At 39.8% G+C, this 57,671-nt stretch carries 55 protein-coding genes and 1 riboswitch (1 of these 56 running past the window's edge); of the genes, 40 read left to right on the top strand and 15 right to left on the bottom strand.

All coding sequences use genetic code 11. The features are described 5' to 3' along the window. From L1283_RS06395 to L1283_RS06365, 7 genes are all read left to right on the top strand, one after another. Positions 1 to 1,487: the 3' portion of a RagB/SusD family nutrient uptake outer membrane protein gene (locus L1283_RS06395; RefSeq protein WP_088162270.1), read on the top strand. It extends 337 nt beyond the left edge of the window; the window shows 1,487 of its 1,824 coding nt (coding positions 338-1,824); the start codon falls outside the window, past its left edge; it ends in the stop codon at positions 1,485 to 1,487. A gap of 10 nt (positions 1,488 to 1,497) precedes the next feature. Then, the gene (locus L1283_RS06390; RefSeq protein ID WP_088162269.1) at positions 1,498 to 2,172 is read left to right on the top strand and encodes a DUF3823 domain-containing protein; all 675 of its coding nucleotides are present in this window, start codon (positions 1,498 to 1,500) and stop codon (positions 2,170 to 2,172) included. Positions 2,173 to 2,174: 2 nt separating this feature from the next. Then, positions 2,175 to 4,220: a beta-L-arabinofuranosidase domain-containing protein gene (locus tag L1283_RS06385; RefSeq protein WP_286850532.1), complete on the top strand. Its 2,046-nt coding sequence runs from the start codon at positions 2,175 to 2,177 to the stop codon at positions 4,218 to 4,220. A gap of 40 nt (positions 4,221 to 4,260) precedes the next feature. Then, positions 4,261 to 6,105 carry a glycoside hydrolase family 2 protein gene (locus tag L1283_RS06380; protein ID WP_286850530.1) on the top strand — a complete coding sequence of 615 codons (1,845 nt, stop codon included), beginning with the start codon at positions 4,261 to 4,263 and terminating at the stop codon, positions 6,103 to 6,105. A 90-nt stretch (positions 6,106 to 6,195) separates the two neighbouring features. Beyond that, a complete protein-coding gene (locus tag L1283_RS06375; protein WP_115050909.1) occupies positions 6,196 to 8,670 on the top strand; it encodes a glutaminase family protein in 2,475 nt (824 codons plus the stop codon). 41 nt (positions 8,671 to 8,711) lie between these two features. Beyond that, on the top strand, positions 8,712 to 9,812 hold the full coding sequence (locus tag L1283_RS06370) for a family 43 glycosylhydrolase (RefSeq protein WP_232475566.1): 1,101 nt from the start codon (positions 8,712 to 8,714) through the stop codon (positions 9,810 to 9,812). 66 nt (positions 9,813 to 9,878) lie between these two features. Next, positions 9,879 to 10,934: an acyltransferase family protein gene (locus L1283_RS06365; RefSeq protein WP_088162265.1), complete on the top strand. Its 1,056-nt coding sequence runs from the start codon at positions 9,879 to 9,881 to the stop codon at positions 10,932 to 10,934. On the opposite strand, the gene L1283_RS06360 is transcribed toward L1283_RS06365, so the two are convergent. Further along, the gene (locus tag L1283_RS06360) at positions 10,931 to 11,875 is read right to left on the bottom strand and encodes an alpha/beta fold hydrolase (RefSeq protein ID WP_075993458.1); all 945 of its coding nucleotides are present in this window, start codon (positions 11,873 to 11,875) and stop codon (positions 10,931 to 10,933) included. The genes L1283_RS06365 and L1283_RS06360 overlap by 4 nt on opposite strands. 426 nt (positions 11,876 to 12,301) lie before the next feature. Here L1283_RS06360 and L1283_RS06355 point away from each other — a divergent pair, with 426 nt between their 5' ends. The 8 genes from L1283_RS06355 (at position 12,302) to L1283_RS06320 (ending at position 19,798) form a co-directional block, all read left to right on the top strand. Beyond that, positions 12,302 to 13,807, top strand: a complete 1,506-nt coding sequence (locus L1283_RS06355) for an ankyrin repeat domain-containing protein (protein WP_115050911.1) — start codon at positions 12,302 to 12,304, stop codon at positions 13,805 to 13,807. Positions 13,808 to 13,825: 18 nt separating this feature from the next. Next, on the top strand, positions 13,826 to 14,311 hold the full coding sequence (locus tag L1283_RS06350) for a DUF2271 domain-containing protein (protein ID WP_075993457.1): 486 nt from the start codon (positions 13,826 to 13,828) through the stop codon (positions 14,309 to 14,311). A gap of 14 nt (positions 14,312 to 14,325) precedes the next feature. Beyond that, complete coding sequence (locus L1283_RS06345; RefSeq protein WP_286849616.1) at positions 14,326 to 16,524, top strand: PepSY domain-containing protein; 2,199 nt, start codon at positions 14,326 to 14,328, stop codon at positions 16,522 to 16,524. Between the two features lie 86 nt (positions 16,525 to 16,610). Next, the gene (locus tag L1283_RS06340; protein ID WP_286849617.1) at positions 16,611 to 17,594 is read left to right on the top strand and encodes an FAD:protein FMN transferase; all 984 of its coding nucleotides are present in this window, start codon (positions 16,611 to 16,613) and stop codon (positions 17,592 to 17,594) included. A 231-nt stretch (positions 17,595 to 17,825) separates the two neighbouring features. After that, positions 17,826 to 18,383, top strand: a complete 558-nt coding sequence (locus L1283_RS06335; RefSeq protein WP_198385939.1) for an RNA polymerase sigma factor — start codon at positions 17,826 to 17,828, stop codon at positions 18,381 to 18,383. Between the two features lie 12 nt (positions 18,384 to 18,395). Continuing rightward, complete coding sequence (locus L1283_RS06330) at positions 18,396 to 18,734, top strand: hypothetical protein (protein ID WP_198385938.1); 339 nt, start codon at positions 18,396 to 18,398, stop codon at positions 18,732 to 18,734. A 238-nt stretch (positions 18,735 to 18,972) separates the two neighbouring features. Beyond that, positions 18,973 to 19,266: a hypothetical protein gene (locus L1283_RS06325; protein WP_075993452.1), complete on the top strand. Its 294-nt coding sequence runs from the start codon at positions 18,973 to 18,975 to the stop codon at positions 19,264 to 19,266. Positions 19,267 to 19,342: 76 nt separating this feature from the next. Beyond that, the gene (locus L1283_RS06320; protein WP_088162263.1) at positions 19,343 to 19,798 is read left to right on the top strand and encodes an Hsp20/alpha crystallin family protein; all 456 of its coding nucleotides are present in this window, start codon (positions 19,343 to 19,345) and stop codon (positions 19,796 to 19,798) included. Positions 19,799 to 20,329: 531 nt separating this feature from the next. Here the strand turns inward: L1283_RS06320 and L1283_RS06315 are convergent. Beyond that, positions 20,330 to 20,914 carry a DUF4126 domain-containing protein gene (locus L1283_RS06315; RefSeq protein ID WP_088162262.1) on the bottom strand — a complete coding sequence of 195 codons (585 nt, stop codon included), beginning with the start codon at positions 20,912 to 20,914 and terminating at the stop codon, positions 20,330 to 20,332. Positions 20,915 to 21,180: 266 nt separating this feature from the next. Here L1283_RS06315 and katG point away from each other — a divergent pair, with 266 nt between their 5' ends. The 21 genes from katG (at position 21,181) to L1283_RS06210 (ending at position 40,511) form a co-directional block, all read left to right on the top strand. Further along, positions 21,181 to 23,460 carry a catalase/peroxidase HPI gene (katG, locus tag L1283_RS06310; protein WP_088163641.1) on the top strand — a complete coding sequence of 760 codons (2,280 nt, stop codon included), beginning with the start codon at positions 21,181 to 21,183 and terminating at the stop codon, positions 23,458 to 23,460. A 305-nt stretch (positions 23,461 to 23,765) separates the two neighbouring features. Continuing rightward, positions 23,766 to 24,167: a hypothetical protein gene (locus tag L1283_RS06305; protein ID WP_088162261.1), complete on the top strand. Its 402-nt coding sequence runs from the start codon at positions 23,766 to 23,768 to the stop codon at positions 24,165 to 24,167. Positions 24,168 to 24,249: 82 nt separating this feature from the next. After that, positions 24,250 to 24,594, top strand: coding sequence for a hydrogenase maturation nickel metallochaperone HypA (locus L1283_RS06300; RefSeq protein WP_088162260.1), 345 nt, complete (start codon positions 24,250 to 24,252; stop codon positions 24,592 to 24,594). 13 nt (positions 24,595 to 24,607) lie between these two features. After that, positions 24,608 to 25,336, top strand: coding sequence for a hydrogenase nickel incorporation protein HypB (hypB, locus tag L1283_RS06295; protein ID WP_075993447.1), 729 nt, complete (start codon positions 24,608 to 24,610; stop codon positions 25,334 to 25,336). Between the two features lie 157 nt (positions 25,337 to 25,493). Further along, entirely contained in the window at positions 25,494 to 26,024 is a 531-nt protein-coding gene (locus L1283_RS06290) for an urease accessory protein UreE (protein WP_088162259.1), read from the top strand. Next, the gene (locus L1283_RS06285) at positions 26,025 to 27,026 is read left to right on the top strand and encodes an ABC transporter substrate-binding protein (protein ID WP_088162258.1); all 1,002 of its coding nucleotides are present in this window, start codon (positions 26,025 to 26,027) and stop codon (positions 27,024 to 27,026) included. Further along, positions 27,023 to 28,039 carry a FecCD family ABC transporter permease gene (locus L1283_RS06280; protein WP_286849620.1) on the top strand — a complete coding sequence of 339 codons (1,017 nt, stop codon included), beginning with the start codon at positions 27,023 to 27,025 and terminating at the stop codon, positions 28,037 to 28,039. The genes L1283_RS06285 and L1283_RS06280 overlap by 4 nt, the downstream gene beginning before the upstream one ends. Next, complete coding sequence (locus L1283_RS06275) at positions 28,036 to 28,878, top strand: ABC transporter ATP-binding protein (protein WP_088162256.1); 843 nt, start codon at positions 28,036 to 28,038, stop codon at positions 28,876 to 28,878. The genes L1283_RS06280 and L1283_RS06275 overlap by 4 nt, the downstream gene beginning before the upstream one ends. Before the next feature lie 96 nt (positions 28,879 to 28,974). Then, the gene (locus tag L1283_RS06270; RefSeq protein WP_232475565.1) at positions 28,975 to 29,568 is read left to right on the top strand and encodes a GNAT family N-acetyltransferase; all 594 of its coding nucleotides are present in this window, start codon (positions 28,975 to 28,977) and stop codon (positions 29,566 to 29,568) included. Between the two features lie 41 nt (positions 29,569 to 29,609). Continuing rightward, positions 29,610 to 32,048 carry a TonB-dependent receptor gene (locus L1283_RS06265; protein WP_198385937.1) on the top strand — a complete coding sequence of 813 codons (2,439 nt, stop codon included), beginning with the start codon at positions 29,610 to 29,612 and terminating at the stop codon, positions 32,046 to 32,048. Between the two features lie 186 nt (positions 32,049 to 32,234). After that, a complete protein-coding gene (locus L1283_RS06260; protein ID WP_075993441.1) occupies positions 32,235 to 32,585 on the top strand; it encodes a hypothetical protein in 351 nt (116 codons plus the stop codon). A gap of 175 nt (positions 32,586 to 32,760) precedes the next feature. Next, positions 32,761 to 33,063 carry an urease subunit gamma gene (gene ureA, locus L1283_RS06255; protein ID WP_075993440.1) on the top strand — a complete coding sequence of 101 codons (303 nt, stop codon included), beginning with the start codon at positions 32,761 to 32,763 and terminating at the stop codon, positions 33,061 to 33,063. An 18-nt stretch (positions 33,064 to 33,081) separates the two neighbouring features. Beyond that, on the top strand, positions 33,082 to 33,456 hold the full coding sequence (ureB, locus tag L1283_RS06250; protein ID WP_088162254.1) for an urease subunit beta: 375 nt from the start codon (positions 33,082 to 33,084) through the stop codon (positions 33,454 to 33,456). After that, positions 33,453 to 35,174 (top strand): urease subunit alpha, encoded by a 1,722-nt coding sequence (gene ureC, locus L1283_RS06245; RefSeq protein ID WP_070567879.1) that lies wholly within the window; start codon positions 33,453 to 33,455, stop codon positions 35,172 to 35,174. Before ureB ends, ureC begins: the two co-directional genes overlap by 4 nt. 158 nt (positions 35,175 to 35,332) lie before the next feature. Further along, positions 35,333 to 35,920, top strand: coding sequence for a hypothetical protein (locus tag L1283_RS06240; protein WP_088162253.1), 588 nt, complete (start codon positions 35,333 to 35,335; stop codon positions 35,918 to 35,920). Between the two features lie 3 nt (positions 35,921 to 35,923). Further along, on the top strand, positions 35,924 to 36,460 hold the full coding sequence (locus L1283_RS06235) for an urease accessory protein UreE (RefSeq protein WP_088162252.1): 537 nt from the start codon (positions 35,924 to 35,926) through the stop codon (positions 36,458 to 36,460). A 175-nt stretch (positions 36,461 to 36,635) separates the two neighbouring features. Next, a complete protein-coding gene (locus L1283_RS06230) occupies positions 36,636 to 37,325 on the top strand; it encodes an urease accessory protein UreF (RefSeq protein ID WP_075994884.1) in 690 nt (229 codons plus the stop codon). A 12-nt stretch (positions 37,326 to 37,337) separates the two neighbouring features. Further along, positions 37,338 to 37,976 (top strand): urease accessory protein UreG, encoded by a 639-nt coding sequence (ureG, locus tag L1283_RS06225; RefSeq protein WP_075993436.1) that lies wholly within the window; start codon positions 37,338 to 37,340, stop codon positions 37,974 to 37,976. A gap of 2 nt (positions 37,977 to 37,978) precedes the next feature. Beyond that, positions 37,979 to 38,776, top strand: a complete 798-nt coding sequence (locus L1283_RS06220; RefSeq protein ID WP_075993435.1) for an urease accessory protein UreD — start codon at positions 37,979 to 37,981, stop codon at positions 38,774 to 38,776. Positions 38,777 to 38,786: 10 nt separating this feature from the next. Continuing rightward, positions 38,787 to 39,677, top strand: coding sequence for an urea transporter (locus tag L1283_RS06215; RefSeq protein WP_286851837.1), 891 nt, complete (start codon positions 38,787 to 38,789; stop codon positions 39,675 to 39,677). Between the two features lie 27 nt (positions 39,678 to 39,704). Further along, positions 39,705 to 40,511: a DUF2490 domain-containing protein gene (locus L1283_RS06210; RefSeq protein WP_286851836.1), complete on the top strand. Its 807-nt coding sequence runs from the start codon at positions 39,705 to 39,707 to the stop codon at positions 40,509 to 40,511. On the opposite strand, the gene L1283_RS06205 is transcribed toward L1283_RS06210, so the two are convergent. Continuing rightward, entirely contained in the window at positions 40,508 to 41,395 is an 888-nt protein-coding gene (locus tag L1283_RS06205; RefSeq protein WP_115050534.1) for a helix-turn-helix domain-containing protein, read from the bottom strand. The genes L1283_RS06210 and L1283_RS06205 overlap by 4 nt on opposite strands. Before the next feature lie 152 nt (positions 41,396 to 41,547). Further along, positions 41,548 to 42,123, bottom strand: a complete 576-nt coding sequence (locus tag L1283_RS06200; RefSeq protein ID WP_075993431.1) for a DUF1572 family protein — start codon at positions 42,121 to 42,123, stop codon at positions 41,548 to 41,550. A 48-nt stretch (positions 42,124 to 42,171) separates the two neighbouring features. On the opposite strand from L1283_RS06200, the gene L1283_RS06195 reads away from it, so the two are divergent. Further along, positions 42,172 to 42,399: a hypothetical protein gene (locus tag L1283_RS06195; protein ID WP_429625958.1), complete on the top strand. Its 228-nt coding sequence runs from the start codon at positions 42,172 to 42,174 to the stop codon at positions 42,397 to 42,399. A gap of 91 nt (positions 42,400 to 42,490) precedes the next feature. Here the strand turns inward: L1283_RS06195 and L1283_RS06190 are convergent, their stop codons facing one another. The 10 genes from L1283_RS06190 to L1283_RS06145 form a co-directional block, all read right to left on the bottom strand. After that, positions 42,491 to 43,234: a GIN domain-containing protein gene (locus L1283_RS06190; RefSeq protein WP_115050538.1), complete on the bottom strand. Its 744-nt coding sequence runs from the start codon at positions 43,232 to 43,234 to the stop codon at positions 42,491 to 42,493. Positions 43,235 to 43,483: 249 nt separating this feature from the next. Then, a complete protein-coding gene (tenA, locus tag L1283_RS06185; RefSeq protein ID WP_115050540.1) occupies positions 43,484 to 44,140 on the bottom strand; it encodes a thiaminase II in 657 nt (218 codons plus the stop codon). After that, positions 44,127 to 44,966, bottom strand: coding sequence for a bifunctional hydroxymethylpyrimidine kinase/phosphomethylpyrimidine kinase (thiD, locus tag L1283_RS06180; RefSeq protein WP_115050542.1), 840 nt, complete (start codon positions 44,964 to 44,966; stop codon positions 44,127 to 44,129). Before thiD ends, tenA begins: the two co-directional genes overlap by 14 nt. Next, on the bottom strand, positions 44,963 to 45,595 hold the full coding sequence (gene thiE / locus L1283_RS06175; protein ID WP_115050544.1) for a thiamine phosphate synthase: 633 nt from the start codon (positions 45,593 to 45,595) through the stop codon (positions 44,963 to 44,965). The genes thiD and thiE overlap by 4 nt, the downstream gene beginning before the upstream one ends. Next, positions 45,585 to 46,388, bottom strand: coding sequence for a hydroxyethylthiazole kinase (gene thiM / locus L1283_RS06170; protein WP_075993426.1), 804 nt, complete (start codon positions 46,386 to 46,388; stop codon positions 45,585 to 45,587). The genes thiE and thiM overlap by 11 nt, the downstream gene beginning before the upstream one ends. 81 nt (positions 46,389 to 46,469) lie before the next feature. Next, positions 46,470 to 46,562, bottom strand: a riboswitch (TPP riboswitch). Positions 46,563 to 46,624: 62 nt separating this feature from the next. After that, a complete protein-coding gene (locus tag L1283_RS06165) occupies positions 46,625 to 47,467 on the bottom strand; it encodes a VanW family protein (RefSeq protein ID WP_429625957.1) in 843 nt (280 codons plus the stop codon). Between the two features lie 125 nt (positions 47,468 to 47,592). Further along, positions 47,593 to 48,843, bottom strand: a complete 1,251-nt coding sequence (locus tag L1283_RS06160; RefSeq protein WP_286851830.1) for a hypothetical protein — start codon at positions 48,841 to 48,843, stop codon at positions 47,593 to 47,595. A gap of 33 nt (positions 48,844 to 48,876) precedes the next feature. Then, positions 48,877 to 49,620, bottom strand: a complete 744-nt coding sequence (locus L1283_RS06155; RefSeq protein WP_075993424.1) for a dienelactone hydrolase family protein — start codon at positions 49,618 to 49,620, stop codon at positions 48,877 to 48,879. A gap of 118 nt (positions 49,621 to 49,738) precedes the next feature. After that, on the bottom strand, positions 49,739 to 50,584 hold the full coding sequence (locus L1283_RS06150) for an NAD(P)-dependent oxidoreductase (RefSeq protein ID WP_083663680.1): 846 nt from the start codon (positions 50,582 to 50,584) through the stop codon (positions 49,739 to 49,741). 60 nt (positions 50,585 to 50,644) lie between these two features. Further along, on the bottom strand, positions 50,645 to 51,274 hold the full coding sequence (locus L1283_RS06145) for a Crp/Fnr family transcriptional regulator (protein ID WP_075993423.1): 630 nt from the start codon (positions 51,272 to 51,274) through the stop codon (positions 50,645 to 50,647). A 429-nt stretch (positions 51,275 to 51,703) separates the two neighbouring features. Here L1283_RS06145 and L1283_RS06140 point away from each other — a divergent pair, with 429 nt between their 5' ends. From L1283_RS06140 to L1283_RS06130, 3 genes are all read left to right on the top strand, one after another. Then, positions 51,704 to 54,316 (top strand): TonB-dependent receptor, encoded by a 2,613-nt coding sequence (locus L1283_RS06140; RefSeq protein ID WP_088162244.1) that lies wholly within the window; start codon positions 51,704 to 51,706, stop codon positions 54,314 to 54,316. 102 nt (positions 54,317 to 54,418) lie between these two features. After that, on the top strand, positions 54,419 to 54,802 hold the full coding sequence (locus L1283_RS06135; protein WP_088162243.1) for a hypothetical protein: 384 nt from the start codon (positions 54,419 to 54,421) through the stop codon (positions 54,800 to 54,802). Positions 54,803 to 55,045: 243 nt separating this feature from the next. Beyond that, positions 55,046 to 56,299 (top strand): tyrosine-type recombinase/integrase, encoded by a 1,254-nt coding sequence (locus tag L1283_RS06130; protein ID WP_429625956.1) that lies wholly within the window; start codon positions 55,046 to 55,048, stop codon positions 56,297 to 56,299. Positions 56,300 to 56,320: 21 nt separating this feature from the next. Here the strand turns inward: L1283_RS06130 and L1283_RS06125 are convergent, their stop codons facing one another. Continuing rightward, entirely contained in the window at positions 56,321 to 56,758 is a 438-nt protein-coding gene (locus tag L1283_RS06125) for a hypothetical protein (protein ID WP_429625955.1), read from the bottom strand. Positions 56,759 to 57,671 lie beyond the last annotated feature (913 nt).

Here is a 57,671-nt window from a genome sequence, read left to right as displayed (position 1 = left end):
CATTGGACGAAAATAATAAAAAGAGCATCGAAGGCGAGGCCAGATTTATTCGTGCTTGGACCTACTTTAATATGATCAAGCGTTTGGGCGGAGTTCCTTTGGTGGGTGATAAGATCTATGATTATACTGGCGGCATGGATCCAGCAGAGTTGCAGACACCGCGATCAACAGAAGCAGAGAGTTATAATTACGTGATTAACGAATGTACCGAAGCCGCTAAAATGCTCGGTACAGAGAAAACCATAAATTCAGCTAGAGCTAATAAATGGACAGCTTTGGCACTTAAGGCGCGGGCCAGTCTATACGCCGCCTCAATAGCGAAGTATAACTATAAAACGCCAGACGTCAAAACAGCAGGTAACGAGGTGGGAATCCCTGCGGCGGACGCCAATAAATATTACGAGATTGCTTACGAATCAGCATTGGATATTATCAATAATAGCCCTTATGCCCTCTATAATGGAAATGCCGATAAAGGAAAGAACTTCTATCTTGCTGTAAGTTCAAAATCAAGTAGCAATGAAGTTATTTGGGCCAAGGATTATGCGTATCCAGGTGAAACACATTTTTTCACCAACAATAACATTGCCTCATCCGTCCGTGGAGATATTGATGCCAATTTTGTTACGCCTGTTTTAAATTTGGTGGAAGCATTTGAATATACAGATGATCGAAATGGAGCATTGAAAACGAAGACTGCTACGGGAGATTACATTTACTATAACAATCCCGAAGAGATATTCGCCCATAAGGACGCGCGTCTGTATGGTACTGTGATTTACTCTGGTGCTGATTTTGCTGGTACCAAAATCACTTACCAAGCAGGCGTTAGATATAAAGAAGGAGGTGTTTGGAAGACGATGACCGCAATACCCGGTACTTCAGATTCCAAATTCGGAGGAATTATTACAAGCAAAGATGGACCTACGACTTCCAACGATATGTATGTCAACAAAACTGGATTTAATATCCGGAAATTTATCGACGAAAATAAAGATGCCTCTACTCGTGGGCGTGGGTCGGATATTTGGTTTGTGCGCTTCCGTTATGCTGAATTTTTGTTGATCGCTGCAGAGGCGGGGCTTGAACTTGGTAAACCGCAAGCCGAGTTGACGGGATATGTCAATAAGATTAGGGAGCGTGCGGGGATACAGGCATTGACAACCATTTCCCTGAATGATATTATTCAGGAGCGCCGGGTTGAATTTGCCTTCGAAGATCATCGTTATTGGGATCTGAAGCGTTTGCGGATTGCCCATGAAATCTGGAACGGAAGCGCTGATAATTACAATGCGGTACACTATGCCCTATTTCCATACAAAATATATGCTCCGGGGGATCCGAACGATGGTAAATGGGTTTTTGAGAAACAGAAATCGAGTCATACGCTCTATCCACGAAATTTTAAATATCAGAACTATTATAATTTCATCGATCAAGATTGGATTAATAACAATCCGAAGTTAGTTCGAAATCCTTATCAATAGCATTATCCTTATGAAAACTTTTTTTTGTAAATTAATAGTAAGTTTGTGTTTGATCGTAGGTGTATTTGCTTGTGGCAAAGATAACTATGATGCCCCTAAAAGTACACTGAACGGTCGTGTAACCTACAATTCAGAACCTCTAGGAGTAAGAGGATCAAACCAGTCCGTTTCACTTCAGCTATGGCAAGATGGTTTTCCGCTTCGATCTGCTATTAATGTGTATGTGACGCAGGACGGTTCATTTGCGGCAAAACTCTTCGACGGGCAGTACAAATTGGTGGCAACCAGCGGAAATGGCCCCTGGCTGAATAGTGCGGATACAGTGCTGGTTGATGTGAGGGGCAATACAAGCATCGAGTACCCGGTTAAACCTTATTATACCATGAGTAATATTACCTATAATGTTCAAGGGAATATGCTGAAAGCTTCTTTTGACGTCAAGACAATAGATGCTTCAAGAACGATTGATTTTGCCACCTTGTTGGTCAATGATACAAAATTCGTGGATTTGGGTCAATATACTTATAAGATGGAAAAAACTGGAATTAGTTCGGGGCATGTCGATCTGGAGCTGGATATCAAAGATATTTTGACCAAGAATGCTGCAGTGTATGCGCGCGTGGGCTTGAAGATAAGCGGTATCACCGAGGCGCTATACGATAGTTCACCTAAGAAATTGAAATAACAATGATCAAAAAATTTAGCTTTTTAAGCCTATTAATGGGCATCGGTCTTGTTACGACTGCACAAACGGGAATAGCAACAGCTGTAGACCAATTACCATTAACCGGAAAGAATACGCAATATCTGAATAATAGGGCTCCTTTAAGACAGAATGCCTTGCTAAAATTACCCGTGGGCAGTATCGTCCCGGAAGGTTGGCTCGGGAAGTATCTGGAGCTGCAGAAAGATGGTCTTACAGGCCATCTGGGAGAAATTAGCGCTTGGCTATCGAAGAAAAATAACGCTTGGTTAAGTACGGATGGGAAAGGAGATTATGGCTGGGAAGAAGTTCCTTATTGGTTAAAAGGCTACGCTAATTTGGGCTACATCTTAAAAGATCCTAAGATAATAGGAGAGTCAAAAATTTGGTTAGAGGCTGCGCTAAAAAGCCAGCGTCCTGATGGATACTTTGGACCATTGATCCTACGTAATAACAAACCGGATCTTTGGGGAAATATGTTGATGCTATGGTGTTTGCAGTCCTATTATGAATATAGCGGTGACCAGCGTGTTTTAACGTTGATGACCAATTATTTTAAATGGCAGGCCAATTTGCCGGATAGTTTTTTTCTCAAGGATTATTGGGAAAACAGTCGTGGTGGTGACAATTTGCTATCCGTATATTGGCTCTATAACAGAACACAAGGTAATGAATGGTTGATGGATTTAGCGGATAAAATCCATCGGAATACAGCCAATTGGCGGCAGAAAGATGATTTGCCCAATTGGCATAATGTCAACGTAGCGCAGTGTTTTAGAGAGCCAGCAACCTATTATCTGAAAAGCCAGTCGACTGCAGATCTTAACGCAACCTACGATAATTTTCATTTTGTCAGACAAGTATTTGGTCAGGTTCCGGGCGGCATGTTCGGTGCCGATGAAAATGCACGTCCGGGATATACCGATCCCCGTCAGGGTGTGGAAACCTGTGGAATGGTGGAGCAGATGGCTTCCAATGAAATCCTTCTCGGGATAACAGGCGATCCTTTTTGGGCGGATCATGCGGAGGAAGTTGCTTTTAATACCTACCCAGCAGCTGTGACAGCCGATTTTAAAGCATTACGCTATATCACGAGCCCTAATATGACTATCAGCGATAGCCATAATCATTCTCCCGGGATTGATAATAATGGGCCATTTTTAATGATGAACCCTTTCAGTTCACGTTGTTGTCAACATAACCACAGTCAGGGCTGGCCATATTACGCGGAGCATCTGTATATGGCAACAAATGATAATGGTGTTGCGGCAGTACTTTATGCCGCATCAAAAGCTGAAATCAAAGTCGGAAACAATCAAGCCATTCAGATTAGACAAGAATCCAATTACCCATTTGAAGAATCGCTGCGATTTGAAATAGGAACACAGGCTAAAACGGTTGATTTTCCCTTTTATCTCCGTATACCTGCCTGGGCGAAACAAGCCAAAGTAACGGTTAATGGTAAAAGTCAGGCTCTAGAAGCTGGAGCAAAATATATTCGGATTGAACGGAAATGGAAAGACGGCGACAAGGTCGAACTCTCCTTGCCGATGACCATAGATCTGAAAACATGGACTGCCAATAAAAATTCAGTTAGTATCCAGCGTGGACCACTGACCTATGCACTCAAAATCAAAGAGAATTATGTGAAAAAGGATAGTAAGGCTTCGGCAATTGGGGATTCTAAATGGCAGGAGACTGCAGATCCATCAAAATGGCCATCCTATGAAATCCTTCCTGCAAGTGACTGGAATTATGGACTTGTACAAAATCAGCTACAAGCTGTTGACCAACTAAAAGTGATCAAACGACCATGGCCTAAAGATGCATTTCCTTTTGAGGCAGAAGCAGTACCTATTTCGATTCTTGTGAAAGCGAAACGTATTGATGGCTGGAAAATTGATGAAAATGGACTAACGGGCGTATTGCCCCTGAGTCCGGTGGAAAGCAAGGGCGAGGTGCAGGAAGTTGAATTGATTCCCATGGGAGCAGCACGTTTGCGCATTGCTGCTTTTCCAACTGTGAAATAATGTAAATACGATATATAAATTAATGACTTAACGATTTTTTATGATGAAGAAAACCTTACTTTTTGCCAGTTTGATGATGGCAGCACAATTGAACTTTGCTCAGGATTGGAAACCCGCAGGGTCACATATATTAACCCCTTGGGGCGAGAAAGTAACGGCACAAAAGCCACATTCTGAATATCCTAGACCGCAATTAACCAGAACCAATAACTGGCAGAATTTAAATGGACTATGGAAATATGCTGTCACTCCAGTAGGTACTAAAGAGATTCCTCGTCAATGGGACGGCAATATCCTTGTTCCTTTTGCTATTGAATCGGCATTGTCCGGTGTTGGTAAAGAGGTCGGAAAAGATAAAGCGTTATGGTATAATAATACCATAACATTGGACAAGTCTGTCAACAAAAATAAGGTCCTGTTGCATTTCGGTGCCGTAGATTGGCAATGTGATGTGTATGTAAATAACCAATTGGTCGGAAGACATGAAGGTGGTTTTGATCCATTTTCGATGGACGTGACAAGCTTTCTAAAGAAAGGCGCAAAACAGGAAATAGCCATTCGGGTATGGGATCCGACTGATGATGGTCCACAACCCAGGGGTAAACAGGTGAATAAGCCGAATGGTATATGGTATACACCAGTGACGGGAATTTGGCAGACCGTTTGGTTAGAAAGTGTCCCCCAAACTTACATCGTGAGTACCAAACAGACTCCGCGTTTGGATGATGGAGTCTTGGCCTTTCAGGCTTCCGTAGAAGGAAGTCAAGCCGGTGACGAAATAAAGGTGCGTGCATTGGATGGCGGAAAGGTTATTAAAGAACAAACAGGACAACCGAATACATCGTTCGATCTTTCGGTACCTAATCTGGAGCCATGGTCCCCAAGTAACCCTAAGCTCTATGATCTAGAAATTCAGCTGATTCGAAAAGGAAAAGTCGTAGATCAGGCGAAAAGCTATTTTGCCATGCGGAAAATAGCCATGCAGAAAGACGAAAATGGCGTTCAACGTTTAATGCTAAACAATAAGTTTACTTTCCAATATGGTCCATTGGATCAAGGCTGGTGGCCAGATGGTCTACATACAGCACCTACGGATGAAGCGCTGAAGTTTGATGTTGTCAAAACAAAGGAAATGGGATTCAATATGATCCGTAAACATATCAAAGTTGAACCGGCGCGCTGGTACCGTTACTGCGATAGTATAGGTATGCTTGTCTGGCAAGATATGCCTAGCGGCGATCTTGGGGGAAATCATTGGGATATGCAACCGGGAAAGATTTCGGGAGGAAATAGGGATAAAGTACGTTCGCAGGAATCTGAAGGGTATTACAGAAAAGAGTGGAAAACCATTATGGAAGTGTTGCACAACTATCCAAGCATCGTCATTTGGGTACCTTTTAATGAGGCTTGGGGGCAATTCAAAACGAAGGAAATAACGGAATGGACAATGGCCAATGACCCTTCAAGACTCGTAAATAGTGCCAGCGGTGGTAACTTTATGGAAACTGGACATATCTTGGATATCCACAATTATCCCGATGCAGCCATGCCTGATCCAAATTTATTCGGCGCTAAACAAGTGCTTGCTTTGGGTGAATTTGGTGGTCTGGGATTACCGATCGATGGGCACTCCTGGCAACAAAAAGACAACTGGGGATACCAAAGTTTTAAAAATAAAACGGAATTATTGGAGCGCTATAAACGTCTGATCCATGACTTGACACGTCTAATTCCTATGGGATTGTCTGCCGCTGTTTATACACAAACAACAGATGTGGAAGTAGAAACAAATGGTTTGATGACCTATGATCGTAAAGTTGTCAAAATGCCTGAAGCAGAATTAAAAGCTGCACATCAGGCGCTTTATAATGCACCTACCAAATAATTGATAGCGATATGGCCGCAACACGGGGTGCGGCCTAAATTTATCGCTGAAAGTATACCTGTCAACCTAAACCTGTTTTATACAAAATCAATGAAATTAAAATTACTAATTGCAACGGCTATTGTATGTCAATCGGTATCGTCGTTTGCACAAAAACAAATCCTTAAGAATGATCTTCGCGCGCCTGCCTATCCTTTAGTAACAATTGACCCCAATACAAGTGCCTGGTCGTATAGCAACGAATTGAATGCGGATGTTGTACGCCATTGGACCGGAAAATCCTTCCCCTTATTGGGCGTCCTTAAAGTGGATGGGAAACCCTATCGCTTCTTAGGTAAAGAAGAAGCTGAGCTCTTGCCTTTGGCACGGATGGGTGAACATGCGGCTTGGACCGGAAGTTATGTTGTCAATGAACCCGCCCCAGACTGGATGAAACCTTCATTTGATGCACGGCAATGGAAGACGGGGGCAGCGCCATTTGGTACCAAGGATAAAGAACCCAATGTGGAGACTGATTGGCAGGAACCTAAAATTTGGATTAGAAGAGAAGTTGACCTGAGTGAGGATCTTACAGGCAAATCCGTATATATCGAATTTACACATGACGATGACGCTATTTTGTACGTCAACGGTATTGAGGTTGCTAATACAGGCAATTCGACAGGTAAAAATAGTCGGGTCAAGCTGCCCGATCATGTCGTAAAAACATTGAAGAAAGGAAAAAATATACTCGCGGGTTATTGCTATAATAGGGTAGCTAATGGATATTTTGATTTTGGACTCTTTACAGAAAAAGAAGGTAGTATTCAATTCGACAATGAAGCGAAGCAGATCGCTTCCAATGTGCAGGCAACACAAACACATTATTCGTTTAACTGCGGGCCGGTCGATTTAAATATTACATTTACTGCACCGATGTTTCTGGATAAATTGGACTTAATGGCTAGACCCGTAAATTATCTTTCCTATACGGTCCATGCGAAGGACGGCAAGGAACACCAGGTACAACTTTATTTGGAGGCAGCACCAAATTGGGCACTGAATTCTCCACTTCAAGATGCTGCAAGCAGTTCCTTTGTTTCAGGAAATCTCCAGTTTGTAAAGACAGGAAGCAAAAGCCAGCAGGTTCTAGGAAGGAAAGGTGACGACCTACGGATAGATTGGGGGTATTTCTATATGGCTGGTGCAAAATCAAAGACAAAGTCCGCGGTCGGAAGTAGCCATCAATTACGGTCTAATTTTCTGAAGAGTGAAAATAGCTCTTCTTCAAATGGAGGACAACAATTGGCGCTGATGCAAACTTTTGATGTCTCATCAAGCTACCAGGATAAGATCTTGTTGGGGTATGATGACCTGTACTCCATCCAATATTTTGGACAAAATTTACGACCTTATTGGAATACCAATGGAAATAGTTCCATTGAGAAACAATTTGAACTGGCCGACAAAGAGTATACTGCTCTCAAAAAGGCTGCTGATAAATTTGATGCCGAATTATGGGCTACAGCTTTGCGCAACGGAGGTGAGGACTATGCTGCATTATGTGCCTTGGCCTATAGGCAGGCAATCGCCGCTCATAAACTTGTAAAAGCACCCAATGGCGATCTGCTTTTACTGTCTAAAGAAAATGACAGCAATGGGTCAATAGGAACTGTTGATGTAACCTATCCTTCGGCTCCGATTTTCCTTTACTATAATCCGGAACTGGCAAAAGCACTAATGAACGCCATTTTTTATTATAGTGAAAGCAATAAGTGGACAAAACCTTTTGCTGCACATGATGTTGGGACCTATCCTTTGGCGAATGGCCAAACTTACGGTGGAGATATGCCTGTCGAAGAATCGGGAAATATGTTGATATTAACTTATGCTTTAGCGAAGGTCGAAGGAAATGCCGCTTATGCCAAAAAACATTGGAAAGTGTTGTCTACCTGGGTAGATTATTTAGTAGATAAAGGTCTTGACCCCGAAAATCAATTGTGCACAGATGATTTCGCGGGCCATTTTGCGCATAATGCCAATTTATCAATTAAAGCTATTTTAGGTATTGCATCTTACGGTTATCTAGCCCAAATGCTTGGTGAAGAGGCTACGGCGAAAAAGTATCTGACCGAAGCAAAGGCAATGGCTATGAAATGGAAAGAGATGGCTGAAGATGGGGATCACTATAAGTTGACTTTTGATAAAACCGGAACCTGGAGCCAAAAGTATAATATGGTCTGGGATAAATTGCTTAAGATGGATATTTTTGACCCCTCTATTCGTGAAACTGAAATTAAATACTATCTCGGCAAACAAAATAAATACGGACTTCCCCTGGACAATCGTCAGCCTTATACCAAAACCGATTGGATTATTTGGACGGCGACCATGGCAAATGACAAGCCTACCTTTGAGGCATTTTTAAAGCCAGTCTACCATTTTATGAACGAAACAACAGACCGTGTTCCCATGTCGGATTGGACGTATACAGACCGTCCTAAGAGAGCTGGATTTAAAGCAAGATCCGTTGTTGGGGGCTATTTTATCAAAATGTTGGAAGAGAAATTGGGAAAAGCAAAATAGCTTTTCCTGTGATGAAGAAAATAATATAAAAAAATAATAAGATGTTGAATGCAATGTTGTTCAGATATTGGATCGGCGGAGTTGTCGTACTGAACTTGTTGAGCTCCTGCGGAAGCTCTCCAGGTTCAGTTAAGCAGTCTGGTCAAATAACAAATGCTACGGCTCAGCATAAGACCTACAGCAATCCGGTTTTTGAGCCTATACTTGCTGATCCTACAGTCGTTAGAGATCCTCAGAGCAAAATGTTCTACGCATACGGGACAGCCGACAATTGGGGCGATGGAAAGGGACAGCGTTTGGTGTCTATTCTACAATCGGCTGATCTTGCTCATTGGACCTGGATTGGAACGGCCTTCAGCTCAAAACCGAGCTGGAAAGCCGAGGGGGGAATCTGGGCACCAGATGTGGTGCGGTTAAATGGTAAGTATATCTTATATTATGCTTATTCAACATGGGGAGACCCCAACCCCGGTATCGGTGTAGCCCTAGCCGATAGACCGGAAGGCCCCTTTATCGATCAAGGTAAACTTTTTGATAGCAAGGAGATCGATGTACCTAATTCAATAGACCCTTATTTTTTTACAGAAAATGGGCAGAATTATCTGTTCTGGGGTAGTTTTAGTGATGCGAATACGCAGGGAACATATGGTGTTGAACTCGATGAAAATGGGACTGCGGTACCCGATTTAACTAAAAAATTTAAAGTTGCTGCTGGGGATTTTGAAGCTGTGGTGATCCATAAACGGAAAGGATATTACTACTTTATCGGATCCAAAGGCTCCTGTTGTGAAGGAGAAAAAAGCAGTTATCATGTTCTTGTGGGTCGCTCTCGCAAGCTGAAGGGACCTTATACCGATCAAGAGGGGCGTAATCTTACACAGCGGGGGAGTGGAACGTTGTTGTTAAAGGGAAATGATCAATTTGTGGGGACAGGTCATACTTCGCGCATTATTACAGACGATAAGGGAAAAGATTGGATACTCTATCATGGCATGGACCCAAAGCAGCCTCGTGTTGCGACGGGGGGAAATCGTCGGATGCTATTTTTGGATCAGATTATCTGGGATAAGGACTGGCCCAAAATTGAAGGGGCAACCAGCAGTGTTGCAGCGCAACGGGCCCCAACGTTTAATTTTAAATAGAATTTTCAATAGCTAGCAGCAGAGGCCTACCTTTGTGGGCCTGGATTTTCGCTGTCCATAAAAAATATGATACATCAAACGAAGAAACATTTTGAACTTCTTGACGCCATGCGTGGGGTGGCCGCAATTGCAGTCGTACTGTTTCACTTTATGGAAATTGCACAACCGGATTATCGCAATAATTTTATTCCACATAGCTATTTAGCCGTTGATTTCTTCTTTTGTTTATCGGGTTTTGTAATTGCCTATGCCTACGATCAGAAGCTGGTTACAATTGGTCTAAAACGATTCTTTCTTTTGCGTTTGCTAAGATTGCACCCATTGGTTATAATCGGTACATTAATTGGTTTATTTGCATTTATTTACGACCCATTCAGTAATTTGGCCAGCTCATTTTCCGTCTTACAGAAGATAGGGATGTTCATTAGTGGGATAACGTTGATTCCATACCCAGCTGTACCAGAGCGATATTTTAATCTTTTTCATTTAAACCCACCTACATGGTCGCTATTTTGGGAATATATCGCCAATATAGCCTATGCTTTGATACTGGTACGGATTCCAAAAAAGGTTCTTTGGGGAATAGTGCTCCTCGGTGCGGCAGCGCTATGTGCCGAATCATTTCGTTCCGGCTATTTAGCTGTAGGTTTTGGGGCAGATAATTTTTGGGCTGGGGGAATCCGTTTATGGTTTTCATTTTCAATGGGACTACTTATTTTTAGGTCGAACTGGACTATTTCGAACAAGCTTCCTTTTTTCAGTGTTCTTGGTCTGCTTGCTGTCGTATTTTTCATTCCGTTTTCTGATGTTTATGGTAAGTACATCGATCCTATTGTCGTTATCTTTTATTTTCCTTTATTGCTCATGCTGGGGATAGGAGGACTACCTGTTTTTGGAGGGGTCAGGAAGTTATGCAAGTTCTTAGGTGATATTTCCTATCCGCTCTATATCATTCATTATCCATTTATCTGGATTTTTATGAGCTATGTGGAGCTCCATCGCCCATCGAATAAGCAAATGGCTGTGATTATTATAATTGGAATGCTGTCGTTGATTTTTTTAGCTTTATTGGTCTTTAAATATTTAGATGAGCCTATTCGGAAATATTACAGCCGGAACTAAACTAAATGGCGATGAAGCCAGGTACTGATGAACTGGAATACCTCCATTTTGCAGTCTTCATTTAAAATTTCATGCCGCATGCCTGGATATAATTTAATGGTTATGTCGGTCTGCCCCTGTGCAATTAACTGCGCTACGCTCTTTTCAACGCCCATTCCAAAATCTCCAATTGGATCATCCTGTCCGCTGATAAATACAATTGGAAGATTTTTTGGGATATTCTTGGTAGCTTCGATATCTGTCGCTTGCAAGGAAAGATCTAACACGGTATGAAATCCATTGTTGGTAAACAATCCCCCACAAAGTGGATCTTCCAAAAATGAAATACGGTTTGTCTTGCTTACGCTTAACCAATTGCTGTTATTTTGGTTGGGCTCGTTCTTAAATCGAGCATTATTACGCCTGTCAAAAATACGGTTGATCAATTTACTTCTTCTTTTTGGGGCAATACTATTGAGAAGAGTGAGTAAAAGGCGAAAAGCTGTGGAACCTTTTTGACGTTGGCCTGTCCCCACGATAATGGCCCCCTTATATTGCTGGCCAATTTTTTGTAAAACGCAGCGTGTGACAAAGGATCCCATGGAATGCCCTAAAATAAATTGAGGCGGTTGCGGATATGTTTTTCTCAAGAAATTACTCATTGTAATGGCGTCATCAATGAGTTGTTCTTTAGCCCCATGCTGTTTAAAATACCCCAATTGATCGGCATCTAGAGCTGTCTTTCCATGACCCAATTGATCGTAGGTTAAAACCGCAAAATTCTGTGTAGTCAGATAATTGGCCAATTCTTCATACCGACCACTATGTTCCTGCATGCCATGTACCAGGAGTATTGTTGCTACTATCTGATTGTCGTCGGGTACATACAAACGATAGAAAATTTTATGTTCATTTTCAGTCGTCGCGCTGATTGTATAAAAATTGGATGCTACCTTGCTCATTATACCTCTTTATTTTAAGTAAACTAAGATAATTTTAGTGCATTTGCAAGTTTAACAATCTTCTTTCCGATTTTGTTCGGATGAGACCGAAAGGCTTTAAGGGCAGTTGATCAATGAAAATTAGCACGATTAATTTTTGTGGTTTGGGAATATTTTTTAGATTTGCATTAATTTAGAATTAATTTAAATAAACTAGTTATTCTATTTTAAACATGGGCTTCTCTGTATGCAGAAATTGTTGTACAAAATCGAATTCGGAAAGCTCCCTTGTTCTTAAAATATACGCATTTACACTTATATTCTGATGAAACCAGCACGATGTATTTCGACCCAAGTTATCGTATGACTGTAGCTCAATTTGCCGAATAATTGAGTGGGAATGAATAGGCCATGTTACTTCATCAACTTCAAAAGACAAATAAAAGGATGAAAAAGACACTTTTAGCAGCTTTATTATTCGCTGCAACTTATGCACAGGCGCAAACAAATTCGTTAATGAACGGCGAGTTTTGGAAAGGTAAACCTACCTTGACAATTGTTAAAGAAGAAATCAGCAAAGGAAATAGCCCTTCTCAGCCTAATGCGGCATCCTTTGATCCAGTCACAATGGCGATATTAAATGGCGCTCCGACGGATGTTGTCAAGTTTATGATCGAACAAGAAGGGAATAGTGTAACGAAGAAGACGCATCACAGCCGTAGTTATTTACACTGGGCAGCGTCAAGTGGAAATGCGGAGCTTGTCGAGTTTTTAATTGCAAAAGGATCGGATGTCAATTACCAAGATAGCCATGGTTACCCAATTATTGCTTATGCAGCTTCGACAGGAAATACAAATACTGCCGTTTATGATGCTTTGTTTAAAGCGGGTGTGAATCCCAAGCAAAAATATGAAGGTGGTGCTACATTAATGATGCTTGCAGCGTCTGCAGACAAGGACCTTGCATTGACGGATTATTTCATTAAAAAAGGATTATCTATTCAAGATAAAGACGAGTCGGGCCGTACAGTGACGGATTATGCGGCTAAACTTGGAAATACCGAGCTCATGGAGAAATTCATCGCCCGTGGCGTAAAACCAACCAATAATGCGTTATTTTTTGCGACTCAGGGTTCCAGACAAGCATCGAATGGTTTGTCGGTTTATACCTATTTGGTTGAAAAGTTCAAATTGGATCCCAAGGCTGTAAATAAAGAAGGAGCGACAGTGCTGCATGCTTTAGTTCGCAGACCAGATATGGCCGTGATCAATTATTTTTTGGATAAAGGTGTAGATGTCGCAAAAGCGGACAACGAAGGAAATACAGCGCTTATGGTGGCTGCTAGTGGTAAGGATGCTAAATTGGTCGAGCTGCTACTTGCTAAAGCGAAGAACGTAAATGCAGTAAATGAAAAAGGCGAATCTGCATTGACCAAGGCTGTAGCGAATGGGGCCCCCGAAATCGTGGCATTGTTGATTAAAGATGGAGCCGATATCAAGCTATTGGATAAGGAAGGTAATAACTTGGCCTTTTACTGGTTTAATTCCTACAGAGAATTGCCTCAGGGCGGCAGACCCGGTGGACAGGGAAATGCTTCACAAGGGGATGAGTTTAAAGAAAAATTAACGATCCTTAAGACGAATGGATTGGACGTTGTTGCTCCGCAAAAAAATGGTAGCACATTGTATCATTTGGCAGTAGCGAAAGAGAATGTGAAGCTTATCCAGAAAGCCAGCGAACTTGGAGCAGATATTAATGCACAGGATAAAGAGGGAACGACGGCACTACATAAGGCAGCTCTCATAGCGAAAGACGATTCCTTGCTAAAAACATTGGTTTCCCTTGGTGCAAAAAAGGAATTGAAAACAGAATTCGATGAAACGGCTTATGATTTGGCGAAAGAAAACGATTTCTTGTCTAAATCCAATGTGCAGCTTGACTTTTTGAAATAAAATTAGATACAACTGAAGATGAATAACATAGTTAAAACCACGATAGCCACCCTTTTATTTTCGATGGCAGCCCTAAGCTCTTTTGCACAGGCAGCTAAATATAAGTGTATGATCCAAATGAATGCCTATGAAGGTGAGAAAGCCTACGTGGTGATTTCACTGATTAATCCTAGTGGAGCTTACGAAAAAACACTCGCCGTATTGGGATCTGATAAACAATGGTATAATACAATCAAGGAATGGTACAAGTTCCAAAATAAAACCAAAGAAAAGCTAAATGCGGTGACGGGCGCGTCAGTTGGTGGCGGTGACCGTGCCATGCGGACATTGGATATTGATGAAACGAAGTTTAACAAAGGGTATAAACTCCGTTTTGAATCTGCTGTAGAGGAACAAAAATACCATACTGCTGATGTTGAAATTCCTTTGACAAAGGAGGCTATCACTGAAAAAGCTAATGGCAAGGGATATATCAAACTTGTTAAGTTAAATAAAGTACAATAAGAAAAGGGGTAAAAATGCTGGTATCTATTTGGAGGTATGCACATTTAGCCTTAGCTATTGTTTCTTCTATCTTTTTACTTTTATTATCGATAACTGGCGTAATATTGGCCATTGACGCCGTTAACGAAAAAATTCCGCCTTATCGGGTTGAACATATTGAAACGTTAAACCTTGCGCAGTCAGTAACAGCTTTGCGCAAGGTTTATCCTGAAATCATAGCGATCTCGGTAGATCACAATCAATTCGTGAGCATTGATGCCATAGACGCAGATGGCAACACCGTGAAAGGTTATATCGATCCGAATACGGGGCGTCTGCTGGGTCCCCAATTGAATAAGTCCCAATTTGTTCAATGGATTACAGCTTTACACCGCTCACTCTTTCTTAAAGTGACCGGTCGGGTGATTATTGGTGTGGTTTCATTTCTGTTGTTTCTTATTACTATTTCAGGAATTATTCTGATTGTCAGGCGTCAACAGGGAGTTCGACATTTCTTTGCTAAAATCAACCGGGACTTTTTCGCACAGTATTTCCATGTTGTTTCAGGACGTCTATTTTTGATACCAATTTTGATATTGGCCCTAACAGGTACCTATTTATTTCTGGTGCGTATTGAAATCTTAAAAAAGCCGAACCAAACAATTGAATATCCCAATAAGATGAAGGAAGATATTCAATTGGAGGTGGCAAAATTTTCAATATTCCAAAATACAAAACTTGTCGATTTGAAGACGTTGGAGTTTCCGTTTATGGAAGACGATCCTGACGAGTTTTTTATATTGAAGCTTCGCGATCGGGAATTGACCATAAATCAGTTGAATGGAAGCTTGCATAAAGAAGTAAAGTATCCCTTTACAGCATTGGCCGAACAGTTTTCTTTGGACCTCCATACGGGCAAGACCAATATCATATGGGCCATTATATTGGGGCTCGCATCTTTGAATATTGTGTTCTTTATTTACACGGGCTTTGCAATCACATTCAAGCGCAGGCGTACTAAAATCAAGAATAAATATAAACCTGAAGAAGCAGAGATTGTTATTCTTTTCGGAACGGAAAATGGAAGCACGCTGTTTTTCGCCAATCAGATCCATAAACAACTCTTAGCGGATGGGCAAAAATCGTTGCTGCTCGGAATGAATCAATATCAATGCTTTCCAAAGGCAAAACACTTGCTTGTGTTTACCTCAACATACGGGCTAGGAACTGCACCATCCAATGCACTTCAATTTGAACATAAGCTCAACAGCCATCCGCAAGAACAAGACGTACAATTTTCAGTTCTGGGCTTTGGTTCAAAAGCCTATCCCGACTTTTGTGCCTATGCGCGCGAAATTGATCATTTATTAGAAAAACAAGCCTGGGCTTCTCGACTAACAGATTTACACACAGTTAATGATAAGAATGTTGATGAGCTTATTTCATGGATACATCAGTGGTCTGCTCAGACCAATATTGCATTAGCTTCTGCACCGGCTATTTATAGTGCTAAAGTCGTCGGATTGACGAGATTTAAGGTGATAGCGAAGTCTACTGTTTCAGCTAGTAACACGACCTTTACTTTAGTCCTGAAACCTTCAGGTAAAATTAAAATGCAATCGGGGGATTTACTGGCAATCTATCCCGCGCAAGATCAACGTGAACGTTTTTATTCGATAGGTTACAAAGACGGTATGGTTCGGCTTGTGGTGAAATTGTTTCCTGATGGATTTGGCTCGAGCTTCCTTTATCGATTGGAACCGAATCAACCCCTGCAGGCACGTGTCATGGTTAATCCAAGTTTTCATTTTCCGAAAGCGGCAAATGCCGTTGCTTTAATTGCGAATGGTACAGGGGTAGCACCTTTTCTAGGCATGATTTCAGCGAATGAAAGTATGACACCTTTGCGTCTGTATGCTGGTTTTCGCCATCGAAATGAAATGACAGCACACTATATAGATTTTGCTGATGAGCAGATAAAGCTGGGACATCTGAAACAGCTTGAACTGGCTTTTTCACGCGAGGAAAATGCACAATATGTCATGGATTTGATTCGTCGGGATGCGCTATATTTTGTCGAATTGCTTGATAAAGGAGGTTGTATATTGCTTTGTGGAGCATTGCGTATGCAGCATGATGTTGAACATACTTTAAATGAGCTACTTTTGGAACATGTCGGCAAAACTATTGCAGTCTATAAAGAAAATGGACAGATCTTAACCGATTGTTATTAGTAAATTGGTGGTACAATAGTATATCCCATCGGTAAAACTGCTTTTGGTACACATCGACTTTTTAATCCCTTTTTCAGATCAATCTCATGAAGAACAATAAACACTGTGGCCTGCTTTTAATTCTCTGCTTTGTATCCATTACTTCAGGGATTGCGCAGGTATTGGTAAAGCGACAGGTTACCCTTATGGGCTCTGTTTTCGAAATTAGCTTGGTAGATCGGGATAGCTCGATTACAAATCAGCATATCGATGAAGTCATCTCCGAAATAGATCGAATAGAAAATCTGATTTCAGAATGGCGTCCGCAAACCCAAATAGCAGCGGTAAACCGCAATGCAGGGATTAAGCCAGTTAAGGTGGATAGAGAAGTGTTTGAACTAACACAACGTGCAATCCAATATGCTCAAAATTCAGGTGGTGCTTTTGATATCAGTATTGTTGCCTTAGATAAAGTTTGGCTATTTGATGGCAGCATGACCACAATGCCCTCGGAAGAAGTGATTAAGAGGTCTGTAGAGAAAGTTGGTTATCAACACATTCGCCTCGATAGTGCGGCTTCGACAATTTTTCTGGAGTTACCGGGTATGAAGATCGGTTTCGGCTCTATTGGGAAAGGCTATGCGGCAGATAGGGGCAGGGAAATAATGAAAGCAAAAGGGATTGAAGCAGGTATAGTGAATGCTTCTGGTGATCTGTCGGCTTGGGGAAGCCCACCCCAGGACGATGCATGGAAAGTGGGCGTAAACAATCCGTTCAAAGCCCATCGAATGGTCAAAGTTCTTCGTTTGAATGAAATGGCCGTAGCAACTTCGGGCAGCTATGAGAAATATGCGGAGATTAATGGAAAACGTTATTCACATATTATAAATCCGGTGACAGGTTACCCAGCTACGGGATTAACTTCAGTGACGATTTATGGACCCTCAGCGGAAGTCGCAAATGCACTCAGTACGTCAATAATGGTACTGGGCGAGAAAGAAGGAAAAAAATTGATTCAGCGTTTTCCAGCATACCATTATATTTTTATTACCGATAAAGATAAGGTCATTCAGCAGCGCCGGAAATCTTAAACCATGGAACGACTTTTTTATGTTGCATAAAGTGTATAGAAAGCATAGCCTATTAGCTGATTATCTAGTATATTTATGCGAACAAAGCGTATACGAAAGACGACGAAAAAAGAATGTGTGATGTTGTTCATCCGTTGGAAGTCAGCAAGAAAGTAGATCCTTGAAAATAATTTAAAGTAAAAGTTCGACTAGTTCGTCTATGCTGCTATGGACATTGCATACCAAAATCATATGGCAGAAAAAAATTCCAGATCATTTACGGATATCGTTAAGACTTATGGAAGTCAACTGCTACGTTTTGTTAAGGGGAAAGTAAAGAAAACGGAGGATGCAGAAGATATCTTACAGGAAGTCTGGTATCAATTTAGCCGTTTGACCAATATGGACGAACTGGAGAATGCGGGAGCATGGCTCTATGCTGTCACACGGAATAAGATTACCGATAGTTATCGGAAAAAGAAAAATGAATCACTTGATGATATGATAGCAGGTGATGATGATAGTGAAAGTACTTTCCCTATTCGTCAGTTCCTTTTGGCCGACGACTCCAATAATCCCGAGCTAAAATTATTTAAGGATATTTTTTGGGATGAGCTGATGAAAGCATTGGAGGAATTGCCGGAGAAGCAGCGTCGGGTTTTTGTGCTGAATGAGCTGGAAGAGAAAACACTTCAAGAAATTGCCGTTATGGAAAATGAGAACCTCAAGACGATTATCAGTCGAAAAGGGTATGCCGTGAAGCACCTGCGGGTACGGTTGCGAAGTTTGTATGAAGAATTAAAATTTTAAAAGGATTAAGCTATGAATGGAAGAATGAATAGACAGCGGAAGGGTAAATTCGCTTTTATGTTTGTCGCTATTACCATTGGTGTTTTTTTGTTGGTAGCCTTACTACAATATTTATGGAATACATTAATGGTTGATATTTTCAATTTAAAAACAATTACCTATTTGCAGGCATTGGGACTCTTTGTTTTGTCAAGAATTCTGTTCGGCAGGGGTTTTGGTAAACCTGGAGGGGGGAGATTTCGAAAAGGTTTTCCGCGTCAGATGGAAAAAGGAGAAGATCTTTCCGATGAGGAAAGGGAGCGTTTGAGGGCAGAATGGAAGCGTCGTTTTGGAGGACGATGTGGATTCTAAAAAAAGAATAAAAATTTTAAAGTAAAAACTGTTGTTAGGCGTCTTCTTCTATAAAGGCGCCTTTTTTTATGCCGGTATCCTGATTCTAAGGGAATAGCAGAACGCGATGTTCTGTCAGAATGGATGTTGGACAGCATAATAATTAGTTACAAAATACGAATGGTCAAGGAGAATGTCGTTTTCAATCAGATGAAAATGGAGGAAGCCAGCAACCATTTTACAAAAAAGATGTATTCAAATGAAAAATAAACTTCGATTTATATTGCCTCGCCTGATTGTGCTTACGGCAATAGCTGGATTAGCAACCTTGATTATTGGGACGATCTTTAAACTCTTATTGTTTGGGACAGTTCTCTTCGGAATAGGAAGCTTCGCGGCAGCAAGAATGCGTAGGAGAGATAGACAAGCATTCAAAATGGATAGGACTCCGGTATATCCGAATGTTCACCGTCATTACAACACTGCGGTCGCTATCGTACCATTACAAGGACAAAAACGTGCTAGGAAAGCAACGATAGTTCCCGTTTATTAAGGTTAAAAAACTGCAAAGACGAAGCAATTCGTCATGTATTAGTTCAACGTATTATTCAATATTAAAAATTAAAGACATGTTTAAAAGAGATCATTATACCAGAGGATATTCAAATCATAACAAATTTTGCGGACAACATTTTAAAGACCGTTTTGAAAAATTTCAACAACATTTTTTTGAAGATGAAACCGCACACAGTGGTGGCGGACAGCAATCTGTTCCTGTAAATATTGTAGAGAATCAAGAATTCTATGAAGTACAGCTTTTTGCTGCTGGCCGTAAGAAGGAACAATTCCAAGTCAGTATAAATGACGGAATACTAAAAATTTCATGTACAGAGAATGCACAGGACAATGCCATAGATTATATTTATAAAGAGTACGATGGAATGGCATTTGAACGTGAATTCCAATTGAATGAACAAGTGCTTACAGATAATGTGCATGCGAGCTTCGAGGATGGGGTATTGACTGTCATTCTTCCAAAAGATCTTGAAAAAGTAATACGACCACAAGAAGTTGCTATTGATTAGTAAAAGCCAGTTTTTGATTTGGGCGCACATCAAAGTAAAGGTTGCTTATGTGCGTAAACTTAAATCAGCATAAGGGCTAATTTTGAAAAAGGACAGCATCGAATTTTGCTGTCCTTTTTTTATGGTTTACCTCCGGCCTCCACCCAAAGCAGCATATATATTTACTAAATGGAAAAAAACTAATACCAAATTATACCTAATAACAATTTTTAATCAGTTTTTAGACAGTAATTAGTCACTATTTATTCAGTCTACACTGAGTAATCACTGAGCAAGCACTGAACAAGCACTGAACAAGTACTGTTGAAAGGTATAATTTGATTACCATCATATCTTCGTTTGATTGACAGGTATAAAGGTTAGGGATTATGATTTTATGCAGATATTGATCAGCTTATGTCTATTAAGATGGAGACAATATTCCTAGTTGGTTTGTGCATCTGCTAAATTGGCTTCTGCCTGTGTAGGTGAGGCTTGCTGTTATTGTAGCTTGTATAGCGCTGTGTCAAGTTTATTTAGATGTTATGACAGCTATTCAGTTCTTTTAAGTTTTTTATGTAGTTGTTCTCTGCCAAATCGCCAAAAGAAGTAAAACAAGCCAATAACAACGATTATAGCCATAAAAGGCACAAATATGGCGAGTATAGTTAAGATCGTAGAACCGATGGTTTCCATTGTCGAAATCATAAAATTACCAAAACCGGCCGTTCCGATCGAAGAGGCAGCTCGGGTGCCTGCCAGGGCCGTGCTAATGGTTGCTGCAGTACCGCCACCGGCGATTATGGCCATAGCCCAGCGGAAAAAAGGAGAAATATCTGTAAACTGTATAGCGAAAAGTAAAGTACCGGCTATGGTTGCTAAGGGGATGGATAGGCTGTCCAATATGTTGTCTATAAAAGGGATGTAATACCCCGCTATTTCCAAAATCATGGCTATACTTGTTGCTGCTAAAACAAGCGGTGAACCCGCCCAGGCTAATTCATTGCCAACTTGGAACAATTCCAGCCGACAGCCAAGACTCAATAAAAATAAGGGCATGAAAATCCGGAAGCCAGTGGCTGCCGCCAAACTCACTCCTATAAAAGCACTCACCAAAAATGTAGAAAGTTCACTCATGGCCAATATTTTTTGATACAACCTAATTGTAGAATAATAAAAGAATGGCTTTTGTTTTAGCAATGCTAAAAATCCGCGTTTTCTGGAGTCTCGCTAAAAGATGATTTTCAAGTTTTTATATATCTGATAATGGTGTATATAGATTTTGATTATAGTGTATCAAATCATTCGATGTACAAGTGGTAGTGCATTTATGTAATTTTATGAAAGTGGAAGTCAAACAATTTGATCACTTAAGGTATTATATAAATAAACTTTCTTTTCATATGGACAACAACGAAAAAGACATTAGCAAATGCCCATTTCACAATGGTACTATGCGCAACGCCGTTGCGGGAGGGGGAACTCAGAATCAGGATTGGTGGCCAAATAGACTTCGTGTAGATCTGTTGAGACAACATGCGAGCAAGTCAAATCCGATGGACGAAGGCTTTGATTATGCAGAAGCATTTAAGCAGTTGGATTTAGAAGCTGTAAAAAAAGATTTGCATGCATTGATGACCGATTCACAGGATTGGTGGCCGGCAGATTTTGGTCATTATGGACCATTATTCATCCGGATGGCTTGGCATAGTGCCGGTACCTATCGGGTAAGCGATGGTCGAGGCGGAGCTGGGTCTGGTCAGCAACGTTTTGCACCCTTGAATAGCTGGCCTGATAATGTGAGCTTAGATAAAGCGCGTCGCCTGTTGTGGCCTATCAAACAAAAATATGGTAAAAATATCTCCTGGGCAGATTTATTGATCTTAACCGGTAACGTCGCTTTGGAGTCTATGGGCTTCAAAACTTTTGGTTATTCCGGTGGGCGTGTGGATGCTTTTGAACCAGAATTGGATGTATATTGGGGCTCTGAAACAACATGGTTAGGCGGTGATATTCGTTATGCACATGGTTCAGAAGGCGTAGTTGAAGCACATGGTGTTTTGTCTGCCGATGATAATGCAGATGGTAAGCAACACTCACGTAATCTTGAAAAACCGTTGGCAGCGGTACAGATGGGGTTAATTTATGTTAATCCAGAAGGACCGGATGGAAACCCTGATCCTATAGCGGCTGCAAAAGATATACGAGATACTTTTGGTCGGATGGCTATGGATGATGAGGAAACTGTCGCTTTGATTGCAGGTGGGCATACTTTTGGAAAAACTCACGGAGCTGGACCTGCCGACAATGTCGGAAAAGAGCCTGAAGCTGCCGGTATAGAACAACAAGGATTAGGTTGGAAAAGTACTTACGGCAGTGGAGTAGGTGCTGATGCAATTACTAGTGGACTGGAGGTCATTTGGACACAAAAACCAACGGAATGGACCAACCTCTTTTTTAAGAATCTGTTTGAGCATGAATGGGAATTGACAAAAAGCCCAGCAGGGGCACACCAATGGGTCGCCAAAGGCGCCGATTCGAATGTTCCAGATCCTTTTGATCCAAATAAAAAGCGCAGACCAACGATGCTGACGACAGATTTATCGTTGCGTTTTGATCCAATCTATGAAAAGATCTCGCGTAAATTTTACGAAGATCAAGATGCGTTTGCTGATGCATTTTCTCGTGCCTGGTTTAAGTTAACCCACCGTGATTTGGGGCCAAGAGAGCGTTATTTAGGTGCCGAAGTTCCTGCTGAGGAATTATTGTGGCAAGATCCTATACCGGCTGTCGATCATGTTTTGGTCGATGCGGATGACATTAGTACATTGAAATCCGCCCTATTGAAGGCGGGACTAAGCTCTGCCGAGCTCGTAACGACGGCTTGGGCGTCAGCTTCTACATTCCGTGGGTCGGATATGAGAGGTGGTGCAAATGGTGCTCGAATTCGTCTGGCTCCGCAGCGGTATTGGCAAGTTAATAATCCAGCACAATTGCAAAAAGTTCTTACTGCGCTGGAGCAGATTCAGCAGGATTTTAATGGAAAACAACAGGGCGGAAAGAAGATCTCATTGGCAGACTTAATTGTCTTGGGCGGTGTTGCCGCGATAGAGCAGGCAGCTCGTGCTGCTGGGCATGATATCAAAGTACCGTTCCGTCCTGGGCGTATGGATGCGACACAGGAACAGACTGATGTAGAATCAATGGGTTATCTTGAGCCGATTGCGGATGGATTCAGAAACTATCGCAAAGGGGCTTATACCGTGTCTACGGAATCGTTATTGATTGATAGGGCGCAGTTGCTGACCTTATCGGTTCCTGAATTGACTGTCCTTATTGGCGGGATGCGTGTTCTTCAAGCCAATTTTGATGGTTCTCAACTAGGCGTAATGACTAACCGACCTGGCCAACTGACCAATGACTTTTTTGTTAATCTATTGGATATGGGAACAGCTTGGAAAGCAATCTCTCCGGATCGGGAAGTTTTTGAAGGATCAGATCGTAAAACTGGTATTAAAAAATGGGAAGCAGGAAGAGCAGACCTTGTTTTTGGTTCAAATGCTGAACTAAGAGCCGTTGCCGAAATATATGGTAGTGCCGATGCAAACGAAAAATTTGTACAAGATTTTGTGAAGGCGTGGAATAAAGTGATGGAGCTGGATCGCTTCGATTTGCATCGCTAATGAATAAAAATTAAGCCGTTCAAGAAGCCAGTCTCCTATCGAGGCTGGCTTTTTATGATTTTGCTATTGGAGAAAATATTTTGTATTTAGCTGCGACAAAAAATACCCAATTTTTGCCTCTAATATCATTTTAATCTCACTTTAACCAAATTTTAATTTAATATATATAGAATTATGGAATTTTCTTTGGGTGTTTCCTATTTTGTGAAATAAAATTCAAGATTTGTGCTACTTTTTCTTCTTTGATCGGTAGTAACTTTGTATTGGTTTCAAAGGAATCTTTGATACTTTGTTACGTTAAAGCTATGTGGAAGCACTTTATTTTTCTGTTTGCAGCACTGTTATTATCATTTAAAATTTTAAATGCAAACAGTCTTGTACTGAAAAGTGATAGTTTTAAATCCTCGTATTTATCTTCAAAAAGTCCTTCAGAACACGCGGGAGATTCACGTATAACCCATTTTCCAAAAGATCATAGCCACTTTTGTTCACTCTACCCATCGCTTCAATCCATTGTTGCGGAAATGGACGTAGAAGTAGCACAAGATTGGTTAATGGATCGTTGGTTGGTTACTGTTGATTTGCTTTGGCATGAACTACTGCCATCCCCATTGCAGAAAGACTATCGGTATGAACATACCTTAGATCTTGAGCCTATACCCATAGCTCGATTTTTGCTGTTTGAGCAAATCAAAATTCCATGCTAAGGCGTAAGCTTTTCTTCACATCAGACAGGCAAAGAAATCTGCCATTTCTTTTCTAAATTTATTTATTTCTTAAAATATACCAATGCACGAGCTAAGTATAGTAAAGGATATTTTTGATACGTTGACCTCGCATTATGAGGCTAGGGTAGATGATATTCAAAAAATTCAAGTTACAGCAGGATTGTTATCCAACGTTCAGCCTGTATTGATCCAAAATGCATTTGATGCTTTTATTGCTGAAAATACGCAATACCAGGATATGGAAATGGAGGTCGTTGTAAACGATATCATTGCATACTGTGAACATTGTCAGAAAAATTTCCCTGTTCATTTTCATCGATTTGTCTGTGACTGCGGACAACCCTCCAGCACAATTGTTCAGGGAAATGAACTCTATATTTCAAAAGTAATTTTTAAACAAGACTAAAAAATCGTTTATCATGTCAGACAATACTCCAAATCCTAAAAGTTTAGGTAACCGTGTAGGTTCGGTTCAATGTGAAAATACAACACTACATTTATTAAAAGCAAATGATTTTGTCGCAAAAGCCATCCGCGATAGACTGAAAGATGTCTGTGTGATCAATGTATGCTCTTCTCCGGGGTCAGGTAAAACAACCTTGATGCAAGAGACGGGAAAACGTTTGTCGAAGGATTTGAATATTGCTGTTTTAGTGGGCGATCCAGAAACTGAACGCGATGCGGTACGTATGCGCGATGTGGGCATCAATGCCTTGCAGATTGTCACTGGAGGAATGTGTCATATTGAGGCACAAATGATCTTACAAGCCCTGGATCATATTGATATTGAAGGAATAGATCTGTTGTTTATTGAGAACGTCGGGAACTTATTGTGTCCATCAGCATTTGATTTGGGTGAAGATTACCGCGTAACCTTATTGGCGACAACAGAAGGGGATGATAAACCAAAAAAATACCCACGTATGTTTTTAACAAGCGAATTGATGTTGGTTTCCAAAGCGGATTTATTACCATATGTACCTTTCTCCGTGGATGCGGTAACGAAAGACGCGCGCGAGGTAAATCCCAATCTGGAAGTTATTACAATCAGTACATTAAATGGTGACGGCCTTGATACCTGGTGTGATTGGTTAAAAGAAAGAGTTCAGGCAAAAAAAGATCAATATAAAGCGCTTGAAGTAAAATAATGAACAACAGATAAAATGAATAGGATAATAATGATCCATGTTTTATTGTTATCCTGTTCAATGTTGACGCAATAGTGCTGTTTTTTGAGGAAATAAATAGCACTGAAAACAAAGCCAAATAGTGCTGTTAACGTGTGATGAAGATAAGTTTACAAAAATGAATAAGCTGCCTATACCAATAGATAAAATTGTCGCAAACAAGGCGTTTGCCCTTAGCGAGGTCGATCAAGTGCATCTTGAGTGGTATGAAGTTCATAAAAGACGCCTGACGCGCAATACAATAAACGGAAAAGCAATCCTTATGCAATTGGACCAGGGTGCGGAATGGCACCATGGTGATGGTTTATTTCATCAGGAAACGCTGCAAGCGATCCTGGTTGTCAAGCCTTCGTTGACGATAAGATTTAATCCAACGGATTTGGTTCAGCTTGCAGATTTCGGTTATTTCATCGGAAATAGACATCTGCCGATATTCAACGTAACAGATGCCGAATCGCTTCGTCTTCCTTACGATGGACGGCTTTATGAACAGGTTCTAGCAAAATATGGAACGTCGATTCAGTTGGAGGAAGCCTTGTTGTTATCCGAAGATTTGATTCGTTTGCAGGCTAAAAATAAGAAGAATCCAGATTTAAAGAGAATAGACGGGCATATCAGTTTGGGTGAACAAGTTCGAAAAGATAATTAAATGAAAGTGAATCGAATTATAGTTGTATTGCTTTTGGTATGCTCTGGTATATTGAGTGCCTGCCAAAATCGGCAATCCGGCACGCTCAACAGTCAAGTGAAAGCAGTCGATAGCAGAGGAAAGGAAGTTGTGTTGGCGCATGTGGCAAAGCGTGTAGTTGTACTATTCCCTTCGCTTGTTGATGAAGTGTATATGTTGGGCGCTGAAAATAGCCTTGTAGGTATTCCTGAACAGGTTTATCAGCTCCAAGATACCTATAGCTTTTTATCCAAATTGGATCAAAGAATTGCAAAAAAAGAACTGGCAACGCCTACCTTCGCAGGCCAGGCAAATAATGTAGAAAGCATAGTGGGCTTGAACCCTGATCTTGTTTTGACGTTCAATACTGATCAGGATAATATTTCTCAATTAGAAGATCTTGGAATTCCCGTGTTTACTTTTTCTTCGCAGGATGAAAAAAGTATTTTTAATGAACTGATAGGGATGGGAGCCTTACTCGGAAAGAAAGCGAGAGCTGAAGAAATTGTTCAATTTGTTTCGGCGGAGATCAAAAAAATGACTGCTCCCAAGGATCAAATACAGAAGAAGGTTTATTATGCCTGGTCTAAAGGTAGAGTACTTTCGACATCCGGTCGTGGTAGTTTGATTGATATGGCGATCCGGCTTTCGGGTGCAGCTAATGCCTGCCCGTTAGAAATGGAAGCCCCAAATGTCGGTGCAGAAACGATTTATAAATGGAATCCGGACCTCATTATTCTTTGGAATTCTAAACTGGCAGACGTATATAATCTGAAGGAACTCGCGGCATTACCTGCAGTGAAAAATAAACAGGTATTTGTGATGTCACCGTCGTTCCCATACGATCCACATACCGTCAAATTTATGCTTTTTGCCAAACAAATTAGGCATTGGTGTTTTTCGGATTATACGAAACAGCAGCTTGATCAGGATATGACCATAGCTTTTGAAAAACTATACGGTAAAGCAGGACTACTTCAATGATACATCAATTAAAAAAGCTGTTTCTGCTAGTTGTTTTACCGTTGTTGGTTTTATTGCTTTCCTTACTTGTAGGATCAAGTCAGCACATTGGTTTTGTCGAGCTCTGCCAACGCATCGGATTGAAAGTGGGGATTTATATCGGAGACCATAATACGGTATTAAAAGATAACATGGATACGATATTGTGGCAGGTACGTTTACCACGGATTCTGTTGACCTTTATGGTCGGAGCAGCATTAGCTTCTTCCGGCGGAATTTTACAGGCCATTTTTAGGAATCCAATCGTTGATCCCTTTACATTGGGTATTTCTTCGGGATCTGCTTTTGGGGCCGCATTGGCCATGTTGTTCCCTCTATTGTCCGTCAATCTATCGGCATTTCTGTTTGGTGTATGTGCGGTAGGTTTGACCTATTTTGTTTCAAATGCCGGCTTGAAAACCTCGATTATTGGGATGGTGTTGGCTGGAATGGTTATTTCCGGTGTATTTACAGCAATGTTAACCCTGTTACAATACATTAGTGATCCCTATAAATTACAAGCTATTGTGCAATGGACAATGGGGAACCTACATACAGCATCATGGTCGAAAGTACAGCAAGCGTTCCTGCCGATCACAATAGGATTGGGGATCCTGATCCTTTTGCGCTGGAAGCTGAATCTTCTCGCCCTTGGAGATCAAGAAGCAATTGCTGTTGGCGTTAACCCGAAAATATTGAAATTGGTCTTCATTGCTGTGGCAACACTAATTACGGCATCAGCTGTAGCAGCTGTCGGGGTGATTAGTCTGTTCGGATTAATTGTACCGCATATCAGCCGCATGATCTTTGGACCCAATAACAATATTATTGTGTGGGCAAATATCAGTATTGGAGGTACTTTCCTATTACTTATCGATGATTTTTCTAGGGCTGTTATGCCATTTGAAATTCCGATCGGTGTTTTTACAATGATTATTGGCGCTCCCTTGTTTATTTATCTGATGCGCCGTAACGAAATCAACTGGAATTCATGAATAATTCGATTCATATCAAAAAACTTTCTTTTGCCTATGGTAAGGATGTCATTTTAAATGATGTAAACATGTCATTTCCGGAAGGAAAGCTTTCTGTTATTCTTGGTCGAAATGGAAGTGGTAAATCGACTCTGTTTAATATTATTGCCGGGCTGGAAAAAAAATATAATGGATCAGTTCTTATTGGTGAAACAGAACGTCGCGATTGGAAGGTTGGTCGGGCCAATTCATTGAAATTGGGTTTTCTGAATCAGTTCCATCAGACCACATTTCCTTTTAGCGTTGTTGATGTTATTCTGACGGGACGAGCCTCATTTTCTCGTTTTTCACCAAATAAGGAAGATTTCGAGGCAGTTGAACAGATCTTGGATAGATTTAACCTCACACATTTAAAGGACAAACCCTATACCTCTTTATCTGGAGGAGAGCGACAATTGGTATTACTTTGTCGCGTGTTGGTACAACAGCCTGATTTATTATTGCTTGATGAACCCACCAATCATTTGGATCTGAAGTATCAGATTGCGGTTCTGCAGACAGCCAAGGAGCTGGTCAAAGAGGGGACAACCGTGTTATGTGTGATGCACGACCCCAACATGGCGTATCTTTTTGGTGATCAGTTTTATCTGATGAAGGACAATAGGCTCGTGGATCTGCACGGTCTGGAGCGGGAGCAAGTACGGGAATTATTGGAACAGACCTATCAACTTCCTTTGATCAGTTTGGAAAATCAAAAGAAATGGATGTTTGTTCCGATGCTGGGTGCGGATAGGGCATTTGACACCATTGCGGGTTCAGCGCATAACGCCGAAGCCAAAATTGAAATGAATACGCCATGACGAGGCTGTCTAAATAGGTTCCTTTATGAAAAATCATGGTTTGTACCTGAGATGCTCAGTTTACTGTGCAAATATTTTAAAAATAGCTATAACGATATGAATACCATCAAAGACAGCGGCAATATATTGGTTAATAATCAACTGATGAGCAAGCGATGTTTTCCCACACAACCCCATTTGAAAAATATCAGCATATCTCGTGTTGAAAAGGAAGATATTGATGTCGTATTACCTTATGTCATTGAATTTAGAAAACAGTTGTTCCCGATGTTGGATGCACATAAGCTTCCCAAAGATCTACGGGCATTTTCAGCCGTGTATCTTGAGGCTGAGGCTGGTGCGTTCTTGCAGGCAAAAGATCAGCAGGGTAAACTGATTGGCGTCGTTGGTATGCTGGCTTATGATTACCGTTTCCCGCACTTGGATATTGATAGAAGGAAAACGGTGGAAGTTGCTCGACTTTTTGTTGACCCGAGTTACCGTAGGTCAGGTTTGGGAACGGCCTTATTCAAGGGTTTGGTCGCTGTAGCTAAGGAGAAAAGTATTGAAAGGCTTTATTTACATACCCACCCATTCCTGACTGGAGCCTATGAGTTTTGGGGAAAACAGGGATTTCAATTGAAAGACTTTTGTAATGAATCGAATTTTCCAACGATACACATGGAATTATTCGTTGATCGTATTGCTTAACCCTAAAAGTGGATAAGCCAAAAAATATATAATTTATTCGAATGAACAACGTAATGAAAGCGCTAGCTTTCGCTTTATTGACAAGTGCTTCCGTACCGGGAGCGGTGTATGCACAACAAGGTGTGGCACTATTTGGTAAGATCCAGGATGAAAACGGTAATCCAATCTCAGGGGTCACATTAACCCTGGCAGATCGACAACAACAGACAAGTTCTAATGCTCAGGGCGAATTTAGTTTTACCGGAATAACTTCTTTTCCTGTACAGCTACGTGCAGCTGCAATTGGGTATAAGCCTGTATTGCTGGATTTGAACGCGGCCAACTGGAATGCAAAAAAAGGAGTTCGATTGCTTATGGTAGCCGGTGATAATACATTGGATGAAGTATTGGTTACGGGTAGACGTAACAATTCATATCTGACAAATAATATGGAGCTGGGGGGTAAATTTGCAGGAAAATTAAAGGATCTACCGCAATCTGTCGCTGTACTCAGTAAGGAATTTATCGAAGATAAACAGGCCTTTACTACTGGAGCGCTGGTACAGGACCTGGCTGGTGTGACAGAAGCATCTTCCTATGATGATGTTGTTATCCGTGGTTTCAAAAGCGGTTACGAAACGGGTGTTCGACTTGTCAATGGTTTACGCTCGGGGTATGGTTATGGTAACAGTTATTATAATTCACCACTAACGATCAATCTTGAAAATATCGAGGTTTTGAAAGGGCCTGGGGCATCTTTGTTTGGGGATATTGTGCCGGGTGGTACAATTAATATGACGACAAAGAAGCCTTTGGAAGATTTTAAGGGGCATGTGAATTTTGCCGGCGGTAGTTTTGAAACGATGCGAACTACTGTAGATCTCGGTGGACCATTGGATAGTGCCAAGCGTATTTTATATCGTTTTAACGCGGGTTATGAAGATACGAAGACTTTTCGTGACGTAAATCGTCAGAAACGAATGATGATTGCTCCTTCCTTTACCTTCAAACCAGCTGAAGGCACGGTGGTTGATATTGACATGGTCTATAATCAGTTCAACGGTTATCTTGATCGGGGAATGGGTATTAAGGAAAATAACTTTTATGCTTTGCCCAGGTCATTTACGTTGAGCCAGCCTTCCGATTTTTATAATTCCAAGACTTTTTCATTAAGCGCTCGTTTGTCTCAGCGTCTGGCAGAACATGTTAGTTTGAATCTGAGTTACATGAAATCCATCTATCAGGAGGATGTCAATGAACACCGGACAATGAATACATTTGCTGATGCACCACATAATACCATTATGAATATGCGCTTTTTTGATCGCCATGGGCGTGATTATACCGATAATGTTGTCGGTTACGTCAAGTGGGATCTTTTGGGCGATAGAGTTGATCATCATTTGGTTGCTGGGATTGATTTTGCCCAATATCGGGGCGACAAAGAAAACCAATTGCGGGAGGCTAGGCAGCAAACTATAGATGGTAAAGTTGTTCCTTTGACTTTTGATTTGAACAATCCCACTTATACGACTCATGATCTGACGAATTATGTATGGCGTACGGGAGTCGCTTATCCTTTTTTGAGCCCTTATAAAACAACGGGTAAATATATTCAGGATCAAATCAGCATTGACGACCGACTTAAACTTATTGTAGGTCTACGTCATGAACACTATTCTTCTGAGACACTTGATGGACAAAATCGGTTTCATGCGACACAAAATGCCTTATTACCTCGTTTTGGTGTAACCTATGGAATTAATAAGCAGATTAACTATTTTGCAAGTTATTCACAGGGGTTTGTGCCTGTAGGCGCCAATTTTATTCAAAACTATAAAGATTATGGTGCCGATAAACCCTTTGATGCCGAGCGGAGTTTCCAGGTGGAAACAGGGGTGAAGACGGGTTTCTTTAAGGAACAATTGCAGGTTGATCTATCCTTATTCCGAATTGAACGACGGAATATGCTCATTGCCACAGGGGCTATCAATGATTCAGGGCTGCCGGAATATAGACAATCCGGCAAAGCGCTATCGCAGGGTGTTGAACTCGATGTGCGTGGGCAGTTGACACGGGAGTTCCAGGTTATGGCCAATTATACCTATAATGATACGGAGGTGAAATCATCCTCGGTTCCTTCTGAAATAGGACAGTCCCTGCCGGGAGCACCCAAAAATATGGCGAGTGCCTGGTTAAAATATGTGTTTTCAAATAGTACCTTAAAAGGCTTAGGTTTTGGTGCTGGTGTTTACTATGTAGACCGTAAGCGGATGGACAATAGTATCGGAAAGGATAGCGATGGAAATGCACTCTGGGGACAATGGCCATCTTATACAACTGTTAATGCAGCGGCCTATTACCACATTGGTGCTATGAAAATGGCCGTAAACCTGAACAATGTATTCGATAAATATTACTTTTTAGGTGGTTTTGACTACACGAGAGCCTTTGCTGGTGCACCGAGAAATATCATGGTATCAGTTGGTTACTCTTTTTAAATTCGAAAGATTGATCTAAAATCTCCAAAGCGGGCTTTTTCAACAAATTTGGACTATTTAATTCAAGATTTGTGCTAGTCAAGTAGCCCGCTTTGGTTGTAAATTTGAACAACAAATAATAGAATTGTGAACACAAGAATGAGGTATAGTTTAGTCTTTTTAGTTTTCCTTTTGAGCACCCTGCTCATGAAAGGAATAGCTATACCGACGCATTCTACTGTCCAAAGTTTACCCGTCTTCCGGATAAGCCTGGCGGCTTTCCATACTCATGTAGAACAAGGTTCAGGAAATTCCGAGCGGGAAAATTTGGTCGCTGCGGTTAAAGATCATGATGTCTATGATATCACCGAACAGATGGACCTCAAAGATGAATGGAGCAAGCTGCTCTATTGGGGAGTGCTTTCAATTTGTCTTTTTGTATTCTGCTATCCTGTACGTCTCAAAATTCAGAATAACAGAAGGCCTTATATGGATCGATTGATCCTTCCGCCAAAATATATTCTTTTCCAAAGTTTAAAGATCCCGTTTCTGGGGTAAAAATTTCCATTTCTTACAACGGTTGAGAAAAGACAGACCTTACGCTGCGTAGGGGTGTAATCTGTCCTATTCATCACGATTTTGAACGATTTTTTTAAGTCGTATGGCCTTGTCGTGACCTGTACTCACCGTGACTTGTTTTAATTCGAATAACAACAATTTAAATAATATTTATATGCATTTATTACCTAGAGAGACAGAGAAGCTATTGCTTCATCTTGCCGGCGAACTAGCGAAAAAACGTAAAGCTAGAGGACTTAAATTAAACTATCCGGAGTCTATTGCATTGATCAGTAGTGAACTTTTGGAAGCTGCTCGTGACGGACGTACTGTTGCGGATTTAATGCAGTATGGTGCAACGTTGTTGACACGTGAAGATGTCATGGAAGGTGTCCCTGAAATGATTCATGATGTACAGATTGAAGCTACATTTCCAGATGGTACAAAACTGGTTACTGTTCATAACCCGATTCGCTAATTGTTAAAAATATAATCTATGATCCCAGGAGAATTTTTTATTGCAGATGGCTATGTTATCTGCAATGAAGGTAGAGAAATTACAACGATCACTGTGACAAATACAGGTGATAGACCAATTCAGGTAGGTTCACATTTTCATTTCTTTGAGGTGAACAAAATGATGGAGTTTGATCGTGAAAAAGCATTTGGCAAACGGTTGAATATTATCGCCAGTACAGCAATTCGTTTTGAACCAGGTGAATCAAAAGACGTCGAATTGGTCCCTTATGCAGGTGCAAGAAGGATCTATGGCCACAATGATTTGGCAAATGGAGATACCGAAACCGAAGTTGCGAAAGCAAATGCAATGAAAAAAGTAAAAGAACAAGGCTTTAAAAACAAAGTATCATGAGTTTAAAAGTTAGCAAATTAAATTATAGCGCCATCTTTGGCCCTACAAGTGGAGATAAAATCCGTTTAGGAGATACAGATATCATTATTGAAGTCGAAAAAGACTATGCTTACTACGGCGATGAAGCCAAATTTGGCGGTGGTAAGACTGTCCGTGACGGGATGTGCCAATCTTCAGTTCATACACGTGATGAAGGTACATTGGATATGGTGATCACTGATGCTATCGTCATTGACCACTGGGGTATCGTGAAAGGTGATATTGGTATTAAGGATGGTAAAATTGTTGGTGTTGGTCGTGCTGGAAATCCGGATACAATGGACAATATTACACCAAATATGATTATCGGTGCTTCTACTGAGGTACATGGTGGATCGGGATATATCTTAACTCCAGGTGGTATTGATACCCATATTCACTATATCAGCCCAACACAAGTTGAAACGGCCTTGTATAGTGGTGTTACAACAATGATTGGTGGTGGTACAGGTCCAGCGGATGGAACAAATGCAACTACAGTAACACCGGGTAAATGGAATTTACGCCGCATGTTGCAAGCTGTTGAAGACCTTCCAATGAACTTCGGTTTCTTTGGTAAAGGAAACGTAGGTACGGAACAACCTATTGTGGAGCAAATTGAAGCAGGCGCGCTAGGCGTTAAAATCCACGAAGATTGGGGTGCTACACCAGCAACAATCGACAGAGCTTTGACTGTTGCAGATCAATACGATGTGCAAGTTGCAATCCATACAGATACCTTGAATGAAGCGGGTTTCTTAGAAGATACGATCCAAGCTATCAATGGACGTGTCATCCATACATTCCATACAGAGGGTGCTGGTGGTGGTCACGCGCCAGATATCATCAAATCGGCGATGTATCCAAATGTTTTGCCAGCATCGACAAATCCAACACGTCCATTCACAAAAAATACGATTGACGAGCACTTGGATATGCTGATGGTTTGTCACCACTTGAGTAAAGAAATTCCGGAAGACGTCGCTTTTGCTGACTCTCGTATCCGTCCAGAAACGATTGCTGCTGAGGATGTACTGCAAGATCGTGGTGTATTCAGTATCATGAGCTCGGATTCGCAGGCAATGGGACGTGTAGGTGAAGTCATCACACGGACTTGGCAGACTGCAGACAAGATGAAGAAACAAGTAGGTCCATTACCTGAAGACGAAGGCAAGGACAACGATAATTTCCGTGCACGCCGTTATGTAGCGAAATACACGATCAATCCAGCAATTGCTCATGGTATTTCCAAATATGTTGGTTCAATCGAGCCCGGTAAAATTGCCGATATGGTGATCTGGCGTCCTGCTTTATTTGGCGCAAAACCAGAAATGATTATTAAGGGCGGGATGATTATCGCTTCAAAAATGGGTGATGCGAATGCTTCTATTCCTACGCCACAGCCAATTATTTTAAGAACAATGTTCGGTGGTTTAGGTAAAGCTGTTCACCAAACTTGTTTTGACTTTGTCTCTAAAATTTCATTGGAAAAAGGAATTAAAGAAGAGTATAAATTGGAAAGAACCTTACTTGCTGTAGAAAATTGTCGGAATATCTCCAAAAAAGATATGATCCACAATGACGCTACACCTGAAATTATCGTCAATCCAGAGAATTATGAGGTAAGTCTTGACGGTGAGATCTTGCGATCAAAACCGGTTGATACAGTTTCGTTGGGACAACGATACTTCTTGTTTTAACCCTATACTACTTTTTTATGGCGTGATCCGATATCACGCCATAAACTATGAAAAACAATATGTTGATGAAATCATCATGGGCTTATCAAAAGCGCATAAAGAGAGGGAATAACGACTGCTCATGATGCTTCATTACTGCTAAAATACGATTTACGCTAATGAAAAATTTGAAGACATTTTTAGGCTGTTGTATAGCAATAGCATGCTTTACGATACAATCGGCCTATGCGCAAAAGGGGGGTATCATGGTTTATGGGTCACTGAATTACCACGAAACAACAGCGGGGCATCAATTTAGTGCCGCTCCGGTGGGTGCTGCCTATTTTTTCACCGACAACATGAATGCGGGGCTAAACTATGGATTCAATTCTGCTAAGGATAAAGCACTGGATTTTACAGATCATTCGCATGAAATAGGACCTTTCTATAGTAATACTTGGCCTCTGAGTGAGCATTTCATGTTAATTGGCCAGGTTGATGTGCATTATTTGTGGGGCGATCAACATGTCGCTACCGGAGGTACAATGGTCGATGGTAAATACAATGGCTATCTATTCAGAGTGTACCCGCTTGTGGGTATCGCCTTGGGAAAAGGTTGGGCATTAAAAGCTAAAGTGGCAGAATTGTCTTATAAAAAGAGAAATAGTAAAGATGCTGCTATTCCCAATGATCACGAAGTCATTACGGGAATCAATGGATCTACAGTAGGTTTAGGCTTATCTAAAAATCTATTTATTAAAAATTAAAAAATGATAATCACGGAAATCACAAGGAATATTCAGGGGGAGCAGATCAATAAGCGTCTTGATTCGCTCGCTATTGAATGGTATGAGTCGACCAAACGTATTCAACGTTTACGTACAGCGGAGGGAATGGATATCGCCGTCAAATTGTTGGGTAATACCTCCAGTTTGCAGGATGGCGATATCTTGTACGAAGATGAAGAGAAAATGGTTGTGGTAACGATCAAACCTTGTGAAGTCATCCGTGTCATAGCAATTGATTTCCTTCGAACCGCTTTTGTAAGCAGTGAAATTGGAAACAAACATTTGCCTCTATTTGTGGAGGCAAATGAATTGCTTATGCCTTATGAAAGGTCCATGTACGAGTGGTTAGCGAAACAGGGGTTTGACCCGCAACGTTGCGAGCGCCAACTTTTACGTCAGCTCAACGCAAATGTCGACCCAAAACATCATCAGAAGATGAAGTTTTCGACGAAGAATATACCGCTCTTAATCAGCGATAAAGCCTTCATGAATTCGCAAGGGCCAGCAGCTATGAAATGAGATTGAAGATCCTTTCTGTCCAATAACCGAGCGTAGCGAGCGCATTGATGCCTTAATGGAGAAAATAGGGATCAAAGGAAAAACTTGGTCAGCTTGAATGCCCAATGATAGCGAAGATTACGCAAGGGGCTGATTGGTCCTTGAAGATATATACTTACAATAAAAAATAATGTCAATGAAAAATACATTTCTAGGCAAGTTACTTCATCTAGCAGATCCTACATTGCCAATTGGTGGGTTTACCCATTCCAATGGACTGGAGACCTATGTGCAACAAGGCTTGGTCTGTGATAAGGCTACGGCGGACAATTATGTGCGTCATAACCTCTGGTATAATCTGAAGTACAATGATGCTGCTTTGATGAAATTGGCCTATGAAGCAACTTCTTCGCAGGACATGGATGCATTGATCGCCCTAGATCAAGAATGTACAGCATTAAAAAGTCCAAGAGAAATTCGCGATGCCAGTAAAAAACTGGGCGTCCGTATTTATAAAATATTCAGTCGGTATCAACAGCAGGATTTTATGTTGTCCTGGGGTGAATTAATCCAAAAGAAGGAAGTAGATAGTCATTACTGTTTGATGTATGGCATGTTGGCGTCACTTTTAGCAATTCCTTTGGAAGAAGCGTTGCACGGCTTTTATTATAATGCCGCTATTACAATGGTGACCAATGCTGTTAAACTGGTGCCATTAGGGCAGTTGGATGGCCAAGATATACTTTTTGGTTTACATGATGATATACTTGATCTCTGCAAAGAGACCTTAACAGTTGAACGGAATTTAGTGGGCTTATGCAACATTGGATTTGACATCCGTTGCATGCAACACGAACGATTATATTCTAGAGTTTATATTTCTTAAAAAACAATTACAATGGAAAATAGAAAATATGTTAAAATAGGAGTTGGTGGACCAGTAGGGTCTGGTAAAACAGCATTATTGGAAAGATTGAGCAGACGTTTGATGAATGAAATTGATCTTGCAGTAATTACAAATGATATCTATACGAAGGAAGATGCGGAGTACATGGCCAAAAATAGTTTGCTGCCCCGTGAACGAATTATCGGTGTAGAAACCGGTGGTTGCCCGCATACGGCCATACGGGAGGATGCGAGTATGAATCTAGAAGCTGTAGATGAACTAGCAAGCCGCTTCCCGGATTTAGAGTTGATTTTGATTGAAAGTGGTGGTGATAACCTAACTTCTACCTATAGCCCGGATCTGGCCGATATTACCATTTTCGTAATTGATGTTGCCGAAGGTGAAAAAATGCCTCGTAAAGGTGGTCCAGCAATTACAAGATCTGATCTTTTATTGATCAATAAGAAAGATTTGGCACCCTATGTAGGCGCAAGCTTAGAAGTAATGGAGCATGATGCACGTAAAATGCGTAAAGGTTCTCCATTCTTATTTTCAAATCTAAAAACCGGAGATGGTTTGGAAGAGATTGTAGGCTGGATTAAAAAATACGCACTCCTTCAAGATGTTGAGGAACCTAATTTACTACGTTAGTTATGATCTGTTCTTTAGATATTAAAATAGCACATCGCGAAGGAAAATCCTTTTTAAAAGATGCATATGCGACACAACCGTTTCGTATCGTTCCAGTTGGACAATATCAAAAAGACAATGCAGCGTATCTGATGATTATGAGTTCATCGCCTGGTTTGTTGGATGGAGATGACCATCGTATTCAAGTTGATATTGCTCCGGGCGCTAAGCTGCAGTTACAAACGCAAGCTTACCAGCGTTTGTTTCATATGAAAGGCCATTCGTCCCAAACTATGGAAGTGAATATCGGTGAAAATGCTGTTTTTTCTTATGTGCCCCATCCTGTAGTACCACAACATTCGTCTCATTTTTTGAGCCATAACATTGTACATCTTGCTTCTAATTGTCACTTATTGCTTAGTGAAATCGTGACTTGTGGTCGGAAAATGTCCGGAGAAGAGTTTATGTACAATCACTTTCAAAATCTGACAGAATGTTATGTCAATGGTAGGCTTGTAGTGAAAGATAATGTATTGCTGCAGCCAGATCGTATGCCTATACAAGGCTTGGGTATTTTGGAAGGCTATACGCATCAGGGAACTTTGATCTACCTTAATAGTGCCGGCTTGAATCCAAGTGACTGGATCGAGACTTTCCATGAACAATATGGGGAAACCAAAGACGTTGCGTTTGGTATTAGTGAATTGCAGCACGACGGTTTTATGGTTCGCGTTTTAGGTTACGGTGCCGAACAGCTTTATCTTCTTTTTAAAGAAATGCAAAGCGCATTATGGGACAACATATTTTTGAATAACAACTAATTATATTCCAATGAAAAATAACATCCTAGCTTTTGTAAAAGCTTTTTTTAAAGGATTTGGGCAAATTATGTTACAGGGTAACATTTGGACGGGTATTTTATTTATAGACGCCATTATTTATGATTCGGCACTAATGGGCTTTGCGGGAATCCTCGCCAATATCGTCGGGGTATTGACTGCCAAGTTGATGAAATTTGATGAGGGTCATATCAATGATGGACTCTTCGGATTTAATGCTACGCTTTATGGTATTGCTTTGGTTTTCTATTTTCAGACAAACGTCTGGGTATGGGGAGCTTTAATCGTCGGATCTGCGTTGACCACCATCTTGATGGGTTTTGCATTAAAGAAGAATCTGCCGGTATTTACATTTCCTTTTATCTTAATTACCTGGATCGCATTGTATGTGTTGAGTATTCCAGAATTGGCTTTAAGGACGGTACCCGAGCATTTTGTTGATATTCAAGAAATGGATGATTTCTTAATTGAAGGCCATGCCTTTGGTCAGGTTATTTTTCAGGGTAGTTTAATTGCTGGATTGATCTTTTTCATTGGGGTTTTCCTGAGCAATCCCATGGGAGCACTTTACGGTTTCGCTGCTGTTATCATCAGTGTTTATATTTCGCACCATGGCCATGAATCTGCAGATATGACCAATAATGGCATTTTTAGCTTCAATGCGGTTTTGGTTGGAATCGCTCTGAGCGGCCCACGTGTTCGTGATGGCGTATATGTACTGATCGGAACAATTATCGCCACATATTTTGATCACTTTTTGATTCATAACGGCTGGACAACATTGACTTTCCCATTTGTTTTTGCGATGTGGGCGATGCAACCGGTCAAACTTATCGATAAATGGTTGGTGAATAAATTTTCATCAGCAGAAGGGACTTCCTAGTCCTTTTTGTGAACTAAAATTTTATGTATGTTTAAATTTCGTTTAATAAAACTATTCCCAATAATGCTCTTATTGGGAATTCATGTAAATACTGCCTACGGGCAAGTCAGTCCACCGGGGTTAGGAAAAGCAAGGACCGCATCTTGGTCTGTTCTGGGCCTACGCCGGAAACTGGATAGTGCGGGAACCAAAGAGGCACTAACCTACATCGGTCTGGGAACCAAAAGTACGCCCGACGATTCAAATCCATTTCATAAGCAGGCCATTTGGGTGCTAAATCATGAAGTCTATCATAAGTTTGCCAAGAATCAACAATATAGCTATGCATTGAGCTATCGTCGCCAAAACGTTTATGATGAGGCAGCACCCTACCATAATGAAGGTGTCGAGCAAGAATTTAGGTTATATGGGCGATATGCGTATACATTTACCCTGAATGATCGTTTGAAATGGAAAAATACCTTAAGGCAAGAGTTTCGAAAGTTCTTTACAGCTGATTTTCAGAAAACAGAAGAGAATTTTCAATTTAGGACCCGCTTGAAGTCGCAGCTAAATTTTAAAATTTCGGCTAAAAATAAGCAAGAATTGGCTTTGAGCGCAGAAGGGCTTTTTGCAATCAGTAAGCTTTACGAACCTGCTAGTACATGGTCTAGCTTTGCTTATAAAGAGACCCGTCTGGGTTTCTATTACATGACAGATATTCCAAAAACACCTTTGCGATTGGATCTGGGGTATATGAACGACTTAATTAAAGGCTATGACAAAGTAGATTTTGGCGTTCATTATTTGGCCGTAGATTTAATTTGGAATTTACCTTACAGTAAAAAACATTAGCCCGCCATAAACTTATGTTTTCGATAGTCACTGGGTGAATACCCAGTGATTTTTTTAAATAGCCGAGTAAAATACGAGGGCGATTGAAATTTCAATTCAAAGGCTATACCGGCAATATCTCTCGTAGCATCCTGCAGCAGAATCTGGCTATGTAAGATACTTATTTCGCTAATCCATTGTTTCGGTGGTTTATTCGTCGCTTCTTTAACACATTTATTGAGGTAGTTTTCTGAAATATGTAATAAATTGGCATAGAATAATACGTTTTTATGATCGATATGGAATTTTTGTACATATTCGCGAAAACGGAAAGCAATATCTAGCTGTCGGCTCATTGGAGCCTTTGTTTCAATATCCGATTTTATCACCTTTAATAAGATACACTGCATCATTGAAATGCAGACTTCCATCACACGGCCCTCAGTAAAAAGTTCTTCTTCCAATAATACCAACATTTGTTGGAGCCAATGTGCTACATGGGCTTTTAGTGTGGTAAAAGGATGGGAATTGAAAAATTTGATATCGTTTATACCAAGTTCAATATCAGTCACAATTTCATTTTCATAGACTACAAAAAAACCTTCTACATCATCAGAGATTGCCAGTGTGGCCGTGATATTGCCTTGTTTGATGTTAATGACTTGATTTTCAGTTAATGTGTAAGATGCGCTTTCGAGATGTTGGGTCAGGGATCCCTTCGTTACAAAAATGAGAAAATTAAACGTTGTACGATAGGGGATGACAGGCATCAGGATACTGCGTAGGTAATTCTCAATTCGATAGACTTGAATTTTATTTTCATTGAATAAATTGTGCTCAGAAACATCAGGTAGAAATAACTTTTTGTACTCGTAATTGTTGATGATCTTAATCGAATTTTTCATAGTCTTAAAACAACGTACTTACTAATGAAATCAACTAAAAAAGAATAGTTGTGTGTATGACAAATATACTTAAAAGTTTGCGAAAAACAGGTTAAAATCCAATGCTTTCATTTAAGTAATTACTGTGTTAATGGAGTGTAAAAGCCTATTTACTACATATTCTCCTGATTTCCTTTTAGAAACTCGGAGGTGAAATGTTGTTGCTGTTTTTCGTGGCTGAATTTCTCCTTATTATAGGAAGCTGAATGACCTTTGGGTATCGATAAGGTGGACCATTTATCATCCAAACATATTTTTCCGATATAGAGAATCTGCCCGATGTGGTAAGGATAATGTGCGAGTTGCCGCAAGATCGCTTCCATGACGGTATGTCCTTGATTACGGATATAGATGATTTTAACGAGATCTTCTTCTCCGAGCGATTCTATTGCTTGAAATAGACAAGCCCATCCAGCATTCCAATAAGTAATAAGCTCGTCGCGATCTGTCCAGCTGTTCTCAAATTCCTGATCCCGGTTCCTATTTTCTTTTTCACCATCTGTGCTGAGAAAATCCGTCCAACGGGAAAGCATATTTCCACCTAAATGTTTTACAATTAATGCAATGCTATTGCTTGAATCATTTGGATGCCAAAAGAGCTGTTCAGTGCTTAGTTGTGTAAATGTTTTATCACCCAATGATTTATAATATTGAAATTGCTTTATACAAGTCGCTAAGAAATTATCCATTACGCCGAAAGTTTATCATTTATATGCATATTAATATACAAAAATGTCGTGAAACCGAAACCTAAAATAGTTTTTTTTGAGCAGAAATCTGGTGGTGTTATCGATCTCACTAATTTCCTGATACTGCTTTTTGAAGTGATTAATGTGCAAATTTATAAGGAGAAGGAGAAGGAGAAGGAGAAGGAGAAGGAGAAGGAGAAGGAGAAGGAGAAGGAGAAGGAGAAGGAGAAGGAGAAGGAGAAGGAGAAGGAGAAGTGTGAGCAAAAAGGTCGATAAAAGCAAAGGTGATACTGGGGTATGTATCACCTTTAAGCTAACTAAACATTAAACATAAACAAACAGTCTTTATTAAAGACCACACTAAAAATTATAGTACTACTCTGCCGCTAGTTGATTTGTCAACTTGGACATTTTTTGGTTGATTTTTTAACGCAATTCTGGCAGATGTAGAAACCTTTCCCTGTAAGTTTTCTTTCACGCTGAGCGTTACATTTGCAGACGAATTCGCTTGTATTTGGGCATTTGTTGTTGAGAAACGGCTCATATCAACCGATGCCGATGAGTTGGTGTTCAAATTTAAATTTGAAGCACTTCCCGAAATGTCTTGGCTGGACGAACTACTTGCAGATACCTGCAAATTTTTACTGCTCACATTCGTTGTTAAACTACTCGAAGAACTTGTTGAAAGGCTTATATCATCCGCAATTAATCTTTTAAGGGATATGCTTGCTGAAGAAGATACGTCAACAGAAATTTTATCGGCCTTAATTGTTTCATCGGTATGAATTGAACTGCTAGAAGATGCCGAAAAACGTGTTGGTATCTTGCTTGAGTAAACAGTTACGCGATTGTTTCTCGCATTTCTGACAGAACTGTTTCTTTTATACTGTACATAGAGTGTACCGTTTTTTACAGTCGTTTCGATAAGGGATAAATGCTCCGGAGTATCTGCTTCAACAACAACCTCGTTGCGATTAGAGTGAATATAATCTACACGTAATGAAGTTGCCGATGAAATGCCATCTGGAGCAGTGATCTTGCGTGTTTCGCGTTCTTGTGCCTGAGCTACATATAAAAATGAAATAAAGGCAATGGTTAAGATTCTTTTCATTATTTTTCTATTATTAATTTAAATTTATTGTTACTGAAAGTTTCATTTTAATTTCCCTTTTTATCGTTTCTTATGTGCTTATGCACTTATGTACACGCTCTATCGTTAACTGCCACCTATAGTATAATAGTAATGCCAAAACTTTAAATCCGTTTAAAATACTGATTAACACTAGTTTTGTTTCTGAGTGCTATTTTCGTTAATGCTAATTTTTGAACATCAACTGTTCGGTATCGGACAATAGTTTGTTTACCATACCCTTCGTTTGTAGGCTGCTAACCAGAATTGATACTCTAATTGGGAAGCTGTTATAAATACTTGTCGCATCTTCTCCCGTTTTGTTGCAGTAGTTTCTGCAGCAATTTTGTCAACGTAGTTTTTCGCCTTGATAACGCCCTGTGCAAAATCCTCACCGCTATAGGTTTCTATCCATTTGGAATAGGGATTTCCCTGTGTATTTGCTGTCGATACAATGTGATCTCCGACCTCCTTATAAATCCAAAAACAGGGGAGTGTTGCCGCCATAGCGACCTCAATGCTCTCGAAAGCGGCTACGCTTTTAAGAAAATGGACATAATGATGGCAGGTTGGTTCGATTTTGTTGCTCTTGTCGGCAGGACTTAAACCAAATTCCCGAAAGTAATTTTCGTGTAATGCCCGTTCAACAAGAAGCGCATTGCGACCAAATTCGAAATAGTCCAATGCTTGTTGGTTATCCGCACTTTTTGCACCTATAAAGGCGAGCACACGGCCAAATTCTTCTAAATAGAAAGCATCCTGCTGCATGTAAAATTGAAATTTATCCAGGGAAAGACTACCATCACTAAGCTGAACAATAAATGGCATAGTAAGTATATCAGAATAAATAGCTGTTATGGATTCCCAGGCATGATCAGTCCAGTTCATATTGAATAAGTTTAATCGGATTATGGAAGTGATTTAATGGCCCATTTCCTTTGCCAATGACGAGATCTTTGCTACCAGCTATTGCTGCGTGTATATAGGCCAATGCGAATTCAACCGCGCTATCGAGACCAACGCCTTGTGCCAAATGGCTCGCAATTGCTGAAGAAAGCGAACAACCGGAACCATGTGTATTTTTGCTGTTAATTTTTTGAGATTTGAATTCAATTGGTGGGCTCTTGTGCTGGAACAACAGGGATGTTAATTCTTGACTTTGGAGATGCCCGCCTTTAATCAAAACGGATTGACAACCTTTCGCCAATAGGCTATTTCCCGCTTTTTTTATCTTCTCGACATTGTCAATAACTTCGTTTACTAAAACACTTACCTCGTCTAAATTTGGTGTAATCAGCGTTGCTAAAGGAAAAAGAAGTTCTATGCAGGCCTGAATTGTATCATCGTGAATGAGCTTGTGCCCGCTGGTCGAGACCATGACTGGATCAAATACGATAGGCCCTTTATATTCTTTTAAATAGCTGCTAATAAGCTCCACAAGTTCAATATTGTGTACCATTCCTATTTTGATTGCATCGGGATAGATATCGTCAAAAATAGCATCCAATTGGTCCTGGACGGCTGCTGTAGGAATTTCATAAATACGTCTTACACCTTGTGTGTTCTGAACGGGTAAGGCAGTTAAAACATTCATGGCATAACAACCTAATGCAGATATGGTTTTGGTATCTGCCTGTATACCTGCACCACCGCTACCATCGAACCCCGCAATGCTGAGTACGGTAGGGACGCGGTATTTTTTATCTTTTGTCATTTTAATAGTTCTTTTAGTTGTGCACTGGCAGCTCTGGGATCTTGACTTTGGCATATGGCCGAAACGACTGCAATGGAGTCTGCACCGGCATTCCAGGTCTCTTCTGCTGTTTGTAAATTCATCCTTCCGATAGCGATCAATGGTTTTTCCGTCCTACTCCGAAGTTGTTTTAAACCCGCAATTCCCCATTCAGTAACCGTATCTACTTTTGTTTTCGTAGAAAAAATGGGGCTTACACCAAGGTGGTCGACGGTGTACATTTGTTCACTTTCCAGTTGTTGCATGTCTTCTATGGACCAGCCTATGGTTAATTTATCACCATATTTTTCGCGAATAGCGAGCGGCTGCAAATCATTTTGACCCACATGAATTCCCCATGCCTCGATTTGGGCAGCGATTGCTACGGCATCATTGATCACGAGCGGAATACCGTAATGATCGGTCAGTTTTTTCAAACGGATGGCTTTATCCAAAAATGTGGCCGGATCGTCAGCCTTTTCGCGCAATTGTATAAGATCGACTCCGCCAATAATGGCTTCTTCGGCAACATTGAGCCAATTTTGAGGATAACAGTCCCGCTCAGAAATTACCAAATATAAAGGGTAGGGAAAAAGCGGATTAATGCGCATAGCGTTTGATCTTGAGCTTTGATTTTAGACGTTCTGCATTGAGCTGATAGAGTTCATCATAGAGATTCAATTGCAGGGTGCCCGGTCCAGCTGCTGTTTGGGCAGCGAGTTCTCCCGCTAAGCTCAGAATGGATACACCGGCAACAGCTGCTTCAAAATATTGGTCTGTAACACCTAGAAATGCACCAATAAGCGCAGTAGCACTACAGCCAAGCCCAGTTACCTGTGTCATTAAAGGGTTGCCATTAAAAACTTCAACCCGATATTGCTGTGAAAGGATATAGTCTACTTCTCCAGAAATACAGATAATGGAGCCGGTTTGTTCTTGTAATAATTGGCCAAATCGGAGCGCATCTTTACTCGCTGTCGTGCTGTCGACTCCCTTTGTGTTCGGTTGGTTGAAATTGTACAGCGTCATGATTTCTGATGCATTTCCACGAATAACCGTGGGTTTGAGATCCAGTAGATTGGATAATAAATCATTGCGGAATGCTGATATCCCAGCACCAACAGGATCAAGTACCCATGGCCGTCCAATGGTATTGGCATGTTCGGTAGCAACCAGCATAGCTTCGGCAGTATCTTCACTCAAGGTGCCGATATTAATGACAAGAGCTTGTGCAATATCGACAACCTCGCGTACTTCTAATGGGCTGTGTACCATCACAGGGGACGCTCCTAGGGCTAAAAGTGCGTTGGCAGTATTGTTCATCACGACTAGGTTTGTGATGTTGTGTACAAGGGGTTTTTCGACCCTCAGCTGCTCTAATAAATTGATAATTGAATCTTCCATTTTTTTACATATGCTAAGATATACTGTGTGGCCTTGGAGGGAAGAAGAGCGATAGCCTGTGCAGTAAAGGAGTATGCTGTACAGTGGATTTTTGCTTTTCCCTACGCCGGTATAAACCGAATCAGGTTCAAAGGGACTATCTCAATTCTATACAGAATACCCCCAAAGCCAGACCAAACTTAAACAAAAAAGAGGACTTTTCATATCCGTCATTTTTCGATCATTAGCTTGTTGAATTAATCGGCCGGATTTTGATCGGCACTAATTTCAATGTATTCAACAGGGGTATAGGTAACCCGGGCAAAATTTTTGGTCAAAAGTTCGGTTTCCAAAATCTTTCCACCCTGAAACTTTAAAAATTTCTCGCGCCAAATCTCATTTTTCCGAAAGAACTGATTGTCTATTTTAAGAAATTGATGTTCTTTTTCAACGACATGGTACGCAAAATCCAGTTCTTGATCAATTCTTAATTCGCCCTCTAAACATTTGTCTGTGAACCAGAGATTTATTTGAAAGGTGTAAGGCGTGTTGTTGGTGAATTGATAGTCGCGGTAATTATAAAAGACGGTAGCTCCACTACCGAATGGCAAAACACGGCCATCGTCCGGAAATGGATCAAAAGAGTGGTGATAACGTTCATTGACGGTGAGTTGACTATGGATAACAAGCCAATGGATGAGGTTGGATATTTGACAGATTCCACCGCCAATACCCGCTCTTGCTTCACCAAAGGATAACTCCATGCCGGGCAGATATCCTTTTTTTACAGTGGGTAGTCCAACGAGTTTACAAAATGAAAAGGTTTCCTTCGGTCTGATCAGAATGCTATTAATCTGTGCTGCTGCAATTTTCAGGTTGGTAACTTTGTTAATCTGCAATTGCATATTATTTTCGCCTAGTTTTTTTAATAAGACAGACTGATGCTTTTTAATACGAAAGGGAAGTTTTTCAGTTGATTTAGCTGTGCTGTATTTCTTATTATCAAATAGCCAAACGGCTTTGCGCTGCACTCTTCTCGCCCATACTGCAATAAAATAGAGTATGGGATGAAGTTGACTGATCAGTTTTCTTTTTCTCAATTTGACGTTTATGTATCGCTATCAAAATTAGTGCAGAAATGTGTTTTTTGCCGAATTTCGTCGAATATTTTTTTGTCAAAATCAAGAATCTTATTGTCTGAGCTTAGTGCAGTTTTTCAGTTCGTTTAGTTGGTTTTCTTTGCCTGTATGTATTTCGCTGTTAACTTTCCCTCCTTGTTATAGATCAAGCTTTCGTAGGCACAGTTTCCGAGATCTTTTACAATAGATTTTTGTTGTAATACACCCTCATAATAAAACTCATCAATCGTTTCGTTGGCTCGGTACGATCGCTTGATTTCGGCTGTCAGTCGATCGCTTTGATCGAAGGTTTGGCGCAGCGAGTAGTCACTTGTTTCCGGACTATCATATTGATAGCGGACGCGACTTTCTCTTTGATCATTTCTGCCCGAAATCTCTTCAGTAATTCGATTCTGTTGATCATAACTGTAAATGGTCCAGTCTCTCCGTTGATAGACAAAATGAATGGATTCACTTTTTATAACCTGGAGTTTACTGTTCAAGTGATAAATCATCGCCGATTCAAATGTAGGATCGTAGGAAACAATGGTATTTGGGAGATACCGGTAAATTGTACTGCTGCTCCACTTACTATTTCGAAGGTACTGTATGGAGTCGATAAGTCCGAATTGATTATAGCATCTTTTGTTGTAATAATTATTTCCCCCGGAAAGATTGTTCGATGTGATCTCTTTGCCTTCTTCATATACAGTCGTCATAATTGCACCGGATTGCACCGCATTTTCGTCCGAAAACTGCTGCATTACATAAGTGCCGTCACATTTATTCTTACGCTGACTGTAATAAAGAGGAAGAGCGGAATTTGCGATAATAGCCGCTGCATATTGCCCGGATGGAATAAATTGAACTTGTGCGATTGAGTCAAAGAAATGTGAGGCATTATATTGTGCAGAAGCTTTCTTTGACGCAATTTGTGTGCTGGTGTTTAATATCGGTTTGGCTGCTGCCAGATAGGTATTACTATCGTATATGATCTTGGGTTTGGCTAATCCATCAAACAAGATCATGGCATGACGTTGCTTCAATGACAATACGTCGATGGTCCACTGGTGATTTTTAACGATGAATGTGAGTTTTTTTGCATCGGTTTTTGTGACCAGTAACTTTGTTGTGCTATAAGGTACTAATTTGAAAATCTCAGCAGCATTTTTTTCGTGTAGACGCATGATAAAATCAGTTGATTTATCGGACTCATTGGTTAGAAAAAGAACTGCATGCGTTGGGCTAGCTATTGTTAGCGATTTTACTGTTTGCGATGCTGCGCTGGGACTATATAACAGCAATATCAACAACTGAATGATAATCGGATAAAAGTGCAGTTTCGCGTTATAATTCATTTGGGTCGATATTGCTGTTGTTGACTTTGCTATTTAATTTAATACTTCTTTCAAAAATAATAAGGTGTGCTCCCAGGCACGTTTAGCCATTACGGGGTTATATTCGGCTGACTCGGGATTCGTAAACGTATGTCCCGAATTTGCGTAGGTAATTATTTGCCAGTCTGCTTTTCCTTCATTTAATTCCTTGACCAACCCATCGTAATCTTCTTTTGATACGCTTTTATCGGCTGCTGGGTGCTCAACGAGTACTTTTGTTTTGATCGAACCATTGGGTCTGTCGGCAGCTTTGGATAGGCCTCCGTGGATACTGATCACTGCATTGACGGGGAAGCCGGCTCTCGCTGCTTCTAAGGCTCCTGAACCTCCAAAACAATAGCCGATGACAGCAATTTTCGTCGGATCCGCGCCCTCTTTTTTCAGTTGTTCCAATGCGAGCATTATGCGATGCTGATAAGCTTTATAGTCTGTCTTATAGTGGCCGGCAATTTTCGAAGCTGCGGTGTTGTCCGAGGGAATATTTCCTTCACCGTAGATGTCGGCAATGAACGCGATGTAACCTTCTTTTTCAAGAAGCAATGCAGCTTGTTTCGCTTCGTTGTCAATTCCCTTCCATGCCGGAAGAATTAAGACAGCAGGGCCTTTTTTTGCCCTATTGGAGGTTACCATGCCGTTGAGTTTTTGTTCACCATCCTGGTAAGAAACCTGTTTTAATTGTTGGGCCTGCGTAGTCATGGTGACCATAGTAAGCACCAATAGTGTCATAACTGTTTTCATCTGTTAATAATTTGTTCCACTTATTATTTTGTGTGATCAGAAATGAACCTAATTTGGAGTCCATCTCAACTAAATATAATTTTCAATGTACATTTTCTTCACTGTCGCCAACCTGAAGCTATGACTTGATGGATTCAATGATACCAATAACATCGAGCTGTCCGAGACCTTGATCCTGTGCTTTTCCGTAGGTTTCGAGTAAGGTCTTGAGGAGGGGATAGTCAGCACCGGCCTGTTGAGCCAGTCGAATATCTTTCAGCATAAGGTCTAGCGCAAATGCAGGACTGTAGTTTTCTTCCACCAATAATGGTGTTTTCACTTTTGTTGCCCCACTGCCGCTGGCACTATCGTTGATGATTTCGAGCATATCGCTTCGTTGAATTCCCAGTTTATCTGAAAATAAGATCGTCTCCGCGAGACCTTGGTAAATCGTCGAAAGGAAATAGTTGATCGCAAGTTTAGCGGCAATTCCCTGACCATTTTCGCCGAGATGTTTGATCGATTTTCCCATCTGCTCGAGGTATGGTCGGGCGCGATGAAGGTCTTCGGGATCACCACCGACCATAATAATAAGTGTACCCTCAGTCGCTGGCTTGGTACTGCCGGCAACGGGAGCATCGATAAAAGCAGCGCCTTTTTCTTTTAGCTTAGTGGCTATTGAAATACAGCGTTCACGAGATATTGTACTCATATCGACAAATAATTTGCCCTTGATCTCCCTTTGGAGGATTTTTTCATAAACTTCGTTGACCGCTTCATCATTTGTGAGCATGGAGAATATAATATCGCTATGATCGACTAATTCACCTATATCTTCTCTGATAATTGATTGCTCTTCAAAACCTGCAGCTTTAGCCTTGTTTCTATTGTAAACAGAAAGGGGGAATCCTGCTTTTTCTAGATTTTTAGCCATGGGATACCCCATGTTTCCTAATCCTATAAATCCTAATTTTTCTATCTTCATCTAAAAATTACATTAATTGCTCTTGAAATTTACGTATAACTAAAGATACAAATGTTTTGCTCATTCCACCAATACCCTAATTTCGTTACGTAGCAGCACTATTTTATCTTCCTGTTCCAGTTTTTTTAAAATTCGGGAGACAACGACTCGGGATGTATTTAAATCGGAAGCGATATCCTGATGCGTAAGGGTGAGTATTCGGTCGTCATTCAGCTTCACTTTGGCTTTTAAATAGTTGATGATGCGTTCTTCCATATTGGAAAAAGCTAGACTATCAACAGCTTGTAACATTTCGTCCATACGGCTTGAATAGCTTGATATGATGAAATTTCGCCAGGAAGGGTATTTTCCCATCCAAAGGTTGACAAGCTCATTTGGAATCATGGCTACAGTCGTTGTTTTTTCTGCGAGCGCACGAATTTCACTTTTTTTATTCCCGAGGCAACAGGCTATTGACATTGTACAGGTTTGACCTTTTTCCAGATAGTAGAGCAACAATTCGCCTTTATCTTCATCCTCCCGGACAATTTTTATTGCCCCATCCAAGAGGAGAGGCATCGCCTTGATATATTGATTGGTATCAATGATGAGATCACCTTCACGGAACGTTTTTATATGCGCGTTTTCCGCTATTTCAGCGATTAATTCCGGTTCAAGAATGCCTGTATAAGCTTGTTCTATGGATAACATATTTTTTAAATTAGTTAAAGTTAATTATTTATAGGCTTATTTCAGCTGTTGTGGGAAGAAAAGGAGGTAGGTAGAAACGACGGATTGAAAGAAACAATTTTTAGCACCGCATGGGGATAAGCTATAAAATCTTGTATGCAATTCATAAAAATCGTAAAAATGCTAAATTTTGATTTATTCAAAACAGACAAAATATTATTCTGATTATTTTTGATGTTTTTTCATGAATAGGATGGATATATTGTATTTATTTTATGTATGCTGTATTTTTATTGCCTCTTTTTGCTGAAATTTGCTGTTTTTCTGTGGAAGATTAAAATTTATTCTTTCTGTATAGAGATACTGCATGATATTGGTATTGTTAAAATTAGTTAAAAAGACAATCAATTCCTAATTTTGCGGCACAAAAACAAAACAATCACATCTAACATGAAAAAGTCTTTACTTTTTTTTGCCCTTGTTTTTGCTAGTTATAGTGCCGTTCAAGGTCAAACAGCAAATACTGGTTCAGTTTCAGGAGTTGTCAAAGAAGCTACTGGACAAACGGTTAAAGGAGCAACCATTAAAATTACCCACATCCCAAGTGGACAAGTAGTAAGTGGCTCAGCCGATGCCCAAGGAAAATTTCAAATTTCAAATCTTCAAGAAGGAGGCCCCTACAAAGTAGAGGTAACTTACATTGGCGAAACGCCTGTTGTTTTCGAAAACATCATGCTGAAATCGGGGGAATCGTTGAATATCAATCCAATTTTTACGGCTGGATCTTCAACAAATTTGGATGAGGTTGTTGTTGTCGGTCATGGGGTTATCGATATTGCGGCAGGAAGAAAGACACCTATTGCCGTTTCGACGATCCGTAAGCAGGATTTAGAGGAAAGGGTAGGAGCACAGGATATTACTTCAGCATTAGCTAATACCCCTTCGGTTTATATCACTGGTCAGGCAAAAGGTTTTGGTGAGTCTTCTATGACAACACGTGGTTTTGATCAGTCCAATACAGCATTTTTGTTGAACGGTCAGCCTATCAATGGTATGGACAATGGAAGTGTGTATTGGTCAAATTGGTCGGGACTTACAGATATTGCCTCTTTAGTGCAGATTCAACGTGGTTTGGGATCATCTAAATTAGCGATTTCATCTGTCGGCGGAACCGTAAATTACGTGACACAATCCACTGCAATGAAAGAGGGTGGTTTTGTTCGTACCACTGTTGGTAACGATATGTTTATGAAGGCAACGGTAGGTTACAATACCGGTCTTATGAAAAACGGCTTTGCTGTTTCGGCTATGTTTACGCAGTGGTCAGGTAACGGTTATATGGACCATACAGAAGGTGCTGGACAAAGTTATTTCTTGTCTGTTGGATATAAAGCGAATGAAAAGCACAACCTGAACTTTATGGTAACGGGTGCACCACAATGGCACAACCAAGGCTATACCTCAAAATTGTCTAACTATCTCGCTAATGGCAGACGTTATAACGACAATTATAAGGATGCAAACGGCGTGATGATGAATGCACAAAAGAACTTTTATCATAAGCCAGTAGCCAACTTGAACTGGGACTGGACGATTGATGATAAATCATCTTTGTCAACTGTCGTTTACGCATCGTTAGCTGCTGGGGGTGGCCAATCGCTAAGAAGTGATAAATATAATACAGGCAAATATTTAGCTGCTGATGTGAACAATCACCAATGGTTTGGTATAGTTTCTAACTATAATCGTAAACTTTCAGAATCCTTGAATTTCAATGTCGGTTTTGATGTAAGGGACTATAAAGGTACACACTATCGTAAATTGACAGATCCACTTGGAAATACAAATGGTGTCGTATTAGGTGGTAATGTTAATTTCCCTAATAAGCCATTGGTTACCAATACATACTCAACGAACCCTTGGAAAGCTTTCTCAAGTAAACCTGATTCGCGTGAAGATCGTTTAGCTTGGGATTACAATCAATATATCCGTTACGGAGGTCTGTTCGGTCAATTGGAATATGCGAAAAATGGCTTTACAGCGTTTTTCCAAGGATCGGTTTCCGAACAACAAAACAAACGTTCTGATTATTTTCAATACACACCAGGTAATGAGGATTCTAAAGACGTGAACAATTTTGGCTACAATACGAAGGGTGGTGTAAGTTATACATTGGGACATCATAGTGTTTTTGGTAATGCGGGGTACTATTCCCGTCAGCCTTATCAAAACAATATTTTCATGAATTTTGCAAATGATATTAATGAAAATGCTGAAAATGAAAAAATCCTTGGTTTAGAGGCAGGTTATAAGTTTGCTTCTCGATTCTTGGATGTGAATGTGAATGTTTACCGCACAACTTGGGAAAACCGTGTTACGGGTAGTTCGAGTTTAGCGACGGCAGATGATGTGAAAAAATACAATCCAACAAATGATCCTGGTATTTTGGTCGAAGGTGCCTATTTATATACAACAAATTACGGTGTAAAACAGGTTCATAGCGGGGTAGAAGTTGATTTTGAGGCCCGCCCAATCGAAAAATTAAGCCTAACAGGGTTTTTATCGATAGGTGACTGGAAATACGATGGTGCAGTAAACTCTGTTATACGTAACGATAACCGCGTCGAATTGGGACGTTCTCAGGTTAATTTAACCGGTGAACATGTTGGTAACGCAGCGCAAACTTCTTATGGATTTGGTGCTAAATATAAAGTGTTTAAGGGTTTGTCTGTTGACGCAAACTACAGATATTATGAGCGTTTGTATGCATCGAATTATCGTAGAGAAGTAATAGATGGCCAAACTTATGGACGCTATATGAAATTACCTTCTTTTAATCTTTTGGATGCCGGTCTTTCTTACAATGTCAAAGTAAGTGACAAGAACAGCATGAGTTTCCGTGTTAACATGAACAATGTGTTGAATAAGTTCTATATTTCGGAAGCTACTTCGAGTAACTTGGTGACAGATGTGAACAATACTTGGAATGGTATTGATACTTCCAATTTTGTTTTGATCGGACAGGGTAGAACTTGGAATGCATCTGTGAAATTTACATTCTAATAAGATTTACGTCGAATACAAAAGGCCCACAATTATTTTGAGGGCCTTTTTTTGTTTTTTAATAAAAACTTAATAATTTTAGGTGATCTAATTGTCAACCTGATGTTGCATAAATTAATTTGTCTGGAAAATTTACAGATCGGTACTGTCCATTTTTCTGCTTTTGTTGTTAATTTGGATGGTGGAAATACAGGCTTTGCTTTATTTATTAACCAAGAAAATGACCCAATCTTTATTTTTCGAAAAGAAAAGAAAAATGAGGTATCTTTCCATGTAAATGAAGAGCAATTCTTTTGGATTGTAAAAAACAGCCAGTTTACACCAGGAGAACGTCAAGACTTTTTTGCTGAATTTGTTGAGTTCCTGCGTTTGATGGAAGAGAAGGTTTCCAATTATGTTTTCAAAAAGGAAAAATTAATCAAATTTACAAATTCGAGGGATATTGTCCGCTATAAATATTTATACCTGACAGGTGAAATTAGTTGATAAGAACACCCGATTATAGTACCCGATCTCCCGTTAGATTTCTTTTGTAATGAAATTTAGCTTAGTTTTGGGTATGAAGCATATGTTTTTAAAATAAGTATTTTCATATATTTGAACCGTCTTAAATGTGTTTTAAGACGGTTTTTTATTTTGTAAATTTTAAAATTCACTATAAAAGGACACATTTTGGGACACATTTTATTTGTTCCTTTAATAAATTTTAATGTATTCAAATTATTGATTATGAATGATATAAATAAGTCTAAAAAGATTGGTAAGCCTTGCGTTATTAAGGAGAAAAGCGGAATTTGGAAAGTGTGTTTTAAGTATCGGGACACGTTAGGTAAGGAAAAAAAGTACTACTATAGCGATGATTTGAACGAATCTAGGTTCTTTGTATTTGATTCCAAGGGTAAAAAGAAAGCCGATAAAAATGGCTATGTAGAAATTAAAAATACTAAGGAAAGGGAATCTATTGTTAAAAAGAGAATTGACCGACTAAATGAAGATTTAGATAAATTTGAATTTATTGTTGATGGTGGATATTTTGCACTTGGAGATACTGATAAAAAAGTCACAGACTTACTAACAGAATTTATAAATTTTAAAAATGGTGAGGGGGTTATCAATAAAAACACAAAAGCGCAATATCAATCAAAAATAAACGGATTTAAAAAATACTTAGAGCTAACCAAAAACGATAATATACAAATTAAACAATTAACAAATGAGGTATTAAATAATTTCTATAGTTACCTGCTGGTTGATAGGGAATTTACAAAGAGATACAGAGACGACTATCATCGGTTTTTTGTTGTTTTTTATAGCTGGCTTATTGATTTTAAAGCTTTGGAAATTCCTCGAGTTACCAAAAAATTTAAGATAATAAATAAAGGTAAAACAAGAATGCACAAAGCTACTGATATAGAGGACTTTCCAGGTCTTATAAATGAGATAGAAGGGTATAATTATCACTTGTCTTTAATGTTTAAATTTATATTTTTCACATTACATCGAATAGAGACAATTGTTTCGATTCAATTTAAAGACGTTGATTTAAAAAACAATTTAATTCACTTAAGCAGTGATATTGTTAAAAATAATCAAAAGGTTACAATAGCAATTGCCGAACCTTTACAATTATTAATTAATCAATATTTAAAAGAAAACAAGGTAAATAAAAATGACTACATGTTCGGTAGAGAAAAAAATGGTAATGTAGGTCTTTTTGGAACGTATAAAAGTGAAGCATATCAATTTTCAAATTTATTTTCAAAATTTAAAAAGCAGGCAATAGAAAAAGAAAGTAAGTATGTTAACGAATATACAACACTCTATTCCGCAAAACATAGTGGTGTTAAATTTCTGTTAGATAGTGGGTTAACTCCAAATCAAATCATAACAATCACTGGGCACACCAATGTAAATCAATTGGGTACATATGCTAAGGATTATATACCTGTAAAGGTTCAATTTCCACCGTTACCGAAAATTTAAGGGGCTAATTAAGCCCCTTTTTTAAAACATATCACCGCCTGTTAAGGAAAACAAAAACTTTTCATTCACATCTCTTATCACATTCCACTTTTTTTTCTTATCATAAATGTCATAATCATCATATTCTTCTTTTGTAATTATTTCATTTTCAAATAGATAATAAAGTACTTTTTCAGATAATAAGTTGTAATTATTTCTTATTATCTTATTGAAGCATTTAATTATATTTATACCTAAGTTGTTGGAAATAAACTTATTAAGGCAATAAGCTCCAACAATTATTTCATTGCCGTTGATGGTATTTTTTAAGGTAATGGAGTATGTTAATTGTTGAGTACATATACACTTACCATCTTTTTCTTTAACGCTAATTATATCCCATTCACTTTTAGCATCTTCCAACTCTTTTTTGTCCGAATATCTCAATAATTCTTCAATAAATTTTTCTTTCTTGCCCATGTCTTTTTTCATATAAATAGTGCAAAAAAGATTTTTAACAAGTTTTTTTTCATGTTTTTTTATACAGGTCATAAGGCGGTCATAACACCGACAAACCACCGACATTTTTTTTTCCAATTTCTTACCTATCATTATACACCTGATTATACAGGTCACGATTATTAACTATTTTTAATCGATTTAAGACATTTTGTGTTAATCTGAATACTTTATACTATTTCTGAATAATAATCTATTCTAGGGCTTAATTTAGCTTTAATAATCGTTACTAGGGGGTATTCAAAAAAGGGGGCGGGGCGGAACTCTCTCAATGTTGAATGCATTCATACGGTATATCTCTGTAACCTTTGACGATAGTCATTTTTTTACGTTGAGATATTGTTATAATCTTAACCTCATAATCATTATTACATTATACAGTTGAATATACTGTATTGATTACTGTTACATTTACTGTTACTGTTGAAGGATATAACTGAATATACAGTTACTAGTACAATTACTGTTGAATATACTGTTAAAGATTATATTCAATATTCTTACCAATACCTAACGGTATAAATATTTCAATTGGAAATAAAGAGATATAAGACATTATTTGTTAATTATAATACTTTGTACTGTTGAGATATAATAGTTTATTCTATAGCTTTATTTATAGCTTAAAATTGATATATACATATTACTCACCTTCAACATTACACATATATTAATAATATATAAATATAGAATAAGAACAGTTATACACTTTATATACAATTCTATACACATATATAACAATTATAGTATCTTATTTATGTGTATAATAAGCTGCGCCCGTTTGTTTAGACAGAAATTTCTAATTTTTATATAGTATTTTCTGTTTTAGGGCTGAAAATGGAAATAACTTTTTGGCTCTTGAAAGCCTAAAAAA

Source organism: Sphingobacterium sp. HSC-15S19 (assembly GCF_050433745.1).
Classification (GTDB): Bacteria; Bacteroidota; Bacteroidia; order Sphingobacteriales; family Sphingobacteriaceae; genus Sphingobacterium; species Sphingobacterium siyangense.
Note: the sequence above shows the minus strand (reverse complement) of the source record. Positions and strands in the feature narration are given on the sequence as shown.

Coding starts and splice junctions, on each gene's coding strand:
- L1283_RS06280 (WP_286849620.1), top strand. CDS start 27,023: ATGATACATCAATTAAAAAAGCTGTTTCTGCTAGTTGTTTTACCGTTG.
- L1283_RS06345 (WP_286849616.1), top strand. CDS start 14,326: ATGCTGGTATCTATTTGGAGGTATGCACATTTAGCCTTAGCTATTGTT.
- L1283_RS06230 (WP_075994884.1), top strand. CDS start 36,636: ATGAAAAATACATTTCTAGGCAAGTTACTTCATCTAGCAGATCCTACA.
- L1283_RS06320 (WP_088162263.1), top strand. CDS start 19,343: ATGTTTAAAAGAGATCATTATACCAGAGGATATTCAAATCATAACAAA.
- L1283_RS06130 (WP_429625956.1), top strand. CDS start 55,046: ATGAATGATATAAATAAGTCTAAAAAGATTGGTAAGCCTTGCGTTATT.
- L1283_RS06235 (WP_088162252.1), top strand. CDS start 35,924: ATGATAATCACGGAAATCACAAGGAATATTCAGGGGGAGCAGATCAAT.
- L1283_RS06340 (WP_286849617.1), top strand. CDS start 16,611: ATGAAGAACAATAAACACTGTGGCCTGCTTTTAATTCTCTGCTTTGTA.
- L1283_RS06270 (WP_232475565.1), top strand. CDS start 28,975: ATGAATACCATCAAAGACAGCGGCAATATATTGGTTAATAATCAACTG.
- L1283_RS06325 (WP_075993452.1), top strand. CDS start 18,973: ATGAAAAATAAACTTCGATTTATATTGCCTCGCCTGATTGTGCTTACG.
- L1283_RS06215 (WP_286851837.1), top strand. CDS start 38,787: ATGAAAAATAACATCCTAGCTTTTGTAAAAGCTTTTTTTAAAGGATTT.
- L1283_RS06365 (WP_088162265.1), top strand. CDS start 9,879: ATGATACATCAAACGAAGAAACATTTTGAACTTCTTGACGCCATGCGT.
- L1283_RS06350 (WP_075993457.1), top strand. CDS start 13,826: ATGAATAACATAGTTAAAACCACGATAGCCACCCTTTTATTTTCGATG.
- L1283_RS06335 (WP_198385939.1), top strand. CDS start 17,826: ATGGCAGAAAAAAATTCCAGATCATTTACGGATATCGTTAAGACTTAT.
- L1283_RS06125 (WP_429625955.1), bottom strand. CDS start 56,758: ATGGGCAAGAAAGAAAAATTTATTGAAGAATTATTGAGATATTCGGAC.
- ureC (WP_070567879.1), top strand. CDS start 33,453: ATGAGTTTAAAAGTTAGCAAATTAAATTATAGCGCCATCTTTGGCCCT.
- thiM (WP_075993426.1), bottom strand. CDS start 46,388: ATGGAAGATTCAATTATCAATTTATTAGAGCAGCTGAGGGTCGAAAAA.
- L1283_RS06265 (WP_198385937.1), top strand. CDS start 29,610: ATGAACAACGTAATGAAAGCGCTAGCTTTCGCTTTATTGACAAGTGCT.
- L1283_RS06330 (WP_198385938.1), top strand. CDS start 18,396: ATGAATGGAAGAATGAATAGACAGCGGAAGGGTAAATTCGCTTTTATG.
- L1283_RS06205 (WP_115050534.1), bottom strand. CDS start 41,395: ATGAAAAATTCGATTAAGATCATCAACAATTACGAGTACAAAAAGTTA.
- L1283_RS06200 (WP_075993431.1), bottom strand. CDS start 42,123: ATGGATAATTTCTTAGCGACTTGTATAAAGCAATTTCAATATTATAAA.
- L1283_RS06315 (WP_088162262.1), bottom strand. CDS start 20,914: ATGAGTGAACTTTCTACATTTTTGGTGAGTGCTTTTATAGGAGTGAGT.
- L1283_RS06220 (WP_075993435.1), top strand. CDS start 37,979: ATGATCTGTTCTTTAGATATTAAAATAGCACATCGCGAAGGAAAATCC.
- L1283_RS06150 (WP_083663680.1), bottom strand. CDS start 50,584: ATGAAGATAGAAAAATTAGGATTTATAGGATTAGGAAACATGGGGTAT.
- L1283_RS06380 (WP_286850530.1), top strand. CDS start 4,261: ATGATGAAGAAAACCTTACTTTTTGCCAGTTTGATGATGGCAGCACAA.
- L1283_RS06300 (WP_088162260.1), top strand. CDS start 24,250: ATGCACGAGCTAAGTATAGTAAAGGATATTTTTGATACGTTGACCTCG.
- L1283_RS06355 (WP_115050911.1), top strand. CDS start 12,302: ATGAAAAAGACACTTTTAGCAGCTTTATTATTCGCTGCAACTTATGCA.
- L1283_RS06360 (WP_075993458.1), bottom strand. CDS start 11,875: ATGAGCAAGGTAGCATCCAATTTTTATACAATCAGCGCGACGACTGAA.
- L1283_RS06135 (WP_088162243.1), top strand. CDS start 54,419: ATGTTGCATAAATTAATTTGTCTGGAAAATTTACAGATCGGTACTGTC.
- L1283_RS06160 (WP_286851830.1), bottom strand. CDS start 48,843: ATGAATTATAACGCGAAACTGCACTTTTATCCGATTATCATTCAGTTG.
- hypB (WP_075993447.1), top strand. CDS start 24,608: ATGTCAGACAATACTCCAAATCCTAAAAGTTTAGGTAACCGTGTAGGT.
- L1283_RS06385 (WP_286850532.1), top strand. CDS start 2,175: ATGATCAAAAAATTTAGCTTTTTAAGCCTATTAATGGGCATCGGTCTT.
- L1283_RS06140 (WP_088162244.1), top strand. CDS start 51,704: ATGAAAAAGTCTTTACTTTTTTTTGCCCTTGTTTTTGCTAGTTATAGT.
- L1283_RS06285 (WP_088162258.1), top strand. CDS start 26,025: ATGAAAGTGAATCGAATTATAGTTGTATTGCTTTTGGTATGCTCTGGT.
- thiE (WP_115050544.1), bottom strand. CDS start 45,595: ATGCGCATTAATCCGCTTTTTCCCTACCCTTTATATTTGGTAATTTCT.
- L1283_RS06145 (WP_075993423.1), bottom strand. CDS start 51,274: ATGTTATCCATAGAACAAGCTTATACAGGCATTCTTGAACCGGAATTA.
- ureG (WP_075993436.1), top strand. CDS start 37,338: ATGGAAAATAGAAAATATGTTAAAATAGGAGTTGGTGGACCAGTAGGG.
- L1283_RS06190 (WP_115050538.1), bottom strand. CDS start 43,234: ATGAAAAGAATCTTAACCATTGCCTTTATTTCATTTTTATATGTAGCT.
- L1283_RS06275 (WP_088162256.1), top strand. CDS start 28,036: ATGAATAATTCGATTCATATCAAAAAACTTTCTTTTGCCTATGGTAAG.
- ureA (WP_075993440.1), top strand. CDS start 32,761: ATGCATTTATTACCTAGAGAGACAGAGAAGCTATTGCTTCATCTTGCC.
- thiD (WP_115050542.1), bottom strand. CDS start 44,966: ATGACAAAAGATAAAAAATACCGCGTCCCTACCGTACTCAGCATTGCG.
- L1283_RS06240 (WP_088162253.1), top strand. CDS start 35,333: ATGAAAAATTTGAAGACATTTTTAGGCTGTTGTATAGCAATAGCATGC.
- L1283_RS06260 (WP_075993441.1), top strand. CDS start 32,235: ATGAAAGGAATAGCTATACCGACGCATTCTACTGTCCAAAGTTTACCC.
- L1283_RS06305 (WP_088162261.1), top strand. CDS start 23,766: ATGTGGAAGCACTTTATTTTTCTGTTTGCAGCACTGTTATTATCATTT.
- L1283_RS06375 (WP_115050909.1), top strand. CDS start 6,196: ATGAAATTAAAATTACTAATTGCAACGGCTATTGTATGTCAATCGGTA.
- L1283_RS06210 (WP_286851836.1), top strand. CDS start 39,705: ATGTTTAAATTTCGTTTAATAAAACTATTCCCAATAATGCTCTTATTG.
- ureB (WP_088162254.1), top strand. CDS start 33,082: ATGATCCCAGGAGAATTTTTTATTGCAGATGGCTATGTTATCTGCAAT.
- L1283_RS06390 (WP_088162269.1), top strand. CDS start 1,498: ATGAAAACTTTTTTTTGTAAATTAATAGTAAGTTTGTGTTTGATCGTA.
- L1283_RS06370 (WP_232475566.1), top strand. CDS start 8,712: ATGTTGAATGCAATGTTGTTCAGATATTGGATCGGCGGAGTTGTCGTA.
- L1283_RS06155 (WP_075993424.1), bottom strand. CDS start 49,620: ATGAAAACAGTTATGACACTATTGGTGCTTACTATGGTCACCATGACT.
- tenA (WP_115050540.1), bottom strand. CDS start 44,140: ATGAACTGGACTGATCATGCCTGGGAATCCATAACAGCTATTTATTCT.
- katG (WP_088163641.1), top strand. CDS start 21,181: ATGGACAACAACGAAAAAGACATTAGCAAATGCCCATTTCACAATGGT.
- L1283_RS06290 (WP_088162259.1), top strand. CDS start 25,494: ATGAATAAGCTGCCTATACCAATAGATAAAATTGTCGCAAACAAGGCG.